We start from the raw sequence: 56782 nt of genomic DNA, 5'->3' as shown, positions 1-56782 counted from the left end.
AGTCGTGGTTCGTCTCGGGGATGTCGTCCTCGACGACCTGGAGCGGGTGCACGGTGGTGATGATCGTCGTGCGCGGACCGATGAGACCGGCGTCCGCGAGGAGAGCGACCTCGATGTCGGAGTAGCCGGCGCCTTTGCCGAGCCGAGCGCCGTGACGGTTGACGGCCACGCTGCCGCACACGACCAGGTCGACAGGGCACAACTCGCCCAGACCGATGTTGCGCGCCACCATCGGTGCGGTGCTCGCGCCGGCGGCGTCCTCGAGTGGGCCTGTCAGCTCGCCGGGATCGAGCAGGTAGAAGGGCTGCGGTGGCGCCAGCATGGGCGCCGCCATGTACACCACCTTGCCCGCGTTCAGTGCTCGGGTGCGGACGGGGAGCTGGGCTCTGTCCGGCACGACCTTGACCACCCCGGCCGTTTCCCAGAACGGCAGCGATGCAAGCCGATCGGCGGCAGCTTCGGTGCCGGCGAAGTTCGGGATGTGCCCTCGCGCACTGCCGCTCTCGGCCACGACGCCGCGCCTGTCGAGCAGGTCCCACACCTGCCGACGGGTGGCGTCCTTGCGCGCGTGCACCTCGGTCGTGGTCACCGCGTTTCTCCTCGTCACGGGGTGGTGATCAGTGAGAACACTCGATCGTAGACGTCCTGCACGACGGCTTCGCCGCGCCAGCGGCGTAGTTTGCGGACGGCGTCGGACACGATGTTCAGCCCGCCGCCTCCGCGGGTGGTCTCCAACACGTCGATGGCGTCGTGCAGGCGGAGCACCGCCGCGTCGAGCTCGCGCTGCTGCAGGTGGGCGATGCTGAGGTTGCCGAGCACGATGGCGCGAGACTTGCTCGGTGCGGTCGTGGTCTCCGCGGCTGAATCGAGTGCGCGTTGGGCCCGTCGGTGGTCGCCCAAGAACAGGTAGCAGGATCCGGACAGTCGGTCGAACAGGGTTGCCGTGAACAGGTGGGCAGCCTCGTCGGTCCTCCGGCCGGTGCTGAAACTGCTTTCCGCAGCAGCCAGTGCCAGCTCGCACCGGCGCCTGCCTCCCAGCATGGCGTGCGCCTCGGCAGAATGCAGTTGTGCCAGTCCGGTGAGGACGTCGCTGGTCTTCCGCGTGACTTCGGCGGTCTGTTCGGTCAGCCGAAGCCCCTCCGCGGGATCACTCTCTCCGTAGAGGGCCACGTAACTCGTGCGCAGCAGCGCGTGGCCTTCAGCGACGGGACTGCGGACCGCTCGGGCCGCGTTGGCGGCTCGGGCGAAATACTGCCGTGCCGTCCGGTGATCGCGGCGTTGTGAGGCATCCCAGACCAACTGCCCCATCAGGGTGGCCGCAGCTGCCTCGACTGCGCGTAGCTCATGCCAGAGGTCGCCACCCGTGCCGTTGCGCGCCAGGAAGTCGATCTGCCCGAGGGCCTGCCCCGTCTCTGCGAGGAGCGAAGCCGGGGGGAGTCGCTCGTAGCGTTCATCCAGGTCGCACACCCGTTCCCGCAGCCCCGCCACAGCAGTCGTGTCGGTGCTGCGCGGATAGGTGCGTGCGTGCGCGGCGCGGCGATCGTGCACGGACGATTCGTCCCCGTCACTGCCGGGTGTCAGCAGGTCGACCAACTCGGCTGACGATATGCCGAGCACCCGGGCGATTCTGGGTTGCTGACGCGCCGGCGGCGTGCTCGTGCCGGACTCCCACCGATAAACCGTTGATCGTTCCGTGCCGAGCACGGCAGCAAGCCGCTCCTGGGTCATTCCCGCAGCGCGTCGTTGCTGTGCAAGACGCATTCGCCTACCGGACATGCACATCCCCCAATCAACTTCTTCGCGCTACGAAAACGACTGCGTAATCGCAGGTCACGATTTCGCTTGCAGCGAGCGTGCAGCATTCGTGCAGCAATTGTGCTCTGGTTCAGCGTGCTGCTTCTCGATTGACTGCCAGAGGAGTGCCCGGTGTCAACGGCGATCGCTCGATCGTATGCCGTCCGCGCCGGGTTCTACCCAGTCCGAGACAGTCGCGTGCGAGGAGCTCTGAGGTAGATGCCGCATCCGTTCTCGTGGGTGCCCGGGCAGGGGGCCAGGCATGCCACGACCGACCCGCGTCCGCCCGGCTCCGGGTGCGTCTATCCGGCGGAGGTGGTGGTGTCCGCGTTGTGCGGGACCGAGGTGACGACGGCGGCCGGTGAGGTGCCGTGGCTGTGGGCGACGTGCCCGGACTGCGACGAACGGGCGCGCGCGATGGTGGGCGCGCCCTCCCGCGCGGCCATCCGCGCTGGCGGCCGGAGCGGAAAGGGCGGCGCATGAGCGCGGAAACGCGGCCGCACATGGCGCGGCGCCCGGCGGAGACCGACGAGCAGCACCGCGAGCGGCTGTCCCGCTCGTGCTACCGGTGCGGCTGGTACACCACCGACCTCGGGAAACTGGACGCGCACGAGGACGTTTGCGGAGGTGGGTCGTGAACCTGTTCTTCCTCTCCACCGCACCGTTCTTCGGCGCGCTCGCCGCGCTCGCGATCGCGGTGTGGTGCGCCGAAAGGCGGTGGTTGCGCGCGGGACCCGCATTACTCGATTCGAAGGAATTGCCGCGTTCGCGCGGGAGAACGCCCCGTTCGGTGACTACTGTTCCGCACGGACGGTGCGCGGAGTGCGCACAGCACTTCGGCGCAAACAATGGCGCGGACGATGACGCGGACGACGGTCCTGGCGGAGGTTGCGGTGCTGAACAGATACGTGATGCGTACCGGCGTGGCGTGCTGCGCGACGGTCCTGCTCGCCGCCCCGGCCGCGGCGGCGGGGGCGCAGCCGGGTGCGCCGGGCATCGGGGATCCGTACTTCCCGAACTACGGCAACGGCGGCTACGACGTCGAGCACTACGACATCGACGTCGACTACCAGCCGGAAACGGACCACCTCAGCGGCAGCACGCGAATCACCGCCCGCGCCACGCAGGATCTGAGTTCGTTCAACCTGGACTTCGCGCTGCAGCCGGAATCGGTGACGGTCAACGGCCAGCCGGCGGAGTTCACGCAGCAGGGCAGCGAAGTCACCGTCATGCCCGGTGCTGAACTCCCCTCCGGCGAGGAGATCTCGGTGCTCGTGGACTACTCCGGTGTTCCGTCCGAAGTGGAGGCCGACGGCGTGTCGCCGTGGATCCGCACGCCCGACGGCGCGATGGCCGTGGGACAGCCGGAGATCTCCGCGTGGTGGTTCCCCGGCAACGACCACCCGCGGGACAAGGCCCGCTACGACGTCGCGGTGACCGTCCCGTCCGGAACGCAGGTGCTGTCCAACGGCCTGCCCGCCGGCAAGCAGTCCGCGGCCGGCGAGGCCACGTGGCGCTGGCACAACCCGACCGAGACGGCCACGTACCTGCAGTTCCTGGCGATCGGTCAGTACGAGGTGGAGAACGAGCCCGGCGCCTTCGGTCAGCCGTTCATCACCGGCTACTCCCGAGGACTGGGTGAACTGCGCGAACCCGCGCGCCAGAGCATCGAACGCACGCCGGAAGTGCTGCGTTTCCTCGCCGATCTGGTCGGCGACTACCCGTTCCCCGCGCAGGGCGGTGTGGTGGCGTCCACGAAGGACATGGGCTTCGCGCTGGAGAACCAGACCCGCCCCACCTACAGCCCGCTGTTCTTCGACAGCGGCCCCAACGTCTCGGTCGTGGTGCACGAGCTCGCGCACCAGTGGTTCGGCGACTCGGTGTCGGTGGACACCTGGCGCGACATCTGGGTCAACGAGGGCTTCGCCAGCTACGCCGAGTGGCTCTGGTCGGAGCACCAGGGCAAGGGCACGGCGCAGGAGCTGTTCGACCACTACTACTCCCAGCACCCGGCCGACGACCCCTTCTGGCAGGTCACCCCCGGGGACCCGGGCAAGGACGACGTGTTCGCGAGCGCGGTCTACGACCGGGGCGCCATGACGCTGCAGGCGCTGCGCAACCGCATCGGCGGTGAGGCGCTGAACGCCGCCGCCCGGGAGTGGGTCAAGGGCAAGGCCGACAGCACCGGCACGGTCGAGGAGTTCATCGCGCTCGCCGAGAAGCACTCCGGGCAGGACCTGGGCGGCTTCTTCGACACCTGGCTGTTCACGCCCGGCAAGCCCGAACCCACCCCGGAGAACGGCTTCCCGCAGGGGCGGGCGCGCACGAGCGCGCACGCACCCGCTTCGGTCGCCGAGCTCGACCGGACGCACCGGCTGCTCGCGCAGCAACACGCGCAGGAGTGAGCGGACCCGCTCCGGTCGGGCGGACCGCCGCGACCGAGCTCGGTCGCGGCGGTCGTGCTCGTCGCCGGGCCGGCGGGGCGCGCGGGCGATCTTCGTGCCGTCGCCGCGCCGAGCGCCCGCCGGAGTCGGCGCATTCCCCGAGGGCGTGCGTGCCGCGGTGCGCAGCGCGCGGATGAGCCGCCGGTGACCAGGAGCGGCCGCAGCGCCGCACCTACAATCGGGGCTCGTGGCCAGCGAAACGCGGGAAGTGACGACCGGCGAGCGATCCCGGCGAGCCGCTGAAGTGCGCCGGGAGTCCGGAGGGAGCGCCCCCGGCGAGCGCGAGGAGGTCGCCACGTCACGGGAACGCGAGGACTCCGGTGCTGACGCCGAGCCGGGTAGCGCTGAGCCGGGGGTTTCCGAGGCCGGGGAATCCGAGCCCGGCCGCTCCGACGCGGGGCTGTCCGGGGGCTCCGCCGACCGCACCGCTTCCGGCGCGGCGGGCGCGCAGCCCTCGGGGCGAACTCGTCGCATCGTGGCGCGCACCGCGCTGGTCCTCGGCCTGCTGGCCACGCTCATGGCGGGCACGCTGCTGGGGGCCTGCGCCATCAACGACCACACGATCTCCGAGGCGCGGGGGACCGCCGCAGCCGAGGTGGTGGACACCTCACCGGTGCGCGCGGCGGTGCGGTTCACCAACGAGGACGGCCGCATCTACATCCCGGACGCCGGTGCGCTCTACCCCAGCGGGCTGAAACCCGGGCAAACGGTGCTCGTGGAGTACGACATGCGCAACCCCGACCTGGTCCGCGTGGCCGGCCGCGACGTGACCGTGGCGCTGCTGCCGGTGGGCAGCGCGCTGGCCGCCACCTGGATCGTGCTGCTGCCCGTCTACTGGGTGGCCCGGCGGCGGTGAACCACCGCGGCGCGCGGATGCGCGATCGCAACTCGAGATGAGTACTTTCCCGCACGTATCCAGCCGCCCCGTCGGGCAGTGTGGGGCGGACTGCGGTTTCAGGGCTGCGATTTCGGACTGCGGTTTCGGGCTGCGGTTTTCGAGCTGGGGTCCGAACGGATCCCCCGCAGGTGCGCCGCGCCTCGCGCATCGTGCCCGCGCCGCAGGTCAGCGGTGCCACGGAACAGCGGAGGATACGACTCGACATGGAGAGTTTCTGGCCCGTGCTGCCGATCGTCCTGGTCGGTCTCGCCGTCGCGGTGCTCGTCCGGCACCGGCGGCGACGCGCCCAGCACCCGCCGGTGCCCGCGGGTGCGCAGCCCGGTGAACCGGCAGCCGCAGCGGTGAAGTTCCGGGGTGCGCCCGGTGACGCGGGTGCGCCCGGTGACGCGGGTGCGCACGGCGACCGGGGGGAGGTCTCCGGTGACGCGGGTGCCTCCGGCGGTGCGGGTGCGGCCGCGCGCCGGCGCTGCGAGCAGCGCTGCGAACAGGCGGTGCGCCGCTGCCTGCGCGCGGTGGAGGCGGTCACGGCCGAGTCGGCGCGCTCGGAGCTGATGGCGCTGGTGCGCCGGATGGACGCGGAACTGCCGACCGTGCGCGCGCTGGCCGCGCTGGCCGACGAACTGGCGGCGGGTTCGGAGGGGCGCGCGGCCACGCAGGTGGACGAGAGCCTGGACGAGACCGCCCGCGGTTTCGACGAGCTGGCCGCCGAGGTGCTCGCCCTCATCGACGAACTGCCGCGCCTGTCGGGCCGGCAGCGGACGTCCGAACGGGCCGCGCGGCTGCGGAACCGGTTCCCGCTCGCCCCGCCGATGTCCGCGGTCACCGGGGGTGGCGAGGTCGGTGTCGCTGGTGAACGCGGTGGTCAGGCGCTTCGAGCCGGGTGACGGCCGCGGCGTGCGGCCGCGTAGGCTGCTGGTGTGTCACGGGCCGAGTTGGACAAGGACCCGCGCGCGGTCGCCGCGATGTTCGACGGCGTCGCGCGCCGCTACGACCTGACCAACACCGTGCTGTCCTTCGGGCAGGACCACGTCTGGCGGCGCGCCACGCGGCGTGCCCTGCGGCCGCAGCCGGGGGAGCGCGTGCTCGACCTCGCCGCGGGCAGCGGCGTGTCGACCGCGGAGCTGGCGCGCTCCGGTGCGTGGTGCGTGGCGGCGGACTTCTCGATGGGCATGCTCTCGGTCGGACGTGACCGGGGCGTGCCGATGGCCGCCGCGGACGCGTTGGCGCTGCCGTTCGCGGACGCGTCGTTCGACGCGGTGACGATCTCGTTCGGCCTGCGCAACCTGGTCTCACCGGTGGACGGGCTGCGGGAGATGCTGCGCGTGGTGCGGCCCGGCGGGCGCATCGTCGTCTGCGAGTTCTCCACGCCCACCTGGGCGCCGTTCCGCGCCGTGTACATGAACTACCTGATGCGCGCGCTGCCGGGCATCGCGCGCGCCGTCTCCTCGAACCCCGACGCGTACGTCTACCTGGCCGAGTCGATCCGCGCCTGGCCGGACCAGCAGGGGCTCGCCCGCGTCCTCGCCGAGGCGGGTTGGGACCGCGTCGCCTGGCGCGACCTCACCGGCGGCGTCGTCGCGCTGCACCGCGCGGTCAAACCCGCCTGAGCCCTTCCCGCGCACCCGCTCGCCGCTGTCTGGACTCGTTCCAGAGAGCTCAATTTTCATGAAAATTGTCTGCACCGATTCAGTGGGTGCGGGCACGCGGGCTCGATCGTGCTGCTCATCCGACTTAGACTCGGATTAGTGAACTCGTTCACAAGCGGGATCACCGCGCGCGGGGAGAAGGCCCCGTGGCGCGCTGCGAGTACCGAGTCGACGAGCACCGAGTCGAGGAGAGTCATGACGAGCGCTCCCAGCCGACGCCGCGCCCACGACGACGCCGAAGTCATCGTCGTCGGAGCCGGACCGGCCGGATCCACCGCGGCGACGTACCTGGCCCGCGCCGGCCTGGACGTGCTGCTGCTGGAGAAGAGCAGTTTCCCGCGCGAGAAGGTGTGCGGCGACGGGATCACGCCGCGCGGTGTGAAGCAGCTGATCGACCTGGGAGTCGACACCCGGGAGGAAGCCGGGTGGCTGCACAACCGCGGACTGCGCGTCGCCGGCGGCGGGGTGCGCCTCGAGCTGGACTGGCCGGAGCTGGCCGACTTCCCGCCGTACGGCGTCGTCCGGCCCCGCGACGACTTCGACGACCTGCTCGCCCGCACCGCGCAGCGCGCCGGGGCGCGGCTGCTCGAACGCACCTCGGTGACCGGCGCGGTCACCGACGACCGCAGCGGACGCATCACTGGCGTCGAGGCCAAGGTCGGCGCGGAGCGCTCCCCGGCCACCTACCGGGCGCCGCTGGTCATCGGCTGCGACGGCGTCTCGGCGCGGCTGGCCCTGTCGATGGGCCTGGAAAAGCGCGACGACCGCCCGATGGGCGTGGCCGTGCGCCGCTACTACACCAGTCCCCGCGACAAGGACGACTACCTGGAGTCGCACGTGGAGCTGTGGGACCGCTCCACGCCCGGCGAGCCCCGGCTGCTGCCGGGCTACGGGTGGTTGTTCGGCATGGGCGACGGCACGGTCAACGCGGGCCTGGGGATCCTGTCCACCTCCAGCGCCTACGGCAAGACGAACTACCGCGACCTGCTGCGGACGTGGCTGGACGGAACGCCGGAGGAATGGGGGTTCCGCGAGGAGAACGCGGTCGGACGCGTGGGCGGTGCGGCCCTGCCGATGGGTTTCAACCGCACCCCGCACTACCGCGACGGGCTGCTCCTCGTGGGTGATGCGGGCGGCATGGTCAGCCCGTTCAACGGTGAGGGCATCGCCTACGCCATGGAGTCGGCGCGGCTGGCCGCCGACTGCGTGGCGCAGGCGTTGGCGCGGACGGACGGCGTCTCCCGGGAGCAGGCCCTGCGCCGCTACCCCTCGGCCGTGTCGGACGCGCTCGGCGGCTACTTCCGCATGGGCAACATCTTCAGCAAGTTGATTGGTCATCCGACGGTGATGCGGATGGCGACCAAGCACGGTCTACCTCGGACAACGTTGATGCGCTTCGTGCTGAAACTGCTCGCGAACCTCTACGACTCCAAGGAGGGGGACATGATGGACCGTGTGATCAGTGCCACTACTCGGCTCACCCCTAGCGCCTGACGGTTCGTGTCTGGTCAGATATTCGCCGCATTGTGCTGGACGTCATAGAGTTAGGTTCACCTCACAACGGAGGCGAACCAGGCGACCGCATAGAGTGCTGATGCACGGGGCCTGCGCCACGGTCCACTGAAGGAGGGCAGCGCGATGCTCGACGCGTACATTCCGCTGGTGCTCATGTTCGCGGTGGCGTTCGGTTTCGCGCTGTTCTCCGTGGTGGTCGCGCGGTTGGTCGGTCCGCGGCGCTACAACAAGGCGAAGCTCGACGCCTACGAGTGCGGGATCGAACCGTCCCCGGCACCTGTGGTGGGCGGTGGCCGCGTGCCGGTCGGCTACTACCTCGTCGCGATGATGTTCATCCTCTTCGACATCGAGATGGTGTTCCTCTTCCCGTACGCCGTCTCCGCCGACGCTCTCGGGCTCTGGGGCGCGTTCGCGGTGGTGCTGTTCATCGTCACGTTCGGTTTCGCCGACCTCTACGCGTGGCGGCGGGGTGGTTTCGACTGGAACTGACGCTGCCGGCGGCCTTTCGGCGGGCCGCGCGGCAACAGGAGTGATGGGTCGACTCGTGGAAGGAGCGCCGGGATGGGGCTCGAACAGCAGCTGCCGAACGGCATCCTGTTGGCCAACGTCGAAAAGCTCGTCAACTGGACCCGGAAAACCTCGGTGTGGCCCGCGACGTTCGGGCTCGCCTGCTGCGCGATGGAGATGATGACCATCGGCGGCTCCCGCTACGACGTCTCCCGCTTCGGCATGGAGCGGTTCGCCGCGACGCCGCGGCAGGCCGACCTGATGATCGTCGCGGGTCGGGTGACGAACAAGATGGCCCCGGTGCTGCGGCAGATCTACGACCAGATGCCGGAACCCCGCTGGGTGCTCGCCATGGGCGTGTGCGCCTCCACGGGCGGCATGTTCAACAACTACGCGGTCGTGCAGGGCGTGGACCACGTGGTCCCCGTGGACATGTACCTGCCGGGATGCCCCCCGCGTCCGGAGATGCTGCTGGACGCGATCCTCAAGCTGCACGCCAAGATCATGAACGAACCGCTGAACTCGGCGCGTGCGGCCGAGAAGCTCGAACGCGGGGAAACCACCCCGATGATCCCCTCCTCGGAGCGCTACGCCCCGCGCAACCGCGTGCAGCGCAACCGCGCCGAACGCCAGAAGGCCGCGCAGATGCGCGAGATGGGCAGCGGGCAGCGCTCCGTCAATGATGACGCGGCCGGCCGGAGCAGCGCCGGCGAAATCGGTGCGGGCAGGTGAGAACTGTTGGCGCAGAACGGATCACAACAGCGGCAACCTGACGAGTCCGCCTCGGGGGAGGTGCGTCCGTCCGGAGGCACCGCCGCCCCGGTGTCCGGACGCGAACGCCGCGGCATGTTCGGCGTCGGCGATGCCGGCGACACCTCCGGCTACGGCGGGCTGCACCTGCCCGCCTACGTGCCGCCGCCGGCGCAGCGGCCCTTCGGCGGCTGGTTCGACGAGGTCGCCGACGCCCTGATCGCGGCGCTGGAGGACGACGGCGTACCGGCCGACGAGGCGATCCGTCAGATCACTGTGGACCGCGGTGAGATCACCTTCTACGTGACCCGCGACCGGTTGGTCGCGGTGTGCCGGAACTTCCGCGACGACCCGGCGCTGCGCTTCGAACTGTGCAGCTCGGTGTCCGCTGTGGACTACGGCGAGGAGGTGCCCGAGCGGTTCCACTCGGTGTACCACCTGACCTCGATGACGTACCGGCGCCGGGTGCGCGTCGAAGTCGCCGTCGAGGCCGCGGACCCGCACATCCCCTCGGTGGTGGAGGTGTACCCGACCGCGGACTTCCAGGAGCGCGAGGGCTGGGACATGTTCGGCATCGTCTACGACGGCCACCCCGGTCTGACGCGCATCCTCATGCCGGACGACTGGTACGGCCACCCGCAGCGCAAGGACTACCCGCTGGGCGGCATCCCCGTCGAGTACAAGGGCGCCGAGGTGCCACCACCCGATGAACGTCGTGCCTACACGTAGGTCGCCGCGCCCGTTGCGGCGCGGACCGGTGTCGCCTCCGGTGCGGCACATCGCGGAGAGGTGCTCGAGATGACTACCGAACCACTGGCCGACAACTCCACGAGCGGCCCCGGGCGCGGCGAGGCCGACGCCGACGCGCGGGCCTACGCCGACGCGCGGGACACCACCGAAGGCCGCGTCTACACGGTGACCGGCGGCGACTGGGACGAGTTCCTCGACGACGCCGCGGGGGAGGACCGCGTCGTCATCAACCTCGGCCCGCAGCACCCGTCCACGCACGGCGTGCTGCGCATCGTGGTGGAGCTCGAAGGCGAGATCGTCACCAGCGTCCGCCCGGTCATCGGATACCTGCACACCGGTATCGAGAAGAACTGCGAGGTCCGCAACTGGACCCAGGGCGTCACCTTCGTGACGCGCATGGACTACCTCGCGCCGCTGCACAACGAGGCCGCCTACTGCCTGGCCACGGAGAAGCTGCTCGGCATCGAGGTGCCGAAGCGGGCCCAGACGTTCCGCGTGCTGCTGCTGGAGCTCAACCGCATCTCCTCGCACCTGGTCTTCCTTGCTACCGGGGCGATGGAGCTCGGTTCGACCACGGGCATGACCTTCGGCTTCCGGGACCGCGAGGAGGTGCTGCACCTGCTGGAGTACCTCACCGGACTGCGGATGAACCACGCGTTCATCCGGCCCGGCGGGGTGGCGCAGGACCTGCCGGAGGACTTCCGCAACCGCGTGCAGCAGTTCATCGACGTGATGGAAAAGCGCATGCCGGACTACGAGAAGCTGTTCAGCGGCCAGCCCATCTGGAAGCAGCGCCTGAGCGGCGTCGGCTACCTGCCGCTGGACGGGTGCCTGCAGCTGGGCGTCACCGGCCCGATCCTGCGCTCGGCCGGCGTGGCGTGGGACCTGCGCAAGGTGGAGCCGTACTGCGGTTACGAGGAGTTCGACTTCGAGGTGCCCACCAGCACCGACGCCGACTGCTACGCGCGGTTCCTGCTGCGCGTGGAGGAGATCTACCAGTCGCTGCGCATCATCCGGCAGTGCCTGGACAAGATGGAGTCCGGCCCGATCATGGTGGACGACCCGAAGATCGCCTGGCCTGCGCAGTTGAGCATCGGCCCCGACGGCCTGGGCACCTCGCTGGAGCACGTGCGCGAGATCATGGGTCAGTCGATGGAGTCGCTGATCCACCACTTCAAGCTGGTGACCGAGGGCTTCTCCGTCCCGCCCGGGCAGTCGTACCAGGCGATCGAGTCCCCGCGCGGCGAACTCGGCTACCACATGGTCTCCGACGGCGGCACGCGTCCGCTGCGCGTGCACGTCCGCGACCCCAGCTTCGTCAACCTGCAGGCGCTGCCGGCGATGGCCGAAGGCGGCCTCGTCGCCGACCTCATCGCGGCGGTGGCGTCTCTCGACCCGGTGATGGGCGGGGTGGATCGATGACCGACGGAACCGGCGAACGACCCGCGGAGGCGGCCGTGGACGAGAAGCAGCACCCGCAACCGGACACCGACGCGTTCGGCGCGGACGTGCGCGCCGAGGCGGACGGCGTCATCGCGCGCTACCCGGAGTCCCGGTCGGCGCTGCTGCCGCTGCTGCACCTGGTGCAGTCGGTGCAGGGCCACGTCAGCGAGGCCGGCGTCGCCTTCTGCGCCGAACGCCTCGGACTGGGCACGGCGGAGGTGAGCGCCGTGGCCACCTTCTACACGATGTACAAGGACCGCCCGTGCGGGCAGCACCTGGTCAGCGTGTGCACCAACACGCTGTGCGCCGCGCTCGGCGGCGACGAGATCTACCGGCGGGTGACCGGGGAACTCGGCGTCGGCCACGAGGAGACGGCCGGCGAGCCGGGGGAGACCGGCTCGCTGACCGTGGAGCACGCCGAGTGCCTCGCCGCCTGCGACCTGGCCCCGGTGGTGCAGGTCAACTACGAGTACTACGACAAGCAGACCCCCGAGTCGGCGCTGGACCTCGTGCGGGCCCTGCAACGCGGGGAGAAGCCGACGCCGTCGCGCGGCGCCCCGCTGTCCGACTTCCGCACCGTCGAGCGCGAACTCGCCGGCTTCTACGCGGACCTGGAGGCCGAGGCCGCCGGCGGCACCAGCTCGGCGGAAACCCTGCGCGGCGCGGAGCTGGCGCGCCAGCGGGGCTGGAGCGCACCGGCCAAGCCCGACCCCGACAGCGCGGAGGCGGCGCTGCCGCCGCTACCGGAGAAGAACTGAGAGGTCGCCATGACTGAGTCGTCCGGTACACACCCGCTCACCCCGGTGCTCACCCGCCGGTGGTCCGTGCCCGAGGCGTGGCGGCTGTCCACCTACGAGGAGCTCGGCGGTTACGCGGCGCTGCGCAAAGCGCTGGCCGCGGAACCCGACCGGATCATCGAGGCGGTCAAGGCCGCGGGGCTGCGCGGGCGCGGCGGCGCCGGGTTCCCCTCCGGCGTGAAGTGGGGATTCATGCCGAAGGAACCGGTGAAACCGCACTACCTCGTGATCAACGCCGACGAGGGCGAACCGGGCACGTGCAAGGACGTGCCGCTGATGATGGCCGACCCGCACTCGCTGATCGAGGGCTGCGTCATCGCCGCCTACGCGATGCGGGCGCACACGTGCATGATCTACGTGCGCGGTGAGGCGCTGCAGTGCCAGCGGCGGCTCGAGCACGCGGTCCGCGAGGCCTACCGCGCCGGCTACCTCGGCGAGGACGTCCTCGGCTCCGGGTTCGACCTGGACGTCGTGGTGCACCCGGGCGCGGGTGCCTACATCTGCGGGGAGGAGACCGCGCTGCTGGACTCGCTGGAGGGCAAACGCGGCCAGCCCCGGTTGAAACCGCCGTTCCCCGCGCAGGCCGGGCTGTACTCGTGCCCCACGACGGTGAACAACGTGGAGACGATCTGCTCGGTGCCCGAGATCGTGGGCGGCGGGGTCGACTGGTTCCGCTCCATGGGGCGGGAGAAGAGCCCCGGACCGAAGATCTTCTCGATCTCCGGGCACGTGGAGCACCCCGGCCAGTACGAGGCCCCGCTCGGCACGACGCTGCGGGAGCTGCTGGAACTGGCCGGCGGGATGAAGGACGGCGTCCCGCTGAAGTTCTGGACGCCGGGCGGGTCGTCCACCCCGCTGCTCACCGCCGACCACCTGGACGTGCCGCTGGACTTCGAAGGCGCCGGCGAGGCCGGCTCGATGCTCGGCACGACGGCGCTGATGGTGTTCAACGAAACCGTCTCCGTGCCGTGGGCGGTGATGAAGTGGACGCAGTTCTACGAGCACGAGTCCTGCGGCAAGTGCACCCCCTGCCGCGAGGGGACGTTCTGGCTGTCCCGGGTGCTGGAGCGCATGGTCGGCGGCAACGGGACGCGGGAGGACATCGACACGCTGCTCGACGTCTGCGACAACGTGTTCGGCCGGTCGTTCTGCGCCCTCGGTGACGGCGCGGTCAGCCCCATCACCAGCGGCATCCACTACTTCCGCGAGGAGTTCCTGGCCCTGTGCCGGGCCAACGAGAACGCCCGGCAGGGCGAGTCCGGCGAATCCGCACTGGTAGGAGCGGCGCGATGACGGTGGCACCCGAAACCGAGACGCACCCGGTGCCCGAGGGGCACGTCCGGCTCACCATCGACGGCGTCGAAGTCGACGCCCCCGAGGGCGAGCTGGTCATCCGCACCGCCGAGCGCATCGGCGTGGTGATCCCGCGGTTCTGCGACCACCCGCTGCTCGACGCGGCGGGGGCGTGCCGCCAGTGCCTGGTGGAGATCGAGGTGAACGGCAAGCCGATGCCGAAACCCGCCGCCTCGTGCACCATCCGGGTCTCCTCGGGCATGGTGGTGCGCACCCAGCAGAGCTCGGCCGTGGCGGACAAGGCGCAGCAGGGCGTGATGGAACTGCTGCTGATCAACCACCCGCTCGACTGCCCCATCTGCGACAAGGGCGGGGAGTGCCCGCTGCAGAACCAGGCGCTCAAGCACGGCCGCGCCGTGTCCCGCTTCCGCGAGGAGAAGCGCACCTTCCCCAAACCGATCTCGATCAACTCGCAGATCCTGCTGGACCGCGAGCGCTGCGTGCTGTGCCAGCGGTGCACGCGCTTCGCGCAGCAGATCGCCGGGGACCCGTTCATCGAAATGCTGGACCGCGGTCCGCAGCAGCAGGTCGGCACGGCCGAGGGGCATCCGGGCACGTCCTACTTCTCCGGCAACACCATCCAGATCTGCCCGGTCGGTGCGTTGACCAGCGAGCAGTACCGGTTCCGCGCCCGCCCGTTCGACCTGGTCTCCACCCCGGGCCAGTGCGAGCACTGCGCCTCCGGCTGCGAGATCCGCAACGACTGGCGCCGCGGCTCGGTGATGCGCCGCCTGGCGGGCAACGAGCCCGAGGTCAACGAGGAGTGGATCTGCGACAAGGGCCGGTTCGCCTTCCGCTACGCCGACACCGACGACCGCATCCGGCGACCGCTGGTGCGCGAGAACGGCGCACTGCGCCAGAGCTCGTGGACCGAGGCGCTGCGGCTGGCCGCGGACGGGCTGCTGCGGGCGCGCGCCGAACGCGGTGTCGGCGTGCTCCCCGGCGGGCGGCTCACCCGCGAGGACGCCTACGCGTACGCGAAGTTCGCGCGCGCGGTGCTCGGCACGAACGACGTGGACTGCCGCGCCCGCCCGCACTCGGCCGAGGAGCTGCGCTTCGTCGAATCCACCGTCGTGGGCGCCACGCCCGAGGCCGGCGGGGTGACCTACCGGGAGCTGGAGTCCGCCCCCGCGGTGGTGTCCGTGGCGTTCGAACCGGAGGAGGAGTCGCCGATCGTCTTCCTCCGCATGCGCAAGGCGGCGCGCGACAGCGGCACCCGCGTCTACCACGTCGGCCCGTGGCGCTCGCCCGGTGTGGACAAGACCACGACGATCGCGCTGTCCGGCGGGCCGATGCGCGCCGGCGACCTCGTGCCCTGCGCACCGGGTGACGAGGCGGCCGTGCTGGCCGACCCGCCGGCGGAACTGGCCGAAGCGCTCGACTCGCCGGGCTCGGTGCTGCTCGTCGGGGAGCGCGCCGCCGAAGTGCCCGGGCTGTACTCGGAAGTCCTGCGCACCGCGCGCCGCACGGGAGCCCGGGTGGCCTGGATCCCGCGGCGCGCCGGGGAACGCGGCGCGGTCGACGCGGGTGCGCTGCCCTCGTTGCTGCCCGGTGGCCACCCGGTGGGCGACGCGGCGGCCCGGCAGGAGCTGGAACGAGCTTGGGACCTGGCCGCGGGGGCGCTGCCGCCCGCGCCGGGCCGCGACGTGGCGGGCGTGCTGCGCGCCGCCGCCGACGGGGCGCTTTCCGGCCTGCTGTGCGGGGGTTTCGAGGTGGACGACCTGCCCGATCCGCAGCTGGGCGCGCAGGCGCTGGCGGCGGCGGGTTTCGTCGTCAGCTGCGAGATCCGGCCCAGCGCGGTGACCGAGCACGCCGACGTGGTCCTGCCGGTGGCGCCGACCGCGGAGAAGGGCGGGACGTACCTGAACTGGGAAGGCCGCGAGCGCCCGTTCAGCACGACCATCGACGGCACGGGCGCGGTGCCCGACTGCCGCGTGCTGGACACGCTGGCAGTGGAGATGGACGCCGACATCTACACCCAGACACCGGCGGTGTCCGGTCGTGAGCTGGCGCGGCTCGCCGAACGGCTCGGCCCGCCCGCTCGCCCGCGCGAGCCCGATGATCCCGCGGTGGCCGCGCCGCCGCTGGGACCGGGGCAGGTGCTGTTGGCGACGTGGCGGCAGCTGCTGGACAACGGCTCGATGCAGGTGGACGAACCCGCGCTGGCGGGCACCGCCCGCCCGGTGCAGGCGGTGCTCTCGCCGGGCACGGCCCGCGGCCTCGGCCTCGCCGAGGGGGACTCGGCGAGCCTGCGCACCGCGCGCGGTTCGATCACCCTGCCGGTCACCACGGCGGACATGCCGGACGGGGTGGTGTGGCTGCCCGGAAATTCCGAGAACTCGCGGGTGCGCCGCGAACTCGGCGCGGGGCACGGCGCGCGGGTGGACGTCCTCGCCGCCGGCGCCGCGGATCCGGGGGCCGAACCTGCCGGGGCCCGCCGCAACGGGCACCCCGTCCCGCACGAGGGGGCCGCACGCGACGGGGGCACGCACGACGGGGGTGAGGCATGACCGAGAACGCGCGCCTGATCGCCGACGACCCGATCTGGCTGATCCTGCTCAAGGTCGTGGCGATCTTCGTGTTCCTCGTCGTGATGACGCTGCTGACGATCTGGGGCGAGCGGCGGGTGCTCGGCAAGATGCAGCACCGCCCCGGGCCGAACCGGGCCGGGCCGTTCGGCATCCTGCAGTCGCTGGCCGACGGCATCAAGCTCGCGTTCAAGGAGGACATCCGACCGGTCCTGGCGGACAAGTGGGTGTACTTCCTCGCGCCGGTGATGTCGGCGACGCCCGCGCTGGTGGCGTTCTCGGTGATCCCGGTCGGCGGCGAGGTGACGATCTTCGGCGAGCGCACCGCGCTGCAGCTGGCCGATCTGCCGGTGGGGCTGCTGGTGGTGCTGGCCTGCACCGCGGTGGGCGTGTACGGCATCGTGCTCGGCGGCTGGGCCTCCGGATCGCCGTACCCGCTGCTGGGCTCGCTGCGCTCGGCCGCGCAGCTGATCTCCTACGAGATCGCCATGGGGCTGGCGCTGATCGCCGTCATCCTCTACTCGGGCACGCTGTCCACCTCCGGCATCGTCGACGCCCAGTCCGGCGGGTGGTTCGCGTTCATACTGCCGATCAGCTTCGTCGTCTTCCTCGTGTCGATGGTCGGCGAGACCAACCGCGCCCCGTTCGACCTGCCCGAGGCGGAGTCCGAACTGGTCGGCGGGTTCCACACGGAGTACTCGTCGCTGAAGTTCGCGCTGTTCTTCCTCGCCGAGTACATCAACATGGTCAACGCTTCCGCACTGGCGACGACCCTGTTCCTCGGCGGGTGGCACGCGCCCTGGCCGCTGTCGCTGATCGGCGGCGGCGTGCTCAACGAGGGCTGGTGGCCGGTCCTGTGGTTCATGGGCAAGACGCTGCTGCTGCTGTTCGTCTTCATCTGGCTGCGCGGCACGCTGCCGCGGCTGCGTTACGACCAGTTCATGGACCTCGGCTGGAAGGTCCTCGTGCCGGTCAGCCTGCTGTGGATCGCGGCGGTCACGCTGATCCGCGCCGTGCGCGCCGAAGGAGTGCTGACCACGCCGCAGTTCCTCGTCGTCGGCGGTGCGGTGGTCGTGCTCGCGGTGCTCGCCGCCGTCGTGTGGCCGAAGCGCGAACCTCCGGAGCGCAGCGCCGAACCGCCGGTCGGCGACAGCGGTCATCCCGTGCCGCCGGCGGACCTGCAGGTGCCGCCCGCGCCGCGCCGTCCGAGTTCGGAGCAGCGGGATTCGGGCGCAGCGGCGGAGCCGGTGGGCGCCGGCGAGCGGGCCGTCGAGGACGGCACCGCTGGTGACAACTCGGGCAAGGAGGCGCCCTGATGGGAATGTTCGATGCGGTCAAAGGTTTCGGCGTCACCTTCTCGACCATGTTCAAGAAGGTGGTCACCGAGGAGTACCCGGAGGTCAAGAAGATCCCGGCGCCCCGCTTCCACGGGCGGCACCAGCTCAACCGGCACCCGGACGGGCTGGAGAAGTGCGTCGGCTGCGAGCTGTGCGCCTGGGCGTGTCCCGCCGACGCGATCTTCGTCGAGGGCGGGGACAACACCGAGCAGGAGCGCTACTCGCCGGGGGAGCGCTACGGCAAGGACTACCAGATCAACTACCTGCGCTGCATCGGCTGCGGCCTGTGCGTCGAGGCGTGCCCGACACGCGCGCTGACGATGACCAACGAGTACGAAACGGCCGATGACAACCGGCAGAACCTGATCTACACCAAGGAGGACATGCTCGCCCCGCTGCTGCCGGGCATGGAGGAGCCGCCGCACCCGATGCGGTTGGGTTCGGACGAGCAGGACTACTACGCGCGCGGACCGGAGATCGCCCGGCAGAGCGGGATTCCGGAAGGCGCCACTGTCGAGTCCGGAAACGAGGAGGCCCGGTGATGGACGTCGCCGGCACGATTTCCCCGCCCGCCCACGTGCTCGCCCAGGCGGCGAGTCCCGTCGGCACGGGCGAGGCGGTGGTCTTCTGGATCATCGGGCCGTTGGCCCTGCTCGGCGCGCTGGGCATGGTGTTCGCGAGCAACGCGGTGCACTCGGCGTTGTGGCTGGCGATGACGATGCTCGGGCTCGGGGTGCTCTACATGGCCCAGAGCGCGCAGTTCCTCGGGTTCACCCAGATCATCGTCTACACCGGCGCGATCATGATGCTGTTCCTGTTCGTGCTCATGATGGTCGGCCGCGACTCCTCCGACTCGGTGGTGGAGGTGCTGCGGGGGCAGCGCGTCTGGGCCGGCCTCGGCGGTATCGCACTGGCCACGCTGCTGGCCACCGGTCTGGCGCGTTCGGTGTCCGACGTCCCGGTGGCCGCACCGCTGAACCCGTGGGACCCGGCCGGCGGCGGTGCCGGTGGCCTGGGGCGCGTGGTGTTCACCGACTACCTGCTGCCGTTCGAGCTCACCTCGGCGCTGCTGATCACCGCCGCGGTGGGCGCGATGGTGCTGGCCTACGGCGGCAAGGGCAGGCGCCCGCGCACGAGCCAGAAGCACTGGGTGCACCAGCGGCTGCGCGGCGAGCGCCCGTCGCCGCTGCCCGGCCCGGGCGTGTACGCCACGGCGAACTCGGTGGCCACGCCCGCGCTGCTGCCGGACGGTTCGGTCGCGCCGGACTCGCTGTCGGAGATCCTGGAAAGCGTGCCCGCCGAGGACCTGCTGGCCGAGCGGGACACCGTGGCCGGCTCCGGCGCCGAGCCGAGTCCGCACGCCCTCACCGGTGAGCAGACCGATGCGGCGACCACCCAGGAACCGGGCGAGGCGGGGCAACCGCGGTGGCACGGCGGCGAGAACAACGGCGGCGAGAACAACGGCGGCGAGAACGGCGGCGAGCACGGCGGTTCCTCCGCGGACGACGGGCAGCACGCCGCCGGTGGAGCCACCCCCTCCGGGCATGCCGGTGGGTCCGGTTCCGCCGACGACCCGGTGGATCCGGATTCCGGGCCCGTCTCTTCCGAGGAGGTCCGCCAGTGAGCCCGACGCACTACCTGCTGCTGTCCGCGCTGCTGTTCACCATCGGCGTCGTCGGCGTGCTCGTGCGCCGCAACGCGATCGTGGTGTTCATGTGCATCGAGCTGATGCTCAACGCGGTGAACCTGTCGCTGGTGACGTTCGCGCGCATCGAGGGAACGATCCACGGCCAGGTGATGGCGTTCTTCGTGATGGTCGTCGCCGCGGCCGAGGTCGTCGTCGGCCTGGCGATCATCATGTCCATCTTCCGCACGCGTCGGTCGGCTTCGATCGATGACTCCAACCTGCTGAAGTACTGAGGGGGCGCGTGGTGACGGGAATCCGCAGCACCGGGCCGATGCTCACCGACGAACCAGCGGCCGCGGACGTCCTGCAGGCGGCCGGCGGCGTGCAGCAGAACGCGTGGCTGCTCATCGCCCTGCCCGCGCTGGGCGCGCTGGTCCTGCTGCTGGCGGGGCGGCGCGCCGACGGGTGGGGCCACCTGCTGGGGTGCGCCACCGTCGTCGCGTCCTTCGCGTACGGACTCCTCCTGTTCGGATCGGTCTCCGGGATGCCGCAGTCCGGGCAGGTGCGCGAGCTGCACCTGTTCTCGTGGATCCCGGTGGGCAGCCTGCAGGTCGACTTCGGCATGCGGCTCGACCCGCTGTCGCTGGTGTTCGTGCTGCTGATCACCGGCGTGGGCGCGCTGATCCACATCTACTCCGCCGGCTACATGGCCCACGACCAGCAGGGCCGCACCGGGCGGGACAACACCGAGCGCCGCCGGTTCTTCGGCTACATGAACCTGTTCGTCGCCGCGATGCTCGTGCTGGTGCTCGGCAACGGGTTCGTGACGCTCTACCTCGGTTGGGAAGGCGTCGGCCTCGCCTCCTACCTGCTCATCGGGTTCTGGCAGCACCGGCCGTCGGCGGCCGGCGCGGCGACGAAGGCGTTCGTGATGAACCGCGTCGGCGACGTGGGGCTGGCGCTGGCGATCTTCCTGCTGTTCGCGCACCTCGGCACGACGCAGTACACCGAGGTGTTCGCCCGCGCCGGGGAACTGCCCTCGGGCGTGCTGCTGGCGATCACGCTGCTGCTGCTGCTCGGCGCGTGCGGCAAGTCCGGACAGGTGCCGCTGCAGGCGTGGCTGCCGGACGCGATGGCCGGTCCCACGCCGGTGTCCGCGCTGATCCACGCGGCGACGATGGTCACCGCCGGCGTGTACCTCATCGCGCGGGCGAACCCGCTGTACTCGCTGTCGCCGGGCGGGCAGCTGGCCGTGGCGCTCGTCGGCGCGGTGACGCTGCTGGTCGGCTGCGTCATCGGCTGCGCCTACGACGACATCAAGAAGGTGCTGGCCTACTCCACGGTCAGCCAGATCGGCTACATGATGCTGGCGGTCGGGCTCGGCCCGGCCGGCTACGCGCTGGGCATCATGCACCTGCTCACGCACGGCTTCTTCAAGGCCGGGCTGTTCCTCGGCGCGGGCTCGATCATGCACGCCATGTCCGACGAGGTGAACATGCGCCGCTTCGGCGGACTCTGGCGCTACCTGCCGATCACGTTCGCCACGTTCGGCCTCGGCTACCTGGCGATCATCGGGTTCCCGTTCCTGTCCGGGTTCTACTCCAAGGACGCGATCATCGCCGCCGCGTTCGCCCAGGAGGGCTGGCGCGCGTGGGCCTTCGGCGGCGCGGCGCTGCTCGGCGCGGGGCTGACCGCCTTCTACATGACGCGGCTGGTGCTGCTGACGTTCTTCGGCGAGCGGCGCTGGGCGCGGCTGCGCACCGAGTCGAACGCCGAGTACCACCCGCACGAGTCCCCGGCGGTGATGACGGTGCCGATGGTGCTGCTGGCGATCGGTTCGGCCGGTGCGGGCCTGTTCTTCGCCACCGGCGACCGGCTGGTCGGCTTCCTGCGGCCGGCGCTCGGCGCGCTGCAGGAGGGGCACGGGGTGCTGCCGCACTCGGTGATCCCGGTGCTGACGGTGGGCGTGTCCGCGCTCGGCGTGCTGGTGGCGTGGCTGGTCTTCGGGCGCGACGAGGTGCCCGTGCGGCGTCCGCAGCGGGTTTCGCCGCTGGTGCGGGCGGCCCGCGCCGATCTCGGCGGCAACGCGTTCAACGACGCGTTGGCGGTGCGGCCGGCTTTCGCGCTCACTCGCGGTCTGATGACTGTGGACGAGTTCGCCGTGGACGGAACCGTGCGCGGAGTGGGCGGCGTGCTCGGCGTGGGGTCGAACTACGCGCGCAGGTTGCAGACCGGGTTCGTCCGGTCGTACGCGTTGTCCATGCTCGTCGGCGGGATCGTGCTGATCGCCGCCCTGATGGCGGTGGGAGTGCCGGTATGACGATCACGCAAGCCCCCCGCGGAATGCGGGATCCCCGCGGGGTGCGGGCTTTTGGCCCGGTGCGCGCGCTCGGGGAGGAGAGCCGATGACCCTGTTGCCCGTCCTGATCCTGCTGCCGCTGGTCGGATCGGTGGTCGTCGCGCTGCTGCGGGGCGCTCCGGCGGCGGCGAAGTGGACGGCCCTGGCCGTGTCGCTGGTCGAACTCGTCGTGGCCGCGGTGGCGTGGGGTGCGTACGACCCGGCGGGCGAGCGGTTGCAGCTGGCCGTCTCGGCGCCGTGGATCCCCGCCTTCGACGTGCGCTTCGCCTTCGCGGTGGACGGCATCGCGCTGGTGATGGTCGCCGTGATCGCGCTGCTCGTGCCGCTGGTGCTGGGCTACAGCTGGAACGAGCGGCTGCCCGCGGGACGCACCCACGGCGGGTTCTTCGCGCTGCTGCTGGCGCAGCAGGCCCTCACCGTCGGCGTTTTCGCGACCACCGACCTGTTCCTGTTCTACGTGCTGTTCGAGCTGATGCTCATCCCGATGTACTTCCTCATCGGCGGCTACGGTCGGGGTGAGCGCCGCCAGTACGCCGCGGTGAAGTTCTTCCTGTACTCGTTCTTCGGCGGGCTGATCATGCTCGGCTCGGCGATCGGCGCGTACGTCTACAGCGCACAGGTCACCGGTCAGGGCACGTTCGACTGGGAGCGGTTGGCACCGGTGCTGGCGGAGGCGCCGCTGTCGGTGCAGGTGTGGCTGTTCCTCGGCTTCTTCGTCGCCTTCGCCATCAAGGCGCCGCTGGTGCCGTTCCACACGTGGCTGCCGGACGCGGCGCAGGCGAGCCCGATCGGCGTGACCGTGCTCGTGGTCGGCGTGCTCGACAAGGTCGGCACGTTCGGCTTCCTGCGCTACGGGCTGCCGCTGGCGCCGGACGCGGCGCAGGCCCTGGCACCGCTCGGACTCGTGCTGGCCGTGCTCGGCGTGCTCTACGGCTCGCTGCAGGCGTTCGGGCAGACTGATCTGACCCGGCTGGTCGCCTACGTGTCCATCGCGCACTTCGGGTTCATCGCGCTGGGCATCTTCGCCTTCACCATGCAGGCGCAGGTGGGGGCGGCGTCGTACATGGTCAACCACAGCATCGCCACCGGCATGCTCATCCTCGTCATCGGCATGATGATCGCCCGCGGTGGGTCCACCCGGATCGCCGACTACCGCGGCATGGCGCAGGTGACGCCGGTGCTGGCCGGCATGCTGCTCGTCGGCGGGTTGAGCACGCTGTCGCTGCCCGGGACGAACTCCTTCATCAGCGAGTTCCTCGTGCTGCTCGGCGCGTTCCGCAGCGAACCGGTGTACGCGGTGCTGGCCGCGGTGGGCATGGTGCTGGCCGCGGTCTACGTGCTGTGGTTCTACCAGCGCACCATGCAGGGCCCGGTGGGCGGTGACGCGCTGCTCGCCGCCGCGCCCGGCCCCGGCGCGGTCGGCCGTCCGGAGCGCACCGGCACGCGCGGGATCCGCGACCTGGGCGGCCGCGAGATCGCGGTGCTCGCGCCGCTGGTGGTGCTCGTGATCGGGCTGGGCCTGTACCCGAAACCGGTGCTGGACGTGATCAACCCGTCGGTCGCGGCGACCGTGCAGGAAGTCGGCGTCAGCGACCCCGCCGCCGTACAGGGAGGTAACTGACGTGGTTACGGGGCTCTTGGCGGGCAACGCGGTCCTCGCGCAGCCGCAGCCGCCGCCGTCGATCGACTGGGCCGGGGTCGCCCCGCTGCTGGTGATCTTCGGTGCGGCCTGCGTCGGCGTGCTCATCGAGGCGTTCGTGCCGCGGCGCCAGCGCTGGTCGTGGCAGGTGGTCACGACGCTGGCGGCGATCGTCATCGGCGTGTTCGCGGTACTCGCCCGGACGGGTGCGCCGGCGACGGTGACCTTCGCCGACCGCCTCGCCGTGGACGGCCCGGCGCTGTTCCTGTGGGGCACGCTGCTGGTGCTGAGCCTGGCCGCGGTGCTGCTGCTCGCGGACCGCTCGGTCGAACCGGGCGGGGCGTTCGTCGCCGAGTCCGGTCCGGAGCAGGCGCAGCCGGCAGGCGTCGGCGGTCCCGGGGCGATGAGCCGCGCCGAGGCCCCGGCGGTGGACATGCGCACCGAAGTGTTCCCGCTGGCCCTGTTCTCCCTCGGCGGGATGATGGTCTTCGTCGCGGCGAACGACCTGCTGACGATGTTCGTCGCGCTGGAGGTGCTGAGCCTGCCGCTGTACCTGCTGTGCGGGCTGGCCAAGCGGCGCAGGCTGCTGTCGCAGGAAGCCTCGGTGAAGTACTTCCTGCTCGGCGCGTTCGCCTCGGCGTTCTTCCTGTACGGCCTGTCGCTGCTGTACGGCTACGCGGGCTCGGTGCGGCTCTCGGCGATCGCGGAGGCCACCGCGGGCACGGACCGCTCGGACACGCTGCTGTTCGCCGGGCTGGGGCTGCTCGTGGTGGGGCTGCTGTTCAAGGCCTCCGTCGGCCCGTTCCACACCTGGACGCCCGACGTGTACCAGGGCGCGCCGACCTCGGTGACCGCGTTCATGGCGGCCTGCACGAAGGTGGCCGCGTTCGGCGGGATCCTGCGCGTGCTGCAGGTGGCGTTCGAGGCCTCCAGCTGGGAGTGGAACGGCGTGCTGCAGGTCGTGGCGGTGGCGTCGATGCTCATCGGCGCCGTGCTCGCGCTGACCCAGCAGGACGTCAAGCGGATGATCGCCTACTCCTCGGTGGCGCACGCGGGTTTCCTGCTCATCGGCGCGATCGCGCTGACCGGGCGGGGCTTGTCGGCCACGTTGTTCTACCTGTTCGCGTACGGTTTCACCACGATCGCCGTGTTCGCTGTGACGAGTCTGGTTCGATCCGGACGCGGTGAGGCTGGTCACCTTTCCGCCTGGAACGGTTTGGCGAAACGTTCCCCGCTGCTCGCCTGGGTGTTCACCTTCCTGCTGCTCTCCCTCGCCGGTATTCCGCTGACCAGCGGGTTCATCGGCAAGTTCGCCGTGTTCGAGGCCGCGTGGTCCGCCGGCATGGGACCGCTGGTGGTGGTGGCCCTGGTGGCGAGCGCGGTCGCGGCCTACTTCTACCTTCGGGTGGTCGTGCGGATGCACTGGCGCGAACCCGCCGAGGACGGGCCGACGGTCAGCGTGCCGGGCGCGTTCACGACAGCGGCGATCACGCTCGGTGTCGTGGTGACCCTGGTGTTGGGCGTGTGGCCCACCCCGGTCCTGGACTGGGCGAGCATCGGTGGTTTCGTGTCGTAGAGTGCTCGCCGCAGGCGACGATCCGGGGAGTGAAGGCGACGGTGACGTGAGCACGCCAGCGGGTGATCCGATCAGTGAGCTGACCAGGGGTGTTGCTGACGCTCCGGGCAGGTTGGGGACGGTCGACGAGGCGTTGGCCGGCTCGGTGCGGGAAGGCGTCCTCCGCGTGGAGGAGTTGCTGCACGAGTCGGTGCGCAGCGATCTCGAGTTCGCGAAACGCACCTCGATGCATCTGGTGGAAGCGGGTGGCAAGCGGTTCCGCCCGCTGTTCACGTTGCTGGCGGGGCACTTCGGCGACCCCCGGGCCGAGGGCGTGGTCAAGTCCGCGGCGGTCATCGAGATGGTGCACCTGGCCACGCTCTACCACGACGACGTGATGGACGAGGCCACGATGCGGCGCGGGGCGAGCAGCGCCAACGCCCGCTGGGACAACTCGGTGGCCATCCTCACCGGTGACCTGCTGTTCGCGCACGCTTCGCGGCTCATGGCCGATCTGGGCAGCGATGCCTCCCGCGAGATGGCGGAAACGTTCGAGTCGCTGGTCACCGGGCAGATGCGTGAGACGGCCGGACCGGGGGGCGGCACCGACGCGATCGACTACTACCTGCGGGTGGTCCACGAGAAGACCGGTTCGCTCATCGCGACCGCCGGCAGGTTCGGCGCGTGGTTCTCCGGCGCGCCGGCGGAGTACGTGCAGGCGCTCGAACGGATCGGGCAGGCCGTGGGCACGGCGTTCCAGATCTCCGACGACATCATCGACATCGCTTCCCCGGCCGCGGAGTCCGGCAAGACGCCGGGCACCGACCTGCGCGAAGGGGTGCGGACGCTGCCGATGCTCTACGCGTTGAGCGACTCCGACGCCGATCCGCGGTTGCGGGACCTGCTGGGAGTGCCGCTGACCGAGGACGCCGACGTCGCCGAGGCGTTGCGGCTGCTGCGCGCTTCGAACGGGCTGGAGTGGAGCCGGGCGAAGCTGGACGAGTGCGCGGGCGACGCGCGCAAGGAGCTGGCGCAGCTGCCGGACGGTGCGGCGCGGGACGCGTTGGTCGCGGTCGTCGACTACGTGGTGGACCGGACGCGGTAGTGCCCGCGGACCCGAGTCGCGCAACGGCGGAGCCGCCGCGCCGCGCTCGTCGGGGCGCCGCGGCGTTCCCGCGCATGCACGACGATCCTCGGATGCCGGTGAGGAGGCAGCGGACGTGACGTCCTCGTTGTTCACCCAGGTCTGGCTGTGGAGTTTCGCGGCGTTCGTGCTGGGTGTGCTCGTGAACTACGTGCTGTTCGTGCGACCGCTGCGCAAGCGCCTGCGCGCCCGCGAGGAGGACCTCGCCCGGCTCGAGGACGAGCTGGTGGCCGAGCCGCCGCGCGAGGAGCGGCCGTTGGACATCCTCGACGGGCGCCCCGAGGACGACGGTGCCGAGGAGGACGGTGCCGAGGACGACGGCCCCGAGGACGACGGCGCCGACGACGGTGCCGAGGACGAGGGCGGTGGCTGGGAGCACCCCGGTTCCGCGCCGGCCGGGCCCGTCGAGGGCGAGGGCGGTGCGGGCGACCGGGAGCACCCGGCGGACGAGAGCCGCACGCGTCCGCAGGTGCGGGCCCCGCACGCCGCGACCAGCCCCGCGGACACCGCGGATACCGAGGACACGTTGGCCGCCGGGAGCACCGGTCCCGCCGGGAACGCCCCACCCGCCGGGAGCGCCCCGCATGCGCCCACCGAGGGGGCGGTTCCCGTCGCGGAGCCCAGTGCCGAGCACCCCGGCCCTGCCGAGCAACCCGGCCACGGCGAGCAACCCGGTCACGGCGAATCGGCGTGGCGCGCACCGCACCAGACCGAGTCGGAGCAGGCGGAGTGGGACCTCTCGGTCGGTCCGGTCACCGCGCGCCCGTACACCTTCAACGAGCCCGCGACCCGTCCGACGCGCCCGAATCCCACCGCTTCCTCTGCGGCCGGATCCGATGGGGCCGGACCCGATGGGACCGGATCCGCCGCGGCCGGAGCCGGTGGGGCCGGGGCCGCGTCCCGTTCCGCACCCGAGCCGGGCACAGCCGAGCACGACACAGCCGAGCACGGCGCGGCCGAGCACGACGCGGCCGCGGCGCGCTCGGCTGCCGATACCGGCGAGGCCACGACGCCGCAGGTGGATTTCGTCGGCGGCGGTGCCACGCGCGAGGTCCCGGTGGAGCCGGAGTTGCCGATCCGGTTCAGCGCGACCCCGCCGGACCGCGCCGCACCGTTCGAAGCGGTGGAGCAGGGGATACCGGCGGAGCAGGGAACACCGGCGGAGCAGGGGACGAGCGAGAACACCTGGTTCCAGAAGCCCGCGCTCGAGGAGCCGGCGCGCCCGGACCCCGACGAGCCGGCGCGCACGGGGACTGCGGCGCAGCGCTCCGCGCAGGCGGAACCCGGAACCCGCACGGACGAGGGGCCGTCGGACGAGGGACTGTCGGACGAGGGGCCGTCGGAGGAGGCGGCGCGCGCGGCCGCGGCGACGGCCTCGCGCTGGCGCACGCGGGCCGGCATGTCCGTGCGCGGCAGCCTCGCCGGGGTGGCCCCGGACGGCGTCGAGCGCTCGCAGCGCGACAGCGGTGACCCGGCGGGGGAGCAGCCTCCCCCGGATGTCCGGAACCCGTCGGATGCCCAGAACCCGTCGGATGCCCGGAATCCCTCGGATGCGCGGAACGCACCGCTCGAACAGCACGAGACCCCGACCGCAGCGGATCCCGCCGAGGCCGGGCCGGACGGGACAGCGGCGGCGCCGGAGACCGGAGGCGCCGTGCCGGTGTCCGGACGCGAGCCGGTCTCCGGGGGAGCTGGGACGGGCCTGCCGCACCGCACCCCCGGCGCCGCGGCACGCCCCGGTCCGGAGGGGGAGATCCTCGCGGGATCCGTGGGTCCGTTGATCAAGGGGCACGCCGCGTCGCGCCAGTACCACACGCCGGACTCGCCGCAGTACGACGTGATCGTGGCCGACGTGTGGTTCCGCACCGCCGAGGACGCGGAGACCGCCGGTTTCCACCGCTGGAACGGGTAGTGCGAGCCGCGGGCTCGCTGCTCAGGGGCTCTCGTGGTGGAGCCTCCTGCACGTCCCGGCTTGCCCGGCACCCGCCCTGGACGGCGAAACACCGGGTCGGCCACCTCTCAACGGGTGAAATGTCCCAACGATGCTAGGCCTCCCAGCCGGGGCCGGGTGAGCGCTCCAGCATCCGCGAGAGCACGACGGTGGAGACGGTGCGTTCGATGAAGCGCACGGCGCGCAGCCGTTCCATCGCCTGTTCCAGGTGGTGGATGTCGGCCGCGCGCAGGTGCACGATCGCGTCCGCCTGGCCGGAGACGGTGTAGGCGGCGACGACTTCGGGCAGCGGTTCGAGGCCCTGGCGGATGTTGCCGGCCGGGACGTTGCCGTTGCAGTGCACCTCGACGAACGCCTCGGTGCCCCAGCCCAGTGCTTCCGGGTCGACGACCGCGGTGAACCCGCGCAACGTTCCTTCGTCGAGGAGCCGGTCGACCCGTCGCTTCACGGCAGGCGCGGACAGGCCCACCGCCTCCCCGATCTCCGCGTAGCTGGCACGCGCATTCGCGACCAGGTGCGAAACGATTTGCTGATCCAGCGCATCCATGTGCAACATTCTGCCGCAAAAGCTGCAACGGACAGCGATTGAAGGCTGTTCAGGCAGTCATTAGATTTCGAGTTGTGACCGCGCGAACCGGCCCCGATGTCGAGGTCGCCCTCCGCACCGGAGGACGCCCGCGGCATTACGTCATGTGCCCGCCGACGTACTTCACCGTCCAGTACTCGATCAACCCCTGGATGGACCCCGAGTCCTCCCCGGTCGATCCGGACTTGGCGTTGCAGCAGTGGACCGCGCTGCGCCGGCATTACGAGCGGCTGGGGCACACCGTGCACACCGTGCGGCCCGTTCCCGGGCTGCCGGACATGGTGTTCGCGGCCAACTCGGGCACCGTGCTCGGCTCGCAGGTGCTCGGCGCGCGGTTCCGCGCGCCGCAGCGAGCTCCGGAGGCCGAGCACTTCCGGCAGTGGTTCCTCGCCAACGGCTACCGGGACCTGGTCATGCCCGCGCACGTGAACGAGGCGGAAGGCGACTTCGCGTGGACGGGGCGGTTCCTGCTCGCCGGCAGCGGTTTTCGCACCGATCCCCGCGCGCACGCGGAGGCGCAGGAAGCGCTCGGGGTGCCGGTGGTGTCCCTGCAGCTGGTCGACGAGTTCTACTACCACCTGGACACCGCGCTGCTCGTGCTCCGGCAGGGTGAGCACGCGCGGATCGCCTACTACCCGGAGGCCTTCTCCGCCGGTTCCCAGCAGGTGCTGCGCAGGATGTTCCCGGACGCGGTCCGGGCCTCGGCGCACGACGCGGCGTGCCTGGGCCTCAACGGCGTTTCGGACGGGCGCAACGTCATCCTGCCGGCGGAGGCCACCGGGCTGGCGCGGCAGCTCTCCGAACTGGGCTACGAACCCGCGCTGCTGGACGTCGCGGAACTGCGCAAGGCGGGCGGCGGGCCGAAGTGCTGCACGTTGGAGCTGCACGCGGATGCGGACGTGCGCACCGAACGGGAAGGCGCCAGCCGGGAGAGCGCCGGCCGGGAGGGAACCGGCCGGGAGAGCGCCGACTGGGAGAGCACCGGCCGGGTGCGGAGCTGAGCCGCGCCGGCCGGTGCCCGAGCTGCGCTCGGCCGCGGAAGCTGGCTCACTCCTCCTGCTGCAGCGCCTGGATGTCCAGCTCCACCTCAACGGTGGGGCCGACGACGCCGATCCCCTTGGCGAGCGTGAGCTGCCAGTTCACCGCGTAGTCCTCGCGCCGCAGCGTCGTGGTGGCGCGGGCGCCGGCGCGCAGGCCCTGGAACTGGCGCTGCCCGAGGTAGACCGCGTCCAGCTCGACGGGGCTCGACGAGCCGCGCAGCGTCAGCTCGCCGTGCACGGACCAGCGGTTCCCGCGCAGCGGGGTCAGCCGGTCGCTGTTGAAGTACAGGTTGGGGTAGTTCTCCACGTCCAGGAAGTCGGCGGAGCGCAGGTGGTCGTCGCGCATCTTCACCCCGGTGTGGATGCTGGCGGCGTCGATGACCACCTCGATGCGGGAGTCCTCCAGGCGCGGTGCCATCACGACCCGCCCGTCGAAGTTGTGGAACTGGCCGTGGATCCTGGCCATGCCCACGTGCTGGGCGATGAAGCGGATCTCGGTGTGGTGGGAGTCCAGCTTCCACACGCCGGGTTCGGGCAGCTCCAGCGCGGGGTCCTGCTCCAGCTGCACGCCACCGAGGGTGGTGTGCTGGTTGACGCGGATCTCGCAGCGCCGGGTGAGCCGCTGGTAGCCGCCGGCGGAGATCGCGACCCGGTGCTCGCCGGGCGGCAGCGCGGTGACGAAGTACCCGTAGGTGTCGGTGGTGCACTGCGCGACCTGCTGGTTGAGCCGGTTGGCCACGGTCACCGTCGCGTCGGGCAGCAGCCTGTCCTCGTCGTCGTGCACCTGTCCGCTGAGAATGCCGCTGTCCAGCGGTGTCGGCGGCAGGATGGCCCCGGCGCGTTCCGCGCGACCGCTTCCGCCCGACCGCTTCGAGCGGCGGCGCAGCAACCTGGTCAATGCCATGCAGACCCCTTTCGTCGTGTCCTTCGCGATGTCCTTCGCGCGGACGGTCGCGCTGCTCGCTCGCCTGGTCCCGTCGCATGATCCTCGATTACTGAAAGTGATCCGCATTCGGGTTCGTGTGGCTCACCACAGTTGCCCGCGGTGCCGGGGAGCAGTGGAACTCCGACCGCCCGCGAAACGTTCTTGAATCGAGACGGCGAACGCGTGGCAGGTGCGCACGGCCGGGACTCGCCCGGGGCGAACACGGAGAGTGAAAGGCAGGCACGGTGCACGGTCGGTTCAACGGTCTGAAGACCGCGCTGCTGCTGGGCGGCATGAGTGCGCTCGTGCTGCTCGTGGGGCGCATGTTCGGCTCGTTCGGCCTGGTCGTCGCGCTGGTCGTCGCGCTCGGGATGAACGGCTACGCCTACTTCAACTCCGCCAACCTCGCGTTGCGCGCGATGCGCGCACGCCCCGTGTCCGAGGCCGAACACCCGAAGCTGCACCGCATCGTGCGCGAACTGGCGACCTCGGCGCGGCAGCCGATGCCCTCCCTGTACATCAGCCCGACGCAGGCGCCGAACGCCTTCGCCACCGGCCGCAACCCGCGCAACGCGGCCGTGTGCTGCACCGCGGGCATCCTGGAACTGCTCGACGAGCGGGAGATCCGCGCGGTGCTCGGGCACGAGCTCTCGCACGTGTACAACCGCGACATCCTCATCTCCAGCGTGGCCGGGGCGCTGGCCAGCGTGATCACGTTCCTGGCGAACTTCGGGATGCTCTTCGGCCTGTTCGGCGGTTCCCGCGAGGAGGGCGGCAACCCCTTCGGGATGCTGCTCGTCGCGCTGCTCGGCCCGATCGCCGCAGCCGTGGTGCAGATGGCCGTGAGCCGCTCGCGCGAGTACCAGGCCGACTCCTCCGGCGCGGAGCTCACCGGGGACCCGCTGGGCCTGGCTTCGGCGCTGCGCAAGCTGGAACGCGGAACCCAGCAGGCGCCGCTGCCGCCGGAGCCGAAACTCGCCTCGCAGTCGCACCTGATGATCGCCAACCCGTTCCGGCCGGGCGAGCGGATGGCGCGGCTGTTCTCCACGCACCCGCCGATGAGCGAGCGGGTGCAGCGGCTCGAGGGCATGGCCGGGCGCGAGCTCCCGCGGATGTGATCCCGCCCGCTGAGCGCAGGGCGCGACGCCGGCGCGCTCAGCCCCGCGCGCCGGCGTCGCGCGCGAGCGCCATGACGTACTCGCCGTAGCCCGACTTGGCCAGCAGTCGGCCGCGTTCGAGGCACTCCTCAGCGGTGATGTAGCCCATGCGCAGGGCGATCTCCTCCAGGCAGGCGATGCGCACGCCCTGGCGGTGCTCCAGCACCTGCACGAACTGGCCCGCCTCCAGCAGCGAGTCGTGCGTGCCGGTGTCCAGCCAGGCGAAGCCGCGTCCCAGCTGGGCCAGGTGCGCGCTCCCGCGACGCATGTAGGCGAGGTTGACGTCGGTGATCTCCAGTTCGCCCCGCTGCGAGGGGGCCAGGTCCGCCGCGATGTCCACGACCTCGTTGTCGTAGAAGTACAGCCCGGTGATCGCCGTGTTCGACCGCGGCGCCGCGGGCTTCTCCTCCAGCGACACCAGCTTGCCCGCCGCGTCCACCTCGCCGACGCCGTAGCGCTGCGGGTCGCGCACGGCGTAGCCGAACAGCACGCATCCGTCCAGCTCGGCAGCGCAGCGCTGGAGCATGCCGGAGAAGCCCTGCCCGTAGAAGATGTTGTCGCCGAGCACGAGGGCCACCGAGTCCCGGCCGATGAAGTCGGCGCCGATGCGGAAGGCCTCGGCGAGCCCGTTCGGTTCGGGCTGCTCGGCGTAGGTCAGCCGCACGCCGAACTGCGAGCCGTCGCCCAGCAGCCGGCGGAACAGCGGGACGTCCTGCGGCGTCGAAATGATCATGATGTCGCGGATGCCCGCGAGCATCAGCACCGACAGCGGGTAGTACACCATCGGCTTGTCGTACACCGGGAGCAGCTGCTTGGACACGGCCTGCGTCAACGGGTGCAGGCGCGTGCCGCTGCCCCCAGCGAGGACGATGCCCCTCACCGAATCACCCGGTCACCGGTAGTTCTCGAACTGCAGCGCCACCTCGAAGTCGGACTCGGTGAGCAGCTGGATCGTGGCCTGCAGCTCGTCCTTCTTCTTCGCGGTCACGCGCAGCTGGTCGCCCTGGATCTGCGCCTGCACGCCCTTGGGGCCCTCGTCGCGGATCTTCTTGCTGATCTTCTTGGCCACCTCCTGCGAGATGCCCTGCACGAGCGAACCGGAGATGCGGTAGGACTTCCCGGACGAGGCGGGTTCGCCGAGGTCGAGCGCCTTCAGCGAGACGCCGCGCTTGACGAGCTTCTCCTTGAACACGTCGACGGCGGCGCGGCAGCGCTCCGCGGTCTCCGCCTCGAGGGTGACGGCGTTCTCACCGGCCCAGGAGATCTTCGCGCCCGTGCCGCGGAAGTCGAACCGGTTCGCCAGCTCCTTCGCCGTCTGGTTCAGGGCGTTGTCGACTTCCTGCGTGTCGGTCTTGCTGACCACGTCGAACGACGAGGTTGATGCCACCGAAGTCACCTCCAGCTGTATCGGGTCAACGGCCTCACGCTACCCGGCCCCACCCCCTTCGAAGGAGGGTGAGAGCGGGCGATATGGTTTGTACAGACAGCGATGCGAAGCTGCCAGCCGGGTTGCCCGAGTGGCCAAAGGGAGCTGACTGTAAATCAGCCGGCACTGCCTTCAGAGGTTCGAATCCTCTACCCGGCACCCAGCACCGACGACCCCGTGACCTGCACAGACAGGGCACGGGGTCGTTCGCGTGCGGTCCGGCCGTGTCCGGCTGCGTCCGGCTGACAGCGGCCGTGTGCGGCCGTCCGTCCCCTACGTGTCCCCAAAACCCTCGGCGGTGGCCGAGCGCGGACTGCACCCGTTCTTAAGTAAGAACACCCTCTTTCCTGCTCTTTGCATTCGGTACGGTCCGAGCTGATCCGGGTCGAAGGCCCGGGTGAGGTTGCGGAAACGGCCCGCGGCCTGGGGGAGTGTCGCTGCGGTGGCACTGGCCGGAGCAGTTGATCAGGAGTGGATGTGTTCGGAGACGGCCTCGAGGGCGCGGCGCCGTCGGTGCTTGGCGCGGAGTACGCCGGCGCGGAGGAGGGCGACGGCGGCAACACGGTGTTCATCGCCACGCAGCGGGTCGGTCCGCAGGATGTCGAGGCCCGGGTTGAGCTGCGCGAGAACGAGTCCGGGCAGCTGGTCATGCTCGCCTACTCGAATCATGAGCAGCTCGTGACGGGTGCTGGCGAGGCCCAGCCGTGGATCGCGGTGCCGACCGACCGCGTCTGGCAGGTGCAGCAGGAGTGCGGGGCGGACGTCGTGCTGTGGGACGTGGAGCTGCCACCGCAGATGCAGCACACCGGTTCCGATGAGGAGGGGAAGCTAGTTGGGTGGCGGCTTTCACGCCAACAGTGAGGAATTGCAGCGGTTGTCCAACACGCTGCGGTCCTCGGCGGAGACGATCGACGATGCGACGCAGGCCTCGCCTCCTGCGGCAGATGCCGGCCGTTCCACGGCGAAGGTCCAGGACATGATCAGCCAGTTCACCAAGGCCGCTGCGGGACTGCGCGGTGGTGTGGAGCAGGCCGCGGACAACGTGGCGCAGAGCGGTGACACGTACCGGAAATCGGACGAGGAGGGCAAGGACCGCTTGCCGACCACCGGCGACGTTGGGGGAGGACGCTGATGTCTGGGGCAACGCAGGCGGTGGGATCAACACCTTCGTCGAGGGCGACTCGGGATCCTGCCGGGAGACCGCCGCGTGGCTGGGCACGATGAGCGCCGGATGTCACGACATCGGCACGGGCATCCACCGTGCGCGGTCGGAGTCGGAGTCCGTCTGGCAGGGCGATGCTGGCGAGGGATTCCGCGATGAGATGGCGCGCAACGGTGCTGACGCCGATGAGCTGACGGAGTACTTCAACCGCGGCAAGGTCGCGCTGGACACGTTCGCGGATGACCTGGACACGGTGCGGGCGAAGATGCGCCAGGCACGCGAGGTCGCTACCCAGCACGGCTTGAACGTCACGCCCACCACGATCGAACACCCCGGCCCGGAGCCGGCGAAGATGCCCTCCAACGGGCCGGGGCCGGACACGACCGAGCGCACACCGGGCGAAGAGCAGGCCGTCGCCGACTACCAGGCCAAGGTGCGAGCGTTCAACGAGGCCCACGCCACGTGCGAGAAGCGCGGCGCAAAGAGGATTCAGCGCACGACAGCCTCCAGAAGGCGTTGAAGATGACCAAGAGCCTGCCGGAAGCGCTCGTGCCGCAGGGCTGGGCGTGGGCTCCGGTGGTCACCGGTGCCTACTCCGGCGCTTATGGGATGGCGAAGAAGCTCGGCAATATTGCTCAGACCGCGCAGCAGAACGCTGACGGTGCTAAGGCTCTGCTCGACAAACCGGGGCTTTCCGCTGCGGAGCGCCAACAGGCCCTACGGGGTTATCTCGATTCGGAGAGTAAGGCCAGGCCAGCATCGACGGCAGCCCAGTCGGCTCAGCGCCTTGACGACATGATCCCTGGGAGCCCCAAGTTGAAGGAAGGGCTCAGTACATCGATCAAGGGTGCTGGCGTCGTTGGTCTGGTCACCACGGGGGCGTCCGTGTACCAGGACATTCAGAAAGGTGTTCCTGCGGACAAGGCCGTCACGAAGGGGGCGACGAGCACAGCCGCGAGCGCTGGTGTCGGAGCAGGGATGACTGCCCTTGCAGCGGGGGGGATACATCGGTGGCGTCGCCGCGACCGGTGGAACACTCCTGGTAGGAACGGCAGTCGCTGCTGGCGTCGGATGGGCTGTGGACAACTACTACGACGACGTCAAGAACTGGTTCACCGGCTGATGAGCAACGCTGAAACCGAACTCCCTCCGCAACCGGATCAACAGACCGGCGAGCCGTGGCCGCCCGATCCGCCCGGCGTCATCGGCTTGACGCGGGAGTCGGCAAAGACGACGCCTCCGGCGGGGGCGGCTCCATTCCTCGCACGAGGCGGATGTCCGGTCACGGCAGGTGGCCGATGGCGGCGTAGCCGTTGGCGGGAGTCTCGTCGTTGGTGGTGGGCCAGTGGTTCACGGGCACGAGGCCGGGCTCGACCAGCCTGCAGCCGTCGAGCAGCGCGGCGATTTCGGTGCGGTCGCGGATGATCAGCGGCGTGGTGGTGCTGCTGTAGATCCGCTGGCCGCTGACGACTTCCTGCTCGGCCATCGTGACGGTCGCGGCGTGGGTCAGCGCCACGTAGCTGCCCGGGGCGCAGGCGGCGCGGTAGGACCGCAGGATGCCCGCGGGAGCGTCGGTGTCGGGTACGAAGTGCAGGATGGCCACGGCCAGCACCGCCACGGGGCGGGTGAAGTCCAACAGCTCGGAAACGCCCGGCGCGGCCAGGACCTGTTCGGGCTCGCGGATGTCGGCGTGGGTGACGCTCACCCGCGGATCACCGCCCAGCAGTCTCCGGGCGTACGTCACGGCGATGACTTCGTGGTCGACGTAGGCCACGCGGGCGTGCGGGTTGTGCTGGTGGGCGATCTCGTGGACGTTGCCGGTGGTGGGCACCCCGGATCCGAGGTCGAGGAACTGGTCGATGCCCTGGTCGCACAGGTACGTCACGGCCCGGCGGAGGAAGGAGCGGTTCGTCCGGGCGAACCGCCCGATTTCCGGGGTGACGGCCAAGGCCCGATCGGCGGCGTCGCGGTCGACGGCGAAGTTGGCCGATCCGCCGAGGTAGTAGTCGTACATCCGGGCGACGTTCGGAGCGGAGGTATCCACCTCGGGCGCGGCCGCCGCACGGTCCGGATCGCCGCCATCCGGGTTCGCGTGCGTGCTCGGGACGTTCTCGAGGTCCATCGGTGCTCCCTGCGCAGCTTCTCCTGATCACCCCCGGTCCTGGATACACGATCGAGTGGCCAGTGGCCAGGGCTCCGCCGGGTTCCCCGATTGATCACGAAGACAACGGGCCGCACCAGCGGAGAGGAGTCCACGCCGGCCGGGTCGGGAGCGGACGAACCGCCCCGAACGAGAGCGAGCTGCTGCTGATCGCTCGGAGTCGACGCCGCCTCGACCCTCGTTCGTCACCCTCATGCGCGTGTTGGTTCGGGGACGGCACTCGGCTTGGGCGTCGATTTCAGGGTCAGTGCCACCAGAGCCGAGACGAGGCAACCGAGGCCGAGGTAGGCCGCCACCCAGTGCCAGGTGCCGTCGCCGAGCATGACGAGCGCGGTGGCGATGGCCGGGGTGAAACCACCACCGATCGCTGCGGCGACCTGATAGCCGAGCCCGGCCCCGCTGTAGCGGTACTCGGCACCGAACAGCTCGGTGAGCAGCGGCTGCTGGACGCTGACGATCATGTCGTGGGCGATGTTGACCAGAACGACCGATGCCACCACGACCATGATCTGCGAACCCGCCTGCATGGACAGGAAATAGGGCACCGTGCCGATGACTCCGACGATCGCACCGGTGGTGAACACCGCCTTGCGCCCGTATCGGTCGGACAGCCACGCGAAGAACGGGATCGTCACGATGCCGAGGCCACCGACCAGCAGCGCGACGTTGAGCATGAAGCTGGAGCTGAAGTCGTACTGGTCGGTCGCGTAGGACAGGGCGAAGGTCGTGACGATGTACATCGTCAGCAGCTCACCCAACCGCAGGCCGATGATCTGGAAGAACGCTGCCGGGTGCTGCCGGAGCGCCGCAAGCACCGGAAGCTCGCGCCGCTTCGGCGCCTGTTCGGCGACCTGCTTGCGGAACACGTCGCTTTCCGGGACTCCCGCGCGGATCCACAGCGCGATGGCCACGAACAGGACGCTGATGAGGAAGGGGATGCGCCAACCCCAAGCCTGGAACGCGGCATTGCTGGTCAGGGCCTGCATCGCGCCCACGGCACCGGTGGCCAGCAGCAGCCCGACGGAGTAGCCGACCTGGACTCCGCTGCTGAACAACGCCTTGAGCTTCGGTGGGGCGCTTTCGACGGCCATCAGGGCGGCGCCGCCCCACTCCCCGCCGACGGCGAAACCCCCCACCGCGCGCAGCACGACGAGCAGCAAGGGGGCCCACCAGCCGATGCTGTCGTAGGTGGGCAGCAGACCGATCAACGCCGTCGCCACCCCCATGAGGGACACCGTCCACACGAGCATGGTCTTCCGGCCGATCTTGTCGCCGAAGTGCCCGAAGACCAACCCGCCGAGCGGGCGGAAGACGAAGCCGACGCCGAACGTGGCGAAGGCGGCCAGCGTCCCGGCGAGGGGGCTGAACGAGGGGAAGAACGCGCTGTTGAAGACGACCGCGGCGACGATCCCGTACAGCAGGAAGTCGTACCACTCGACGACCGCACCGATGAAACTCGCGGCCGCGGTCCGAACAGGTTTGGGCTCTGTGTCCGCCACCCGGCACCTCCTTGTGCGTTATGCGAACTATCGTGCGCTAATTGCACGTCATCGTGCGACGCAACCCACAGAGCGTCAAGACCCGGATGTCTTCGCCCGTCGCGCGTACCTGTTGCGCAGGAGGCGCGAACCCGCGGTATTTCCGGGAAGCCCACTCGGTCCGCGAGCGTCCTGTCGTCCCGGCTGCGGGGCCCTTGAAGATCCGCACGGGGGCGAATACGGTCGCTTTGCGCACATATGAGCGCATCGCGCACACAGAAGGGCAAATGAAAGCAGCAGTCCTGACCGCCCCGGAACGCGTCGGGATCATCGAAGTCCCGGAGCCGGCCTGCGGTCCGCACGACGTCCTCGTACGCGTGCTGGGAGTGGGCCTGTGCGGCACGGACGCCGCCGTCGTACGCGGTAGCAGGAAGGTTCCCGCGCTGTCGTGGGTGCTCGGGCACGAAGGCGTTGGCGAGATCATCGCTGTCGGAGCATCGGTCGACGACCGGGCCGTGGGCCAGCGGGTGGCCATCGAGCCGAACTACTGCTGCCTGCGCTGCGAGCAGTGCCGGGCGGGTTTCACGTCCGGGTGCGGCGACCGCATCGCCGTCGGACTCAACGCAGCGGGCGTACTTGCCGAACGCGTCGCGGTTCCGGCGGAGTTCACGCACCCGATCGCCGGTGACATGAGCATCGCGGATGCGGTGTGCGTGGAACCGCTGACGGTGGCACGTGCGGCCGTGCGCCGCTCCGGGGCGGGACGTGGAGATCGTTGCCTGGTCGTCGGGACCGGTTCGCAGGGCCTCTTCCTGTGCCAGGCGTTGCTGGAAACCGGCATCATCCCGGCGGTGCGGGAACCTCACGAGGGCCGCCGCGAGTTGGCCCTCGACCTCGGTGCCGCGCCCGCGCAACCGGACCGGACGGTGGACCACGTCTTCGAAACGTCGGGGGTGTCCGCAGCTCTGGAGTCGGCCGCGCAACATCTGACGCCGGGAGGCCGGGCCACGCTCGTCGGCATGGATCCGGCCGCGATCGCGCTGTCCTCGCACGCGATCGTCACGCAGCAGTGGTCGATCGCGGGTTCGCTGATCTACGACCACCCGGGCGACTTCGCCGAGACGATCGCGATGGTGCAGAAGGGCGCCCTCGCGCCGCACCACGTGCTGCAGGCCCGGTTCTCACTCGACTCGGTCGCCGAGGCGTTCGCCGCAGTGCCGACGACACCGGGCAAGTGCTGGATCAGCATCGACGACGGCGCGGCGTAGCGGGGCGCCCCGGCCTCAACTGCCCGCGCTGATGAGGTCTGCCTCGATCAGCCGAGCGGTTCGCAGGATCACGGGGACGTAGTCGCGCTCGACCAGCTCCGGCGTGGTCCGCTCGGCGTGCACCGAGACATTGGCCGCAGCCACCACCCGGCCGGCGCGGTCGCGCACCGGCACGGCCGCACCGCGCAGACCTTCTTCCAGTTCGGAGTCCACCAAAGCCCACCCCTGGTCACGGACCTTGTCGATCTCCGCGTGCAGGCTCCGCACGTCCCGCACCGTGTGCTCGGTGCGGCGCGGCAGCTGCGAACGCTCCAGTCGTCGCGCCAGCTCCGGCTCCGCGAGCCCGGCCAGCAGGACGCGTCCCATCGAGGTCGTGCACGCGTCGAACCGGGTGCCGATGTTGATCTTCACCGCAGCCAGCCGCCTGCTGGGCACCAAAGCGAGGTAGACGATCTCATCGCCGTCGAGCACGGCCAGCGCAGCGGTCTCGTTGAGCTCGCGCGCCAGGCCCTGCAAGTGCGGCTGGGCGATTTCCGGCAGTGACATCCCGGCCAGGTAGGCGTACCCCAACTCCAGCACTCGCGGTGTGAGTTCGAAGTGGCTGCCGTCCGAGGTGACGTAGCCGAGCTGCACGAGGGTGAGCAGAAGCCGGCGCGCCGTCGCCCGATCCAACCCCGTCTCGCGAGCGACCCCGGCCAGCGTCTGCCGCCGGTGCTCGGCGGTGAACGACCGGATGACGGACAGAGCCCGCGCCACGGACTGCACGAAGTACCCGTCCCCAGCACGTGCGCCCGGCGCCGGATCAGCCACTCTCGCCCCTCCCAATCAAGTGTGCGTATACCGCACGGTCAGTTTAACGCCGCGCAGGTGGCGTCCGGTTGCAATATAGGGCAATCAAGCGGCGCCGTGATCAGCCATCGCGAGGGGCCCGCTGCCGTTGCCCGATTTCAGGATCTCGGTCAGCTCCGGACAGCACGGCACCGGTCGGCCCAGCCATCGCTCTCGCCATGGCTGCCTCTCGGAGTCCCTCCGCTGCCGCCGGCCCGTGCAGTTCGCTAGGATGTGGGCGGTTGAGCATCCAGCCAGGGAACATGTCGATGTCGCCGTGCGTCGATGTCACCGTGCGTCGTTGACGCGCCCGGCTCGATCGCTCCCGCCTGTCGGGCCAGGTAGCGAGCGCAGGCACTCGGGGCGGATCGGGGGGAGGCAGTGCTGTGACCGCTGCTCCAGCGCCGCAAGTCCGCAGTGCGCCGGTCGCGACGCGGCCCGTTCCGCCGAGGCGCCCCGGGGGCGGCGGGGTTCGCTACGACATTCCACCAGCAGAAACGCAGCAACCGGGCGTTAGCAGCGCAGCAAGCATCCGGAATGTCCTGGTGCCCACCTCGCACCGGCCACGGGTACGCGCGACTCCCCGACGGCCGCACCGTTCCTCGCAGGATCCAGGAGCCCGCTCGTTCGGGGCGAGTTGCCGCTTCCCGCCACGTTGCGCAGCAGACCAGCTTCGGGAGTCCAGAGCCTATGTGGGAAGCATCGAGTTGCGATCGCGATCAGCTCACGCCGGGTTCGAACGAGCCTGTGAGCTGCGCTGAGGAGCGCTTGCAGCAGATCGCGAGCGTGACTGACACCGCGCTCACGTCCCTCGACCACGAGGCGCTTCGGCGTGAACTGCTGCAACGAGTGCGGAAACTGCTGAACGCTGATACGGCCACGGTTCTGCTCCACGATGACCGGCGTGGAAAGTTGGTCGCCGTCGACGCGGTCGGGATCGAGGAGGAGGTCCGCCGGGGCGTCCAGGTTCCGGTTGGAGAAGGGTTCGCCGGGGCCATCGCGGCCCGGAGGGAACCGCGCGTGCTGGAACACGTCGCCAGCGACGCGGTGTTCAACCCCTCGTTCTGGGAAAAAGGCCTCGGCTCGCTGCTCGGAGTGCCGATGCTGGCCAGCGGGGAGCTGGTCGGCGTGCTCTACGCGGGCACGTTCACGACCCGCCGTTTCACCGACCACGACGTCCACCTGCTCCAGCTCGTGGCCGACCGGATCGCTCTGAGCACGCAGGTCAACACCTCCCGGACGGAGCACGCGGCGGCCGTGGCCCTGGAGCGCAGCCTCCGGCCCGCTCAACTCCCCGCGGTGGCGGGAACCACGCTCGCCGCCCGCTACGTGCCCGGCGAAGGCGGTGTCGGCGGCGATTGGTACGACGTGTTCACGCTGCCCACCGGCAGGATCGGCCTCGTGATCGGCGACGTGGCCGGCCAGGGGTTCTCCGCCGCCGTCGTCATGGGCAGGCTGCGCAGCGCCCTGAGGGCCTACGCCTTGGAAGCCGAGGACCCGGGGCAGGCGCTCGACAAACTCGACCGCAAGGCCACGTACTTCGAGACCCACACGATGACCACCGTGGCCTACGCGATCTTCGATCCCTCCACGAACCAACTGCAGCTCTCGCTGGCGGGCCACCTCGCGCCGGTACGCGCCCTGCCCGCCGAACCGGCCGCGCTCGCCGACACCGCGGTCGATCCGCCCCTCGGTTTCGGGTTCGCTCGTCAACCGCGCCGGACGAGCGTCCTCGAAGTGCCACCCGGGGCGGCGATCTGCTTCTACACCGACGGTCTCGTGGAGCGCAGGGACAGCACGCTCGATGCCGGGGAGGAACGCCTCCGCGGAGCGGTAACCACCGCACCCGCCGAGTCCGTCTGCGCCACCGTGATGAGCGAGCTCGTCGGTACCGGCTCGGTTGAGGACGATGTCGCAGTCCTCGTGCTGAGCAGGCAGACCAGCAGGGGGCGGGATGCTGCTGAGCTCGCGTGATCAGCGGGCGTCGCGGTTGGTGGCGGTGGGGAGGTCGAGCCGTTGCTCGATGTGCAGCACGAGCAGTTCGCCGGAGGTTCCGGGACGCGGGGCGCGTCAAGCAGCAGGGGCCGTGTCCGCGGTGTGCACGGTCCAGCGCATCCGCACCGCAGTTCCCGAAGCGTCGGTAGTCACCTCGGCGTGCTCGGCCAGGTTCCGGATCAGCACCAGACCGCGGCCGCCCTGCTCGCCACGTTCGGGCGGTTCCGGGCGCCAGCGTCCCGAGTCGGTCACCGTGACCTGCGCCTGTGCCCGTTCGGGCAGGTATCTCGCGTGCACGTCCAGCACTCCACCAGCACCCGAGTAGGCGTGGACGGTCGCGTTGGTCAACGCCTCGTAGCTCGCCAACGCCACCAACTCGATCTGTTCGGCGCTCATGCCCACTCGCCCGGCCCACTCGGCCAGCGCACGCCGCAATCCCGGCAACTGCTCAGGTTCGGCCGGCACCGCCGCGAAGTGCACATCCGCCACCCCGGCAAGAGGGTCGGGTTCGCCGGTCGCGTCCTCGTCGCTGTTCATGCGCTCGCGATGCCTCCGCGGTCGGAGAGTGATGTGCAGCGTAGGCACCTGAGGTGTACCCATCGGAGCAGCCGCACACGCGAGGATGCCGGTCCGGCGAGAACCGCACCGGCGCACGCGCACGTGTTGCGGCGGTCTGCTCACCTCGGCACCTGGCGCGCAGGTGCGGGTTTGCTGACCTGGGCGACTCAGTCCTCGGCTGCGGCCAGCTCCACCGAGGGATAAATCGGAATCGTGCGGTCCAGGGCCGTGGTCCTCAGCGGCCGGACCGCAGCACTGTTGGTGGCCACGACCCGCACCGCCGTGTCCGCACCGGCCTGCTGATGGGCGGCCATCAGGGCGCTGAGCCCGGTGGAGGCGAAAAACTCCACCTCCTCCAAATCCACCACCAGTATCGCGGGCCGCTTGGCCAGCGCTGAGGTCAACGCTTCCTCGAACCGCGGCGCGGTCACCATGTCCACCTCGCCGGTCACGGCCAGCACCGCCGCCGCGCCACGCCAAGCCATCGTTGCGGAAAACTCCGGCTCCCCGGGCACGTCGGCAGCTTCTCCTGAAGATGATTCGTACATAGCCACAGATCCCACCATCGCACACCACTACCAGTGCACTGTTGGAGAAGCGGCCGTTCGCACCTGCGGACGATCGGCACCGTCCTGTTGGTCGCCGGCGCCGCACAGGCGATCGCGGGACGCTTGGGCCACGCCGTCGGAGGCCGCGCGCACTGGTTCTGAGCGCACTCGCCCTCCGCCGGCAAGCAGGAGGAACCAGCGCCGAGCGCCGGCCCTGCGCGCTCCTCCAGCAGGCGCCCGGACCCCTCAGCCCGCATCCGCGAGGTGGCGCCGGAACCACGTGGTGAGGCCGGCGTCCACCTCGCGAGCGAGCGGCAGCTGCGGCGCGGGCTCGATGCCGGGCTCCTCGGCGAGCGGATGCGCCAAACCGGGAACCGACAGCAGCTCGGAGCGTTCGCCCAGCGCGCCGACGAGGTTCAACGCGTCGGCGCGCAGCGCCGCGTGGTCCAGTTCGCCGCTGACGACCAGCAGCGGCGCGCGCTCGGCGAGCACGTCCGCCTTGGCGATGAAGTCCAGGCTGTCGACGGCCCTCCCGGACTCGGCGTCATACGGGTAGTCGTCCGCGAAAAGGTCCACGATGGACCGCATCCGGATGGCGGCGTTCACGACGGCGCCGGCGAACACCGGGATCCCGGTCTCGGCGAGGACCCGCAGCGCGACAGCCCCGCCCAGCGATCCGCCGAGCACGCCGACCGGGCCGTCATCGACCGGCAGTTGGGCGCGGAGCGATTCCAGCGCGGCCGGGAACTCCTCGGTCGCCTGCCGGACGAACGGATGCAGGACGGACATCAGCGGATCTCGCCGGAGCAGCTCCAAACCGGCGTCCATGCTGCCGTCGACCATGCGCGCCCCGCACATCGGCATGCCGAGGTGCACCCGCCACGCGGGCAGCTCGTTCATCGGCAACGCGGCAGCGAACGCGGCGTCCGACCTCGGCGCGTCCAGCATGTGCCAGGTGACGATCAGCGGTGCGGGGCCGTCGTCGGCCGGTGGCAGGGCGGTGAACGGCACGCCGGCGGCCGTGCCCGTGATCGGCGGGTGCATGCCGCCACGGTAGGTCGGTCCTCGCGCGCCGGGAAGCGGTTACGCCACCAGCGGAAGCGGCGCGGTGCGCCGATCCTCGTCGTGCGGGGCGGGCCGCGATCGCCCGTTCGGCGCTTCCGGGATCACTGCGCGGGCAGCCCGACGACGGTGCACAGGTCCCGGCCGAAGGCGGTCAGCTCGATCCGGTAGCGGCGGGTGAACCCGCGGCCGACCTCGTGCAGGGCATCGGTGACGGCGGGCTGGATCTCGAGGACGTCGTAGACGCTCTGCTCTGGCAGCGGTTCCCGCGAGACCACCACGAGTCCGAGCCGGAGGAGGTTGTCCAGGTAGGACGGAACGCGGTCGCAGTAGCGGCAGCCCGCGTGCTGGCCGATCATCGTGATCCCGCGCGCGACCAGCCGCCCGCCGGAGCCGAACGCGCGCTTCGCGCGCACGTCCACCGCCGCCTGCGCGCCCTCGTGCGCGAACAGCCGCAGGATGCGGGCCTCGTCCGGGGCGAGTTCGCTGACCAGCCGCACGTAGGCGGGATGTTCGCCGTCCGCGCCGTGCACCTCGTTGGAAGCGTCGAGCAGCGCGGCGAACCGCTCGGCCACGCTCAGCCGCCGGGCGGAGGTGGCGCCCCCGTTCGCCTCGACCCGTTCGCGCAGGACCTTCGGCAGCGGATCGGGCAGGTCGCTCATGCCCAGCGCGCTGCGCACCGACTCGCGGGCCTCGTCGGCGACCTGCTCGAGCACCGCGTTCGCGGACTCCCCGGACAGCGTGCCCTGCACGACGCGGTGGCCGATGCGCAGCGAGGTGCCCGTGGCCCAGAGACCCGTGCGCAACGCCCCGTGCGCGAAGACCGTGGCCACACCGGGCAGGGCGCGCAGCCCCGCGGTGACCGCGTCGTCACCTCCCGCATCCGGGGTGCTCGTCGGCACCGCACCGGTGCCGTCCTCGGTCGCGGAGTCGACGGCCGTTGCGGCGTCGGCCGCCTCCGCACCGGCCGTTCCGGCAACGGCCGCCTCCGCACCGGCCGTGTCCTCGGCTGCCGGGTCCTCGGCTGCCGAGGCGCTGCGCGGCGCGGGCTCGACCGGGTGTTCCGCGTTGCTCAAGTGTCAGGCTCCGAAGATCACGACGTGCAGCACTCCCGCCACGAGTCCCAGCGCGGCTCCGTGCAGGATCAGCAACCACTCGTCCTCCTTGATCGCCGACCGGAGGGACTCGGCGAAGTCCGCCGGGCTCATGCTCCGCATGCGCTCGGCGATGAGCCGGCGGATGTTCTCGCTCTGCCTGCGGCTGAAAGCGGCGTCCCGCAGCGACACGTCGCTGAACTGCCCCGCCTTCCGCGCCACCGTCCCGGTCATGCTGCGGTACTGGCGTTGTCCGAGCGTGAACCGCAGGGGGATGTGCACCGAGTCGACCGCCCGGGTCACGGCCGGCCGGAGGTGCCGTTCGATGACCCTGCTCGTGCGGTCCCCGCTCGGCCCGTGGAACAGTTCCCGGCTGATGTTGTCGAGCGTGATGACCTCGTCGGCGATGATGCGCGCGTAGATGTCGGCGACTTCCAGCTGACGCCGCAGGAACAGGCCCTGGATCCGCCACCTGCCGACCCTCCGCGGCTGGACCGGTTCGAAGATCGCGGCGATGGCCAGCCAGTTGGTGATGTGGCCGATCACCACTCCCGCCACGGGCAGGATCCACCAGTACGGGAACACCGCCATCAGCAGGACGAGGGGAACGCCCAGCAGCAGGCCGAACAGGAAGCCGAAGTGCACGATCATGCGCAGCTCGCGCTTGCCCACCTCGTAGAAGACCTTGTTCGCCAGCGACGGGTCCTGCTCCATGTGCCGGATGACCATGATCTTCACGTCGAGGATCCGGTCGATGTCGGAACCGATGCCGCGGGTGACCGCCTGGGCGATCTCCGGCAGCTGCCCGGCGATGCGGTCGTGGACGGCGTCGCGCACCCGTCCGGGCGCCGTGGCCCACAGGGTGGGGTACCAGGTCTTGAGCAGGTTGTCGATCAGCGCGTCGATCTCCTTGTCGGAGGTGTGCAGGATGTGCCGCGCGATGACGTCCGGATCGAGCTGCTCGTAGAACTCGGCCTGGGTGCCGAGTTTGGACAGTCCCTTGTCGACGGCGATGCTGCCCATCTTCGCCGCGCGGGACGGGATGATCCCCTGCCAGCCGAGGTATCCGTGCCGTATTCCGACGGGGACCTGCAGGACTTTCCGGGGCAGGTAGTGCGCCAGGGCGGCGAGCCCGGGAATCCTGATCCCGCGGAACCGCACCGGGTAGAACAGCATCCACACGCCTGTGGCGTTGGTGATCCACCCGATCACGGCGGTGAACAGCGGGATGGACACGTGCTTGACTGCTTCGCCGGCCTCCACGAGCGGAAGAGGGGATGCCAGGTCCATCGTTCACCCCGCTGACGTGCGTGCCCGACCGGCCGCGAAGCCCCGGATGCGGGCACGTGCGGGCCGGTTTCGCGCTCGCGCGCTCCGGTGCGTCCCGCGGACGCGGCCGGGCGGTCCCGGACTCGTGCGGTCCCGGCTGGCTGTCGCTGCGCGCGGAAGTTTAGATCAGCGCACCTGCCCGTGGCCATGCTTTCCGCGCAACCGGTCTCCGGTGCGGCAACCGCGTTCGCGGGCGGGCGCTCGCGCGTTCGCGGGCGGCTACGCCGGGGTGCCCGGCTCGGGCGAGTCGGAGCGGTTCAGGCGCACCACGCCGGAATCGAGGTCGAGCGGGCCGTCGCCGTTGCTCGCGGAGCGGTCGTCCTCGGTGACCAGCTCGACGCGCCGCAGGTGCTCCTGCTGGTGCTGGGCGCCCGGGTTGAACAGGCCGTCCAAGCCGAGCGCGGCGTCGGCGGCTGCCCGGTGCTCGCGAGCGGGCCGGTGCTCGCGGGCTGGCCGGTGCTCGTGCGCGGCCTCGGACGTCCGGCCGGTGGCGCGCCCCTGCCACCGCCGCCGTGCTCGTCCCGACCGGTCGATCGCCATGGCCGCCATTCTACGGCTCCGGGCGCGGGCGCGGTCGCCACCGCGTGGAGCAGTACGGTGGGGACGTGTCGGACCCGCGCGAGATTCAGGTCGCCACCGCCGAGCTCGGTGAGCTGTCCGCGGCGCTGGACGTGATCGACGAGCGCGCCGGACTCAACCACCGCTACCGCAAGCTCATCCACACCTCCCGCGAGGAGCTCGCGGAGAAGCACGTGCGCCTGTCGCAGGCCCGCGGCATCGCGAAACGCCTCATGGTGCTCGCCCGGGCCGGCGGGGAGGGGTTCGCCGAATCGCTGCCGGCCGAACAGCGCCGCGCCCTCGAGGACGGGCTGGCGAAAGCCGACGAGCTGGTCTTCCACACCGAGCCCGGATGAGCCGCGCCGGAGCAGCCCGCAACAGCTTGCGGCGGCGCGCGACCGGCGCACCGCCTCAGGGGCTGCCGGACCACCCGGTCCAGCGCTCGACGGTGATGACGAGCAGCTCACCGGAAGGCGGCTGCTGGCGGTACTGCTCGTAGCGCTCGCACAGCGCCCGCACCAGCTCCGGGTGTTCGGCGGCGGTGGAGATCATAGCCGTGCCGTCGGCGCGTACCCACCACAGCCTGCTCCAGTCCGCGTCCTCGTAGTGATCGGCCAGCAGCGCCACGTGCGGGTTGTCCTCGATGATCCGCAGCCGGCGCAGCCGTCGGCCGCTCTTCGGCTTGTGGTCGACCGCGGTGGCGATCCGGTCGTCGACGGCGGCGAAGGTCACCGGCACCAGGTGCGGCCGAGTGCCGTCCGAGCTGGCCAGCCGCGCCACGCGTGCCTGGCCGAACCAGTGGCGGGCCTGGTCCGCGGACAGTCGCACCGCTACATCCCTTCCGTCTCGGCGCGCGGGTCTGGGCGGCATGGTGCCACCGCGAGCGGGGCCGCGCTCGCGATCCGCATGCGCGAATCCGAGCCAGCGGGGAGCGCACCGGGGCTGCCCGAGCCCACCGGGGCTGCCCGAGTGCACCGGGCCGGCTGCGTGCGCCGGCGGCCGCGATCGCGCGAACTCCGCGTTCCGCCCGGATGTCCTATGTTCGGGGTGTGCCTTCGTGCGCTTCGACCGCCGGTGACACGGCCGGTCCGACCTACGGCGACCGCGGTTACTGGCGGCGGTACCAGGAGTTCTTCCCGGCAGCGCTGCGCGTCACCGGCGACAACGCGCCCGACGAGGAGTGGTGGAGCGGCCGCGCCGGACGGCTCCACCTCGACCGCGTCACCCGGCCGCGTGCCCGGGCGAAACTGCTGGTGCTGCACGGCGTCGGCAGCTACGGCCGGATGCTCACCCCCTTCGGCCGCCTGCCGGGCCTTTCCGAGCACGAGTTCCTCGCACCGGATCTGCCCGGCTTCGGACTGAGCCGCGAGCGCCGCGACCGGTGCACCCCGGCCGACTACACCCGGTGGGTGGAGTGCCTGCGGCTGCTCGTGCAGGCCGAGCGCGCCGGCGACCCGCGTCCGATCGTGCTGTTCGGCCTGAGCACCGGCGGTCGTCTGGCCTACGACGTGGCCGCGGCGGGCGCCGACGTGGCGGCGGTGATCACCACCTTCCTGGCCGACGCGCGACATCCGGCGGTGCGCCGCGGGGCAGCCGCGAGCCCCGGCCACGCCCGGTGGATGCGGTCGCTCTCATTCGTCCCGCCGCCGCTGGACGCGGTGCGCGTGCCCACGACGTGGATGGCGAACCTCGCCGCGGTCAGCAACAACAGCCGGTTCGCGCAGCTGGTGCTGGCCGATCCGCTCGGTGGGGCGGGCGGGCTGCCGCTGCGCCTCGCGCGCACCTGCCTGCGCAGCGGGCCGGTGGTGCCGCCGGAGGTGTACACGGGCCCGCCGCTGCTGCTGGCCTGCCCCGAGCAGGACCGGTGGCTGCCGCCGGCGGTCTCCCGCGCGTTCTTCTCGCGGATGGAGGTGGCCCCGGGCGGGCCGGTTCGCTACGCGCTGCTGCGGGGTGCCGGGCACGTGCCGGTGGAGGAGTCCGGGCTGGCCGATCTCGACCGGGCCGTGCGGGACTTCCTCGACGAGTTCGGACCGCGTTGACGCCTGCTCCGGGTTGACGCCTGTTCCGGATCGACGCCTGCTCCGGGGTGATGCACGTGCCGGGTTGATCCGCGTTCCGGGCAAGATCGACGGTGCGTGCGCGCGAAGACGCGCTGCGTGCCCGCCCGGACGTGTTGTGCTGATTTTTGTCACAGCGTCCGGGAGTTCCCCGCGTGCGGGCTTCGAGCAGGTCATCGCGGGGGCCCGGCGGACGTGTGCGGCGCGCGTCCGCCTCACCGCGGGAAGGCGGGGCGTGCGACCTGGTCACGCCCTCCGTTCATGGGGCAGGATCAGCGCGTCGTGCGGTGGTGCCCGGAGCAGTGGCGGGAGGTGCGCTGATGATCCAACGCCACCGCCCGCCGCATTCGGACGCGCAGGCGCGTCCTCCGGTCCGCTCCGATGCGGACCCGGTCCGCCGTCAGCGGTTCCGGTTGTTCTCGGCAGCGCTGTTCGGCAGCGCGCTCGTCGTCGTGGTGCTCGTCGCCTGGTGGTTGCCGTTCCACTACGACGGGGACCTGTTCCTCGTCGCGCCGGCCCTGTTCTTCGGGTTCCTGCTCGCCGAGCGGTTCACGATCGACCTGGACGTGCGGCGCGTCGGCTGGACGATCTCGTTCACCGAGATCCCGCTGCTGGTGGGGATGCTGCTCGCGCCGTTCGAAGTGGTGCTGCTCGCGAACGTCGGCGCGGGCCTGGTCGCGAACCTGGGACGGCGTGCGGCGTCCCACGTGGTGTACAACTCCGGCGTCCTCCTGCTGGAGACGGCCCTGCCGTTCGCCGCGGCGCACGCGGTCGGCCGGGCGCTGCTCGGTCTCGCACCGCCGTGGTTCGGGCCCGTGGTCGGCACGCTGATGTCCTCGTTGATCAGCTGCGGCTGCGCGCTCGCCGCGGTGTACGTGCTGGGCGGGCCGATGCGGATCTCCGAGGGCGTGCGGCTGGCCGTGCGCACGCTGGCGGTCGGACTGTTCAACACCGCCGTGGGCCTCGTCGGCTACGAGGTGAGCCGCAGCACGCCCTGGGGGTGGCTGCTGGTGACGCTCGTGGCCGTGGGGGTGGCGGTGCTCTACTGGGCCTACTCCGGGCTGCTGCGGGAGCAGCGGGACCTGGAAACGCTCAGCGATGTGAGCCTGCGCGTGGCCCGCTCCGGCCAGGCGGCGCGCTTCTCCGGCGATGCGCGCGGCGCCGGGAACTGGGTAGCCGGGAACTGGGCAGCCGGGGACTGGAGCGCCGCGGACTGGGCAGCCGAGTGGGATCCGACGGCCGAACGCATCCGCGAACAGCTCAACGCCAAGCGCGTCGTGCTGCGGTTGCTCACCGACCCGAACCGGCTGGCGGGCGGTGCCGACACCGACGCCGAGCAGCGGCGGCAGCGCCCGCACCCGTCCCCGGGCCGTCCTGCGCACGGCCCGGCGCAACCCCGCAGCACCGAGTACTGCACCGCCGTCGCCGGCGAGGAGCTGCCACCGGAGGCCGAGGAGCTGCCCGCCGGTGATCCGCTCTCGCTGCTGCCCGGCGAGCACGTCCGCTCGTACCGGGTGAGTGATGCTCCCGAGGAGGTGCGCGGGGCGTTGGCCCGGCGCGGCGCCCACGAGACGCTCGCGGCCCCGCTGCGCGGGGCGAACCAGCTGCTCGGCACGGTCGAGGTGCACGACCGGTTGAGCCGTTGGCGCGGTTTCGGACGTGCCGACGTGCGCCTGCTGCACACGCTGACCAGCCACCTGGCGACCGCGCTGGACAACCGGCGGCTGCTGGCCCGGCTGCGGCACGACGCCTACCACGACCCGCTGACCGGCTCGCTGAACCGCACGGGGTTCCGGGAGGTCGCGACGGGCCACATCACCGACGGTGCCGCCGGTGCGGTGCCCGCTCGTGAGGGGGGCCTCGGCGACGGGTCCCCCGGCGAGCGGGCCGGCAGGGGGCGTGCGGCCGTGGTGCTGCGGGTGGACCTGGACGTGCACACCACGGTCAGCGAAGCCCTCGGCTACATGTGGGGTGACCGGCTGGTGAGCGCGGTGGGTGAGCGGTTGCGCGAGCAGCTCGGCGCGGTGCCGCTGGCCCGTCTGGAGGCGGCCTCGTTCGCCGTGCTGCTCCTCGACCACACCGAGCAGCATGCGCACGCAGTTGCCGAACGGCTGCACGGCGTGCTGAGCGAGCCGTACCCGCTGGACCGCATCGTGATCGAGGCCACGGCGGTGGCGGGGTACGTGTCGAGCCACCCGGCCGAGGGCGAGCCGGAAACCGACGTGGACACGCTGCTGCAGCGCGCGGACATGGCCCTGCGGGCCGCGCGCAGCGGCGAGGACGGGGTGCGCGGTTACGCGCCCGCGATGGGGCAGGTGTTCCTGCGCCGGTTCCAGCTGGTGACGCAGTTCCGCCACGCCTTGGACTCGGGACAGGTGGAGGTGCACTACCAGCCGAAGGTCTCGTTGCCGCAGTCCCGCTTGATCGGCGCCGAGGCCCTGGTGCGCTGGTCGCACCCCGAGTACGGGCGGCTGAGTCCGGACGAGTTCGTGCCGGTGGTGGAGGCGACCGGCCTGGTGGACGCGCTGACCGCGTTCGTCCTGGAGTGCGGGCTGCGCAAGGTGCGGGAGTGGCTCGACCGGGGGATGCGGATGTCGGTGGCGGTGAACCTGTCGGTGCGCAACCTCGCCGACGCCGAGTTCCCGGACCGGGTCGCCGAGGCCCTGAACCGGTACGCGGTGCCGCCGGAGCTGGTGGTCTTCGAGCTGACCGAGTCGAGCGTGATGGCGGATCCGGAGCGTGCGCTGCCGGTGCTGCGGCGGCTGCACGCCCTCGGGGTGGTGCTGGCGGTCGACGACTTCGGCACCGGGTACTCCTCGCTGGCCTACCTGCGGCGGCTGCCGGTGGACGAGGTCAAGATCGACAAGAGCTTCGTGCTCGGCATGGGCACCGACCTCTCGGACATGGCGGTGGTGCGTTCGATCGTGGAGCTCGGGCACTCGCTGCAGCTGGCCGTGGTGGCCGAGGGCGTGGAGGACGATGCCGCGCGGGGCCAGCTGGTGGGGATGGGCTGCGACGTGGCGCAGGGCTACTTGATTTCGCGTCCCATGTCGGAGCAGCGGTTCGAGGCGTGGCTGGATGCGCGCACCGCCCGGACCGCGGTTTCCGGGGGCGAGACGATCCTCACGCTGCTGCCGCGGGCCTGAGGGCTCCCTGCGCGGAAGGGAAGCGGCTCCGCCGCTTACCTGGCGAACGGTGCGACCAAGCACCGACCACCAACCCGCGCTGAGGGCTCCCTGCGAAGGCGGGACTGCGCGAAGGCGGGACTGCTGCCGCATCGCGGCCGGGAATGCGGCGCTCGCGCGCTGTCGTTGCCACCGGTGGGCGGCAGGCGCGGCTCTCGTGGATGACCAGCGCAATCGCGGAACCCGCCCCCGCTGCACACCCGCGGCCGGGAGGTGTGTAAAGTATGAATCGCTCCGCACGGAGCACGCCCCAATAGCTCAGTCGGTAGAGCGTCGCCATGGTAAGGCGAAGGTCTGCGGTTCGAGTCCGCATTGGGGCTCGACAGGCGACTGCGGCGAGCCCGGATCGGGTGCCGCGGTCGATCCGCATGGGATATCCTGTGTTGGCCGGGATTCCCAGGCATGGCGGTGTAGCTCAGACGGTAGAGCAAGCGGCTCATAATCGCTGTGTCGTCGGTTCGAGTCCGGCCACCGCTACCATGAGTTGGGTCCCCGGCGTGTCCGCCAGGACCGTCCAGGAATCAGACCGAGCAGAGAAAGGCACCTCCCGTGGCCGCCACTGACATTCGCCCCAAGATCACGCTGGCGTGCGCGGAGTGCAAGAACCGCAACTACATCACCAACAAGAACCGCCGGAAGACTCCGGACCGGTTGAACTTGAAGAAGTTCTGCAACACTTGCGGTCGGCACCAAGTGCACAAGGAAACTCGCTGAGCGAGCGCTGGCCAGTCGTCGAAACCCGCCCCCGGAAATCCCGGGCGGCGGGTTTTCGCGTGCGTGCCGGGTTTCCGGGCAGCGCGCCGGCGGCGGGTGCGTGCCGAGCCGCCCGGCGGGGAACCAGGCGCACCGGCGGGGAACCGTCGAAACCCGGTGGCGTCCCGGCCGCACCGGTGGTGAACCAGGCGAAACGCCTCGCGGGTAACCTTCCCGGCGTGCCGCTCGACCAAGCATTCATAGGACGTGAGTACCCCGCCGGTGAGGCTTACGAGGTGGGACGGGAGAAGATCCGCGAGTTCGCCGCGGCGATCGGCGACTCCGCACCGCTGTACCTGGACGCCGAAGCCGCGCGCGCGGCCGGTTACGCCGACGTGATCGCACCGCCGACCTTCGCCGTGCTGCTGTCCATGCGGGCCCAGGACGTGCTCGTCGCGGACGAGGAGCTCGGGTTGGACTACAGCCGCGTCGTGCACGGCCAGCAGGAGTTCCTGCACCACCGGCCGATCCGCGCGGGGGACAGGTTGGTCAGCACCGTGCACGTGGACGACGTGAAAGCCCGCGCCGGCAACGACTTCCTCACCGTGCGCGCCGAGATCGGCACGGAGTCGGGAGAACCGGTGTGCACGGCCACGTCGACGCTCGTGGCGCGCGGGACGGCAGCGGAAGGGGACGCATGATGCCGCGGATGTCCGAGGTGGCGGTGGGCGATGAGCTTCCTGCGCTGCACGTTCCGGTGACCAGGGCCGACCTGGTGCGCTACGCGGGTGCTTCCGGGGATTTCAACCCGATCCACTGGAACGAGCGGTTCGCCGCTGAGGTGGGGCTGCCCGACGTGATCGCCCACGGCATGCTGAGCATGGCGCTGGCGGGCCGGGTCGTCACCGACTGGACGGGGGACCCCGGCGCGGTCGTGCGCTACAATGTCCGGTTCACCCGGCCGGTCGTCGTTCCGGACGACGACACCGGAGCGGTGCTGGACATCGGAGCGAAGGTCGCCGCCAAGGACGAGGAAGCGGGCACGGTGCGAATCACCATCACCGCCCGCAGCGGCGGGCAGGGCGTGCTCGGGGGAACCAGCGCCACCGTGCGCCTGCCCGCTTGAGAGCGTCCGCGGGTCGGCGTCCGTTTGCTTGGCCGCACCGGTTCGTCGGGCAAGCGGCGGAGCCGCTTCCTTTTCCACGCGGGCAGACCGGGCCGCCGGGGGTCTCCCACTTGGACTCACGACGCCGGCCGATCCGCGGAGCCTCTTATTCCGCCTCGCGGAGGAGATCGCCCATCCGGCGGACACCTGCGGCGAGGTCCTCGTCACCGAGCGCGTAGGACATCCGGAAGTACCCCGGCGTGCCGAAGGCCTCACCGGGCACCACGGCCACCTCGGCCTGCTCGAGCACGAGCTCGGCGAGCTCGACGCTCGTGGCGGGACGCTGTCCGCGGATCGAGCGACCGAGCAGGTCCTTGACCGAGGGGTAGGCGTAGAAGGCGCCTTCCGGCTCCGGGCACTGCACGCCGGGGATGTCCGAGAGCATCTGCACGATCGTGCGGCGCCGCCGGTCGAAGGCGGTGCGCATCTCGGCCACCGCGTCCAGCGGCCCGCTGACGGCCTCCAGCGCGGCCCGCTGCGCGACGTTGGTGACGTTCGAGCTCAGGTGCGACTGCAGGTTCGCGGCGGCCGTGATCACGTCGTTCGGGCCGATCATCCAGCCGACGCGCCAGCCGGTCATGGCGTAGGTCTTGGCCACGCCGTTGAGCACCACGCAGGTGTCGGCCAGCTCCGGCACGAGCACGGGCATCGACGCGTTCTCGGCCGAGCCGTAGACGAGGTGCTCGTAGATCTCGTCGGTGACGACCCAGATGCCGTGCTCGACGGCCCAGCGGCTGATCCGCTCGATCTCCGCGGGCGGGTAGACGGCACCGGTGGGGTTGGAGGGGGAGTTGAACAGCAGGACCTTGGTGCGCGGGGTCCGCGCGGCTTCGAGCTGTTCGACGGTCACGCGGTAGCCGGCGGACTCGTCGGCACCGACCACGACCGGCATCCCGTCGGCGAGCTTGATCGCCTCCGGGTAGGTGGTCCAGTACGGCGCGGGCAGCAGGACCTCGTCACCGGGGTCGAGCAGGGTCTGGAAGGTCTCGTAGACGGCCTGCTTGCCGCCGTTGGTCACCAGCACCTGGGAGGCGTCGACGTGGTAGCCGGTGTCCCGCGCGGTCTTGGCGGCGATGGCCTCGCGCAGTTCCGGCAACCCGGAGGCGGGGCTGTAGCGGTGGTTGCGGGGATCGGTGCACGCGGCCGCGGCGGCCTCGACGATCGGCTGCGGCGTGGGGAAGTCGGGTTCCCCGGCGCCGAACCCGATCACCGGGCGCCCTTCGGCCTTGAGGGCTTTGGCCTTGGCGTCGACGGCGAGCGTGGCTGACTCGGTGATGCCTCCGATGCGTGCGGAGACCCGTGCGTTCCGGGGGGCGGATTCAGGTGCGGCCATGGCCGTATCCTGGCAGACGGGCCCGTCCGCCGGATTTCCGGCGGGGCGTGCGCAGCGCTGGCGTGTCGGCGGCGGGGGGCGCTGTCCGCTCGGGAAACGCGGCCGCCGGCGCGTGGGAGGGGGTGCCCGTGTCAGCCCGCGCGTGGTGTGCCGTACACTTTTGGATCCGGGATACCTCCACGCTCGATGCGCACTGCGCGGAGGTTTGCTGCGTGCAGCTGCGTGCAGGTGCAGTGGTGGTTTCCCGATGTCGTGGCCCGCGGGCCGCGAAGGGGTGTAGCTCAATTGGCAGAGCACCGGTCTCCAAAACCGGCGGTTGCGGGTTCGAGTCCTGTCACCCCTGCGTCGATGCGACGGTGAGCGGAGGAGTTCCGTGAGCGAGGACCGCGAGCAGGACCGGAACGGGGAGTCCGAAGGGACGCCCCACCCGTCCAGCGCCGCGGCGCGGCGCCAGCGCCGCGCCTCCGCCCGCTCGGCCGGTCGGAAGGGCCGTACCGGTGAGTCGGTGTCGGGTGGTTCCGACTCGGCGCGCACAACAGAGTCGAAGGGTCGGCCCACTCCTGCGCGGGAGGGCCGGCAGGGCCGGGTTTCGCTGTTCCGCAAGATCGGGCGTTTCCTGCGAGAGGTCGTCGGCGAGCTGCGCAAGGTCATCTGGCCGACGCGGAAGTCGCTGGTGACCTATACTCTCGTGGTGCTGGTGTTCGTCAGCGTCATGGTGGCATTCATCGCCGGGGTCGACCTGCTCTTCGCGAAGGGCGTGCTCTGGTTGTTCGGCTGAGCACCTCGGCTCCGCGCGGCGGGACGGCGGATGCCCTTCGACCCGGCACGCAACGCACGAGAGGAAGCGAGACCGACAGTGACCTCCGACGAGGGCCAGGAACTGACCGGCCGTAGCGAACAGGCCGAGGCCGAACAGGTGGGCGAGGCGTCGGCTGCTGACTCGGTTGTTGCCGAATCGGCCGACATCGCCGCCGAGCCGGTTGCTGCGGAGGCGGCCGAGGACGACTCCGCCGGTGACCAGGCCGGCGCGGACGGGTCGGCCGTGGACGAGTCGGCTGCGGAGGAAGCAGCCGGGGACGAAGCAGCAGGGGACTCCGCTGCGGAGGAGAGCGAGGCCGACCCGGTCCAGGAGTTGCG

At 71.0% G+C, this 56782-nt stretch carries 57 protein-coding genes and 4 tRNA genes (2 of these 61 cut by a window edge); 44 read left to right on the top strand and 17 right to left on the bottom strand.

What is annotated here, in order from left to right; translation table 11 throughout:
• Positions 1-589: the 5' portion of a 5-formyltetrahydrofolate cyclo-ligase gene (locus ACVGV2_RS18960; protein WP_459163694.1), read on the bottom strand. The gene continues 143 nt to the left of window position 1, outside the view; the window shows 589 of its 732 coding nt (coding positions 1-589); the start codon lies at positions 587-589; its stop codon lies beyond the left edge, outside the window.
• A gap of 14 nt (positions 590-603) precedes the next feature.
• The gene (locus ACVGV2_RS18955; RefSeq protein WP_459163693.1) at positions 604-1761 is read right to left on the bottom strand and encodes a helix-turn-helix domain-containing protein; all 1158 of its coding nucleotides are present in this window, start codon (positions 1759-1761) and stop codon (positions 604-606) included.
• A 252-nt stretch (positions 1762-2013) separates the two neighbouring features.
• Here ACVGV2_RS18955 and ACVGV2_RS18950 point away from each other — a divergent pair, with 252 nt between their 5' ends.
• The 23 genes from ACVGV2_RS18950 to ACVGV2_RS18840 all read left to right on the top strand — a co-directional run bounded on the left by ACVGV2_RS18950 (position 2014) and on the right by ACVGV2_RS18840 (position 27998).
• Complete coding sequence (locus ACVGV2_RS18950) at positions 2014-2277, top strand: zinc finger protein (RefSeq protein ID WP_459163692.1); 264 nt, start codon at positions 2014-2016, stop codon at positions 2275-2277.
• Positions 2274-2432, top strand: coding sequence for a hypothetical protein (locus ACVGV2_RS18945; protein WP_459163691.1), 159 nt, complete (start codon positions 2274-2276; stop codon positions 2430-2432). The genes ACVGV2_RS18950 and ACVGV2_RS18945 overlap by 4 nt, the downstream gene beginning before the upstream one ends.
• A gap of 222 nt (positions 2433-2654) precedes the next feature.
• Positions 2655-4199, top strand: coding sequence for a M1 family metallopeptidase (locus ACVGV2_RS18940; RefSeq protein WP_459163690.1), 1545 nt, complete (start codon positions 2655-2657; stop codon positions 4197-4199).
• A gap of 226 nt (positions 4200-4425) precedes the next feature.
• Positions 4426-5094 carry a DUF3592 domain-containing protein gene (locus ACVGV2_RS18935; protein ID WP_459163689.1) on the top strand — a complete coding sequence of 223 codons (669 nt, stop codon included), beginning with the start codon at positions 4426-4428 and terminating at the stop codon, positions 5092-5094.
• A 245-nt stretch (positions 5095-5339) separates the two neighbouring features.
• A complete protein-coding gene (locus tag ACVGV2_RS18930; RefSeq protein ID WP_459163688.1) occupies positions 5340-6020 on the top strand; it encodes a hypothetical protein in 681 nt (226 codons plus the stop codon).
• Between the two features lie 33 nt (positions 6021-6053).
• Entirely contained in the window at positions 6054-6743 is a 690-nt protein-coding gene (locus tag ACVGV2_RS18925) for a demethylmenaquinone methyltransferase (RefSeq protein WP_459163687.1), read from the top strand.
• Positions 6744-6977: 234 nt separating this feature from the next.
• Positions 6978-8276 (top strand): geranylgeranyl reductase family protein, encoded by a 1299-nt coding sequence (locus ACVGV2_RS18920; protein WP_459166056.1) that lies wholly within the window; start codon positions 6978-6980, stop codon positions 8274-8276.
• 144 nt (positions 8277-8420) lie between these two features.
• Positions 8421-8786 (top strand): NADH-quinone oxidoreductase subunit A, encoded by a 366-nt coding sequence (locus ACVGV2_RS18915; RefSeq protein ID WP_459163686.1) that lies wholly within the window; start codon positions 8421-8423, stop codon positions 8784-8786.
• A 72-nt stretch (positions 8787-8858) separates the two neighbouring features.
• Entirely contained in the window at positions 8859-9536 is a 678-nt protein-coding gene (locus ACVGV2_RS18910) for a NuoB/complex I 20 kDa subunit family protein (RefSeq protein ID WP_459163685.1), read from the top strand.
• Positions 9537-9596: 60 nt separating this feature from the next.
• Complete coding sequence (locus ACVGV2_RS18905; protein ID WP_459166055.1) at positions 9597-10283, top strand: NADH-quinone oxidoreductase subunit C; 687 nt, start codon at positions 9597-9599, stop codon at positions 10281-10283.
• Between the two features lie 69 nt (positions 10284-10352).
• Positions 10353-11726: an NADH-quinone oxidoreductase subunit D gene (locus ACVGV2_RS18900; RefSeq protein ID WP_459163684.1), complete on the top strand. Its 1374-nt coding sequence runs from the start codon at positions 10353-10355 to the stop codon at positions 11724-11726.
• Positions 11723-12505: an NADH-quinone oxidoreductase subunit NuoE gene (gene nuoE, locus ACVGV2_RS18895; protein ID WP_459163683.1), complete on the top strand. Its 783-nt coding sequence runs from the start codon at positions 11723-11725 to the stop codon at positions 12503-12505. The genes ACVGV2_RS18900 and nuoE overlap by 4 nt, the downstream gene beginning before the upstream one ends.
• A 9-nt stretch (positions 12506-12514) precedes the next feature.
• Positions 12515-13837, top strand: coding sequence for an NADH-quinone oxidoreductase subunit NuoF (nuoF, locus tag ACVGV2_RS18890; protein ID WP_459163682.1), 1323 nt, complete (start codon positions 12515-12517; stop codon positions 13835-13837).
• Complete coding sequence (locus tag ACVGV2_RS18885; protein ID WP_459163681.1) at positions 13834-16407, top strand: NADH-quinone oxidoreductase subunit G; 2574 nt, start codon at positions 13834-13836, stop codon at positions 16405-16407. Before nuoF ends, ACVGV2_RS18885 begins: the two co-directional genes overlap by 4 nt.
• Positions 16404-17741, top strand: coding sequence for an NADH-quinone oxidoreductase subunit NuoH (gene nuoH, locus ACVGV2_RS18880; protein WP_459163680.1), 1338 nt, complete (start codon positions 16404-16406; stop codon positions 17739-17741). Before ACVGV2_RS18885 ends, nuoH begins: the two co-directional genes overlap by 4 nt.
• Positions 17741-18304: an NADH-quinone oxidoreductase subunit NuoI gene (gene nuoI / locus ACVGV2_RS18875; RefSeq protein ID WP_459163679.1), complete on the top strand. Its 564-nt coding sequence runs from the start codon at positions 17741-17743 to the stop codon at positions 18302-18304. Before nuoH ends, nuoI begins: the two co-directional genes overlap by 1 nt.
• The gene (locus ACVGV2_RS18870; RefSeq protein WP_459166054.1) at positions 18304-19386 is read left to right on the top strand and encodes an NADH-quinone oxidoreductase subunit J; all 1083 of its coding nucleotides are present in this window, start codon (positions 18304-18306) and stop codon (positions 19384-19386) included. The genes nuoI and ACVGV2_RS18870 overlap by 1 nt, the downstream gene beginning before the upstream one ends.
• Entirely contained in the window at positions 19383-19682 is a 300-nt protein-coding gene (gene nuoK, locus ACVGV2_RS18865) for an NADH-quinone oxidoreductase subunit NuoK (protein WP_459163678.1), read from the top strand. Before ACVGV2_RS18870 ends, nuoK begins: the two co-directional genes overlap by 4 nt.
• Positions 19683-19720: 38 nt before the next feature.
• On the top strand, positions 19721-21709 hold the full coding sequence (gene nuoL / locus ACVGV2_RS18860) for an NADH-quinone oxidoreductase subunit L (protein ID WP_459166053.1): 1989 nt from the start codon (positions 19721-19723) through the stop codon (positions 21707-21709).
• 85 nt (positions 21710-21794) lie between these two features.
• A complete protein-coding gene (locus tag ACVGV2_RS18855; RefSeq protein WP_459163677.1) occupies positions 21795-23369 on the top strand; it encodes an NADH-quinone oxidoreductase subunit M in 1575 nt (524 codons plus the stop codon).
• A 1-nt stretch (position 23370) separates the two neighbouring features.
• The gene (gene nuoN / locus ACVGV2_RS18850) at positions 23371-24963 is read left to right on the top strand and encodes an NADH-quinone oxidoreductase subunit NuoN (protein WP_459163676.1); all 1593 of its coding nucleotides are present in this window, start codon (positions 23371-23373) and stop codon (positions 24961-24963) included.
• Between the two features lie 46 nt (positions 24964-25009).
• Positions 25010-26047, top strand: coding sequence for a polyprenyl synthetase family protein (locus tag ACVGV2_RS18845; protein ID WP_459163675.1), 1038 nt, complete (start codon positions 25010-25012; stop codon positions 26045-26047).
• A 115-nt stretch (positions 26048-26162) separates the two neighbouring features.
• Complete coding sequence (locus ACVGV2_RS18840; protein ID WP_459163674.1) at positions 26163-27998, top strand: sunset domain-containing protein; 1836 nt, start codon at positions 26163-26165, stop codon at positions 27996-27998.
• Between the two features lie 133 nt (positions 27999-28131).
• Here ACVGV2_RS18840 and ACVGV2_RS18835 read toward each other — a convergent pair whose 3' ends face one another.
• A complete protein-coding gene (locus ACVGV2_RS18835; protein ID WP_459163673.1) occupies positions 28132-28584 on the bottom strand; it encodes an Lrp/AsnC family transcriptional regulator in 453 nt (150 codons plus the stop codon).
• Positions 28585-28658: 74 nt separating this feature from the next.
• Between ACVGV2_RS18835 and ddaH the strand changes: the two genes are divergently transcribed.
• Entirely contained in the window at positions 28659-29624 is a 966-nt protein-coding gene (ddaH, locus tag ACVGV2_RS18830; protein ID WP_459163672.1) for a dimethylargininase, read from the top strand.
• Between the two features lie 46 nt (positions 29625-29670).
• Here ddaH and ACVGV2_RS18825 read toward each other — a convergent pair whose 3' ends face one another.
• Positions 29671-30567, bottom strand: a complete 897-nt coding sequence (locus ACVGV2_RS18825) for a YceI family protein (protein WP_459163671.1) — start codon at positions 30565-30567, stop codon at positions 29671-29673.
• A gap of 266 nt (positions 30568-30833) precedes the next feature.
• On the opposite strand from ACVGV2_RS18825, the gene htpX reads away from it, so the two are divergent.
• Complete coding sequence (gene htpX / locus ACVGV2_RS18820) at positions 30834-31706, top strand: zinc metalloprotease HtpX (protein ID WP_459163670.1); 873 nt, start codon at positions 30834-30836, stop codon at positions 31704-31706.
• A 37-nt stretch (positions 31707-31743) separates the two neighbouring features.
• Here htpX and rfbA read toward each other — a convergent pair whose 3' ends face one another.
• Positions 31744-32625, bottom strand: a complete 882-nt coding sequence (rfbA, locus tag ACVGV2_RS18815; RefSeq protein WP_459163669.1) for a glucose-1-phosphate thymidylyltransferase RfbA — start codon at positions 32623-32625, stop codon at positions 31744-31746.
• A 12-nt stretch (positions 32626-32637) separates the two neighbouring features.
• Positions 32638-33132, bottom strand: coding sequence for a YajQ family cyclic di-GMP-binding protein (locus ACVGV2_RS18810; protein WP_459163668.1), 495 nt, complete (start codon positions 33130-33132; stop codon positions 32638-32640).
• Between the two features lie 116 nt (positions 33133-33248).
• Here ACVGV2_RS18810 and ACVGV2_RS18805 point away from each other — a divergent pair.
• From ACVGV2_RS18805 to ACVGV2_RS18785, 5 genes are all read left to right on the top strand, one after another.
• Positions 33249-33330 (top strand) — tRNA-Tyr (locus ACVGV2_RS18805).
• 318 nt (positions 33331-33648) lie between these two features.
• Complete coding sequence (locus tag ACVGV2_RS18800; protein WP_459163667.1) at positions 33649-34032, top strand: SAV_915 family protein; 384 nt, start codon at positions 33649-33651, stop codon at positions 34030-34032.
• Positions 34033-34045: 13 nt separating this feature from the next.
• The gene (locus ACVGV2_RS18795; RefSeq protein ID WP_459163666.1) at positions 34046-34303 is read left to right on the top strand and encodes a hypothetical protein; all 258 of its coding nucleotides are present in this window, start codon (positions 34046-34048) and stop codon (positions 34301-34303) included.
• Positions 34287-34853 (top strand): WXG100 family type VII secretion target, encoded by a 567-nt coding sequence (locus ACVGV2_RS18790; protein WP_459163665.1) that lies wholly within the window; start codon positions 34287-34289, stop codon positions 34851-34853. Before ACVGV2_RS18795 ends, ACVGV2_RS18790 begins: the two co-directional genes overlap by 17 nt.
• 468 nt (positions 34854-35321) lie before the next feature.
• Positions 35322-35456: a hypothetical protein gene (locus ACVGV2_RS18785; protein ID WP_459163664.1), complete on the top strand. Its 135-nt coding sequence runs from the start codon at positions 35322-35324 to the stop codon at positions 35454-35456.
• 159 nt (positions 35457-35615) lie between these two features.
• On the opposite strand, the gene ACVGV2_RS18780 is transcribed toward ACVGV2_RS18785, so the two are convergent.
• On the bottom strand, positions 35616-36455 hold the full coding sequence (locus ACVGV2_RS18780; protein ID WP_459163663.1) for an SAM-dependent methyltransferase: 840 nt from the start codon (positions 36453-36455) through the stop codon (positions 35616-35618).
• A gap of 230 nt (positions 36456-36685) precedes the next feature.
• Positions 36686-37993 (bottom strand): shikimate transporter, encoded by a 1308-nt coding sequence (gene shiA / locus ACVGV2_RS18775; protein WP_459163662.1) that lies wholly within the window; start codon positions 37991-37993, stop codon positions 36686-36688.
• A 266-nt stretch (positions 37994-38259) separates the two neighbouring features.
• Between shiA and ACVGV2_RS18770 the strand changes: the two genes are divergently transcribed.
• Entirely contained in the window at positions 38260-39240 is a 981-nt protein-coding gene (locus tag ACVGV2_RS18770) for a zinc-dependent alcohol dehydrogenase (RefSeq protein WP_459163661.1), read from the top strand.
• A 15-nt stretch (positions 39241-39255) separates the two neighbouring features.
• Here ACVGV2_RS18770 and ACVGV2_RS18765 read toward each other — a convergent pair whose 3' ends face one another.
• Positions 39256-40050: an IclR family transcriptional regulator domain-containing protein gene (locus ACVGV2_RS18765; RefSeq protein ID WP_459163660.1), complete on the bottom strand. Its 795-nt coding sequence runs from the start codon at positions 40048-40050 to the stop codon at positions 39256-39258.
• Between the two features lie 804 nt (positions 40051-40854).
• On the opposite strand from ACVGV2_RS18765, the gene ACVGV2_RS18760 reads away from it, so the two are divergent.
• A complete protein-coding gene (locus ACVGV2_RS18760; protein ID WP_459163659.1) occupies positions 40855-42042 on the top strand; it encodes a PP2C family protein-serine/threonine phosphatase in 1188 nt (395 codons plus the stop codon).
• A 96-nt stretch (positions 42043-42138) separates the two neighbouring features.
• Here ACVGV2_RS18760 and ACVGV2_RS18755 read toward each other — a convergent pair whose 3' ends face one another.
• Together ACVGV2_RS18755 and ACVGV2_RS18750 are read right to left on the bottom strand one after the other, a co-directional pair.
• A complete protein-coding gene (locus ACVGV2_RS18755) occupies positions 42139-42600 on the bottom strand; it encodes an ATP-binding protein (protein ID WP_459163658.1) in 462 nt (153 codons plus the stop codon).
• Positions 42601-42788: 188 nt separating this feature from the next.
• The gene (locus ACVGV2_RS18750) at positions 42789-43106 is read right to left on the bottom strand and encodes an STAS domain-containing protein (protein ID WP_459163657.1); all 318 of its coding nucleotides are present in this window, start codon (positions 43104-43106) and stop codon (positions 42789-42791) included.
• Between the two features lie 96 nt (positions 43107-43202).
• On the opposite strand from ACVGV2_RS18750, the gene ACVGV2_RS18745 reads away from it, so the two are divergent.
• Positions 43203-43331 (top strand): DUF6131 family protein, encoded by a 129-nt coding sequence (locus ACVGV2_RS18745; protein ID WP_459163656.1) that lies wholly within the window; start codon positions 43203-43205, stop codon positions 43329-43331.
• Between the two features lie 84 nt (positions 43332-43415).
• Here the strand turns inward: ACVGV2_RS18745 and ACVGV2_RS18740 are convergent, their stop codons facing one another.
• From ACVGV2_RS18740 to ACVGV2_RS18725, 4 genes are all read right to left on the bottom strand, one after another.
• On the bottom strand, positions 43416-44213 hold the full coding sequence (locus ACVGV2_RS18740; protein ID WP_459163655.1) for a prolyl oligopeptidase family serine peptidase: 798 nt from the start codon (positions 44211-44213) through the stop codon (positions 43416-43418).
• 122 nt (positions 44214-44335) lie between these two features.
• The gene (locus ACVGV2_RS18735) at positions 44336-45307 is read right to left on the bottom strand and encodes an Abi-alpha family protein (protein ID WP_459163654.1); all 972 of its coding nucleotides are present in this window, start codon (positions 45305-45307) and stop codon (positions 44336-44338) included.
• A gap of 3 nt (positions 45308-45310) precedes the next feature.
• Entirely contained in the window at positions 45311-46615 is a 1305-nt protein-coding gene (locus ACVGV2_RS18730; protein WP_459163653.1) for a DUF445 domain-containing protein, read from the bottom strand.
• A gap of 258 nt (positions 46616-46873) precedes the next feature.
• Positions 46874-47194: a DUF6191 domain-containing protein gene (locus tag ACVGV2_RS18725; RefSeq protein ID WP_459163652.1), complete on the bottom strand. Its 321-nt coding sequence runs from the start codon at positions 47192-47194 to the stop codon at positions 46874-46876.
• A 65-nt stretch (positions 47195-47259) separates the two neighbouring features.
• Between ACVGV2_RS18725 and ACVGV2_RS18720 the strand changes: the two genes are divergently transcribed.
• Positions 47260-47568 carry a hypothetical protein gene (locus tag ACVGV2_RS18720; RefSeq protein ID WP_459163651.1) on the top strand — a complete coding sequence of 103 codons (309 nt, stop codon included), beginning with the start codon at positions 47260-47262 and terminating at the stop codon, positions 47566-47568.
• Positions 47569-47623: 55 nt separating this feature from the next.
• On the opposite strand, the gene ACVGV2_RS18715 is transcribed toward ACVGV2_RS18720, so the two are convergent.
• Positions 47624-48040 carry a TIGR03668 family PPOX class F420-dependent oxidoreductase gene (locus tag ACVGV2_RS18715; RefSeq protein ID WP_459163650.1) on the bottom strand — a complete coding sequence of 139 codons (417 nt, stop codon included), beginning with the start codon at positions 48038-48040 and terminating at the stop codon, positions 47624-47626.
• A gap of 221 nt (positions 48041-48261) precedes the next feature.
• Between ACVGV2_RS18715 and ACVGV2_RS18710 the strand changes: the two genes are divergently transcribed.
• The 7 genes from ACVGV2_RS18710 to ACVGV2_RS18680 all read left to right on the top strand — a co-directional run bounded on the left by ACVGV2_RS18710 (position 48262) and on the right by ACVGV2_RS18680 (position 54273).
• Complete coding sequence (locus ACVGV2_RS18710; RefSeq protein ID WP_459163649.1) at positions 48262-49251, top strand: alpha/beta hydrolase; 990 nt, start codon at positions 48262-48264, stop codon at positions 49249-49251.
• Positions 49252-49589: 338 nt separating this feature from the next.
• Complete coding sequence (locus ACVGV2_RS18705) at positions 49590-52415, top strand: putative bifunctional diguanylate cyclase/phosphodiesterase (protein WP_459163648.1); 2826 nt, start codon at positions 49590-49592, stop codon at positions 52413-52415.
• Positions 52416-52701: 286 nt separating this feature from the next.
• Positions 52702-52774 (top strand) — tRNA-Thr (locus ACVGV2_RS18700).
• Positions 52775-52858: 84 nt separating this feature from the next.
• Positions 52859-52934 (top strand) — tRNA-Met (locus tag ACVGV2_RS18695).
• A gap of 69 nt (positions 52935-53003) precedes the next feature.
• Positions 53004-53168 carry a 50S ribosomal protein L33 gene (gene rpmG, locus ACVGV2_RS18690; RefSeq protein ID WP_459163647.1) on the top strand — a complete coding sequence of 55 codons (165 nt, stop codon included), beginning with the start codon at positions 53004-53006 and terminating at the stop codon, positions 53166-53168.
• Positions 53169-53386: 218 nt separating this feature from the next.
• On the top strand, positions 53387-53848 hold the full coding sequence (locus tag ACVGV2_RS18685; protein WP_459163646.1) for a MaoC family dehydratase N-terminal domain-containing protein: 462 nt from the start codon (positions 53387-53389) through the stop codon (positions 53846-53848).
• Positions 53845-54273: a MaoC family dehydratase gene (locus ACVGV2_RS18680; RefSeq protein ID WP_459163645.1), complete on the top strand. Its 429-nt coding sequence runs from the start codon at positions 53845-53847 to the stop codon at positions 54271-54273. The genes ACVGV2_RS18685 and ACVGV2_RS18680 overlap by 4 nt, the downstream gene beginning before the upstream one ends.
• A gap of 145 nt (positions 54274-54418) precedes the next feature.
• Here the strand turns inward: ACVGV2_RS18680 and ACVGV2_RS18675 are convergent, their stop codons facing one another.
• Positions 54419-55645: a pyridoxal phosphate-dependent aminotransferase gene (locus tag ACVGV2_RS18675; RefSeq protein ID WP_459163644.1), complete on the bottom strand. Its 1227-nt coding sequence runs from the start codon at positions 55643-55645 to the stop codon at positions 54419-54421.
• Between the two features lie 270 nt (positions 55646-55915).
• On the opposite strand from ACVGV2_RS18675, the gene ACVGV2_RS18670 reads away from it, so the two are divergent.
• From ACVGV2_RS18670 to nusG, 3 genes are all read left to right on the top strand, one after another.
• Positions 55916-55988: transfer RNA gene (locus tag ACVGV2_RS18670), tRNA-Trp, on the top strand.
• 30 nt (positions 55989-56018) lie between these two features.
• Positions 56019-56423 carry a preprotein translocase subunit SecE gene (gene secE / locus ACVGV2_RS18665; RefSeq protein ID WP_459163643.1) on the top strand — a complete coding sequence of 135 codons (405 nt, stop codon included), beginning with the start codon at positions 56019-56021 and terminating at the stop codon, positions 56421-56423.
• 78 nt (positions 56424-56501) lie between these two features.
• A protein-coding gene (gene nusG / locus ACVGV2_RS18660; protein WP_459163642.1) for a transcription termination/antitermination protein NusG crosses the window boundary here: on the top strand, positions 56502-56782 show its 5' end (the start). 604 nt of this gene lie beyond the right edge of the window; only the first 281 of its 885 coding nucleotides appear in the window; its start codon is at positions 56502-56504; its stop codon lies beyond the right edge, outside the window.

This window comes from Bounagaea algeriensis (assembly GCF_054491375.1).
The sequence above is the reverse complement of the archived record's forward strand: the minus strand, read 5'-3'. Positions and strand labels throughout refer to the sequence as shown.

Coding starts and splice junctions, on each gene's coding strand:
- ACVGV2_RS18725 (WP_459163652.1), bottom strand. CDS start 47,194: ATGGCGATCGACCGGTCGGGACGAGCACGGCGGCGGTGGCAGGGGCGC.
- ACVGV2_RS18940 (WP_459163690.1), top strand. CDS start 2,655: ATGACGCGGACGACGGTCCTGGCGGAGGTTGCGGTGCTGAACAGATAC.
- ACVGV2_RS18855 (WP_459163677.1), top strand. CDS start 21,795: ATGACCCTGTTGCCCGTCCTGATCCTGCTGCCGCTGGTCGGATCGGTG.
- ACVGV2_RS18950 (WP_459163692.1), top strand. CDS start 2,014: ATGCCGCATCCGTTCTCGTGGGTGCCCGGGCAGGGGGCCAGGCATGCC.
- nuoI (WP_459163679.1), top strand. CDS start 17,741: ATGGGAATGTTCGATGCGGTCAAAGGTTTCGGCGTCACCTTCTCGACC.
- ACVGV2_RS18750 (WP_459163657.1), bottom strand. CDS start 43,106: ATGGCTTGGCGTGGCGCGGCGGCGGTGCTGGCCGTGACCGGCGAGGTG.
- ACVGV2_RS18955 (WP_459163693.1), bottom strand. CDS start 1,761: ATGCGTCTTGCACAGCAACGACGCGCTGCGGGAATGACCCAGGAGCGG.
- ACVGV2_RS18770 (WP_459163661.1), top strand. CDS start 38,260: ATGAAAGCAGCAGTCCTGACCGCCCCGGAACGCGTCGGGATCATCGAA.
- ACVGV2_RS18930 (WP_459163688.1), top strand. CDS start 5,340: ATGGAGAGTTTCTGGCCCGTGCTGCCGATCGTCCTGGTCGGTCTCGCC.
- nuoL (WP_459166053.1), top strand. CDS start 19,721: ATGCTCACCGACGAACCAGCGGCCGCGGACGTCCTGCAGGCGGCCGGC.
- ACVGV2_RS18870 (WP_459166054.1), top strand. CDS start 18,304: ATGGACGTCGCCGGCACGATTTCCCCGCCCGCCCACGTGCTCGCCCAG.
- ACVGV2_RS18825 (WP_459163671.1), bottom strand. CDS start 30,567: ATGGCATTGACCAGGTTGCTGCGCCGCCGCTCGAAGCGGTCGGGCGGA.
- ACVGV2_RS18920 (WP_459166056.1), top strand. CDS start 6,978: ATGACGAGCGCTCCCAGCCGACGCCGCGCCCACGACGACGCCGAAGTC.
- ACVGV2_RS18945 (WP_459163691.1), top strand. CDS start 2,274: ATGAGCGCGGAAACGCGGCCGCACATGGCGCGGCGCCCGGCGGAGACC.
- ACVGV2_RS18730 (WP_459163653.1), bottom strand. CDS start 46,615: ATGGACCTGGCATCCCCTCTTCCGCTCGTGGAGGCCGGCGAAGCAGTC.
- ACVGV2_RS18835 (WP_459163673.1), bottom strand. CDS start 28,584: ATGGATGCGCTGGATCAGCAAATCGTTTCGCACCTGGTCGCGAATGCG.
- ACVGV2_RS18900 (WP_459163684.1), top strand. CDS start 10,353: ATGACTACCGAACCACTGGCCGACAACTCCACGAGCGGCCCCGGGCGC.
- ACVGV2_RS18705 (WP_459163648.1), top strand. CDS start 49,590: ATGATCCAACGCCACCGCCCGCCGCATTCGGACGCGCAGGCGCGTCCT.
- ACVGV2_RS18780 (WP_459163663.1), bottom strand. CDS start 36,455: ATGGACCTCGAGAACGTCCCGAGCACGCACGCGAACCCGGATGGCGGC.
- ACVGV2_RS18680 (WP_459163645.1), top strand. CDS start 53,845: ATGATGCCGCGGATGTCCGAGGTGGCGGTGGGCGATGAGCTTCCTGCG.
- ACVGV2_RS18675 (WP_459163644.1), bottom strand. CDS start 55,645: ATGGCCGCACCTGAATCCGCCCCCCGGAACGCACGGGTCTCCGCACGC.
- ACVGV2_RS18915 (WP_459163686.1), top strand. CDS start 8,421: ATGCTCGACGCGTACATTCCGCTGGTGCTCATGTTCGCGGTGGCGTTC.
- nuoF (WP_459163682.1), top strand. CDS start 12,515: ATGACTGAGTCGTCCGGTACACACCCGCTCACCCCGGTGCTCACCCGC.
- ACVGV2_RS18755 (WP_459163658.1), bottom strand. CDS start 42,600: ATGAACAGCGACGAGGACGCGACCGGCGAACCCGACCCTCTTGCCGGG.
- nuoE (WP_459163683.1), top strand. CDS start 11,723: ATGACCGACGGAACCGGCGAACGACCCGCGGAGGCGGCCGTGGACGAG.
- ACVGV2_RS18910 (WP_459163685.1), top strand. CDS start 8,859: ATGGGGCTCGAACAGCAGCTGCCGAACGGCATCCTGTTGGCCAACGTC.
- nuoH (WP_459163680.1), top strand. CDS start 16,404: ATGACCGAGAACGCGCGCCTGATCGCCGACGACCCGATCTGGCTGATC.
- ACVGV2_RS18740 (WP_459163655.1), bottom strand. CDS start 44,213: ATGCACCCGCCGATCACGGGCACGGCCGCCGGCGTGCCGTTCACCGCC.
- ACVGV2_RS18885 (WP_459163681.1), top strand. CDS start 13,834: ATGACGGTGGCACCCGAAACCGAGACGCACCCGGTGCCCGAGGGGCAC.